This is a genomic window from Delftia sp. CH05 (assembly GCF_009827015.1).
GTDB classification, from domain to species: Bacteria; Pseudomonadota; Gammaproteobacteria; order Burkholderiales; family Burkholderiaceae_C; genus Comamonas; species Comamonas tsuruhatensis.
Genome location: NZ_WUMG01000054.1, coordinates 1 through 41,960, shown reverse-complemented (window position 1 = coordinate 41,960; position 41,960 = coordinate 1). Strand labels below are relative to the sequence as shown.

Sequence of the window (41,960 nt, the reverse complement as noted above, 5' to 3'; positions counted from 1 at the left end):
GCGCAAGCAGCTGTTCCAGCGCCTGTGCGGCGGGCTCGCCGGCATTGCCAGCCAAGGCGGTGCGCGCTGGTGCGCGGTGCAGCGCATCGTGCAGGTGGTCAGGCAGGTGGTCGGGCTCGATGGTGCCGTCGCCATCGTGGCCGCACAGGGCTGCGGCGTAGCGCAGCGCGTTGTGCAGCTCGCGCAGGTTGCCGGGCCAGGCGTGCGCGGCCAGCACGGCGCGGGCTGCGTCGCCCAGGTGCAGGTGGCTGCCCAGGGTGGCCAGCATCTGGTCGGCAATGGTCTGCAGGTCGCTGCGCAGGCAGGCGAAGCTCGGCCGCGTTGAGGCGGTACAGCAGGTCTTCCCGGAAGCTGCCACGCCGCACCAGCTCGGCCAGCGGCTGGTGCGAGGCCGAGATGAAGCGCACCGCCACCGCCCGTGGCGCGCGCGCCCAAGGGAGTGATTTCGGATTCGGACAGCACCCGCAGCAGCTTGGCCTGCAGGGCCAGGGGCATGTCGCCGATCTCGTCAAGGAACAGCGTGCCCTCGTGTGCCGCAGCAATCAGCCCTTCGCGGCCCTTGCTGGCACCGCCGGTCCAGGTGCCGGGCAGGTAGCCGAACAGCTCGCTCTCCAGCAGTGCCTCGGGAATGGCTGCGCAGTTACCTGCAGCAAGTTCATCACCTGCGGTAAGGCCGAATAGTCGCCATGGGGCGGCTGTGCCGCCCGCCAACCCAGCCTTGCAAAACAGAAAGTTCAATCATGAAAGCAGCACGTTTCCACGACCGGGGCGACATCCGCATCGAGGACATCCCCGAACCCGTGGTGGAGCCCGGCACCGTGGGCATCGAGGTGGCCTGGTGCGGCATCTGCGGCACGGATCTGCATGAGTTCATGGAAGGGCCGATCTTCATCCCGCCCTGCGGCCACCCGCATCCCATCTCGGGCGAGTCCGCATCCATCACCATGGGGCATGAGTTCTCGGGCGTGGTGGCGGGCTGTCCGAGCGGATTGCCGTCAAGCGCCGCTGGGTGCATCCCATCTCCGACGCCATTCCACTGGACCAGGCCGCGCTGATCGAGCCGCTGTCCGTGGGCCACCATGCCTACACCCGCAGCGGAGCGAAGGCCGGCGATGTGGCACTGGTGGGCGGCGCCGGCCCCATCGGCCTGCTGCTGTCGGCCATCCTCAAGGCCAAGGGCCTGACCGTCGTCATCACCGCGCTCAGTGCCAAGCGCAAGCAAAAGGCGCGTGAATCGGGCACATCCTGGACCCCTCCGAGGTGGACGTGGTGGCCGAGGTGATGAAGCTCACCGACGGCAAGGGCGTGGATGTGTCGTTCGAACGTGCACAGCGTGGTCATGAAGCAGCTGGACGTGCGCGGCACCATTGCCTACTGCAACGACCACCAGGAAACCATCAAGCTGGTCGAGGAGGGCAAGATCAACCTCGAGCCCTTCATCATCCAGTGCATCCAGCTCGATGACCTGATGCCTGCCGTGTGGTCACGCTGCGCAAAGAAAAAAGCCCTTGATTGAATCAATCAAGGGCTTAGATCATTTTGGCGGAGAGGGCGGGATTCGAACCCGCGGTGGGGATTAGCCCACACACGCTTTCCAGGCGTGCGACTTAAACCGCTCATCCACCTCTCCGAAGACCGCGATTCTAGCATCGATTTTTTGGGTGGCCGCGAAGTTTCCTGCATGCGTGATCGATATGCCCTGGACGGCTGGCGCTTCGGGCATGGCCCGTGCCTGCGCCTGCAGCCAGTTGCAGAAGATGTCGAGCCGGGTCTGCACCGCAGTGCTGCGGCGCAGCGCCAGGTAGCGGTAGCCGGAGGCCGTGAAGCCGAAGGGCGCCAGCAGGCGACCGGCCTGCACGTCGTCCATCACCAGGTGCCAGGGGGCGACGGCCGCGCCCAGGCCGCGCAGCGCCGCTTCCAGCGTGAAGTAGTAGTGCTCGTAGACGGGGCCGGCCGCTGCGGGCGGGGCCATGTCCATGGAGGCGGCCCACAGGTCCCAGGCGTTGCGCCGGCCGCGCGTGTGCAGCAAGGGGAGGCTGGCCAGGTCTTCAGGCTGCTGGAGGCGTCCTGCCATGGCCGGGGACATCACCGGGCCCAGGTATTCGGCGAAAAGAGGCAGGGACGTCTCGTTGTCTGCAAGGGCCTCGCCGCTGTCGTGCGTGATGGCCGTGATGAGCAGGTCGCAGCCTTCGCGTGCAGCGTCGGTGCCGGTGTCGGTAGTGCGCAGGCGCACCTCGATGCCGGGGTGGTGCGCGTGAAAGTCGAACAGCCGGGGGATCAGCCATTTGACGGTGAAGGTGCTGAAGCAGGCCACGTCCAGAGGTCCTTCGTGGGCGTCGCCCAGGCTGCGCACCGCCTCATGGATCTGCTCGAAGGCCTGGGTCAGCGCCGGCTGCAGGGTGCGCGCTGCCGCGGTGAGCGTGGGGCGGGCCTTGGTGCCTGCGAACAGCGGCAGGCCCAGGTGCTGCTCCAGCTGCCTGACCTGGCGGCTGACGGCGCCGGGCGAGACGCACAGCTCGTCCGCAGCCGCCGTCATGCGGCCCAGGCGTGCGGCGGCTTCAAAGGCGCGCAGGGCGGCCAGCGGGGGCAGGCGGCGGGTCATGGGCCGGGTCATGGGTCGGGTCACGGGGCGGGTGGAGGCTATGTGAGTTCCAGGTACATAGAACCGGCCGAATCATCGCTTTTCAGGCCATGGGCCGGTCGGTAGATTTGCCGCTTCGGCTGGCAATCCTGCGTGGATTCTGGCCGGACTTTCCCTCTCCATTCGATCCCAAAGCACATAGCACCATGCCCTTCGTCCACACCTATCTGCCCCAGTCCACCTCCACTTCCCAGCGCGATGCCGTCGTGCAGGGCATTCACCGCGCCCTGGTGGAGGGCATCGGCATGCCCGAGGACGAACTGTTCAACATGGTGCATCCGTACGCTCCCGGGCAGTTCGCGTTCAGCCGCAGTTTCAACGGGGTAGCGCGTTCGGATGCGGTGGTGGTGGTCGAGATCACCATGCGGCGCGGGCGCAGCGATGCGATGAAGAAGGCCTTGTATGCGGCCATTGCGCGCAATCTGCATGAAGGGGCGGGGGTTGCGCCGGCCGACGTGTTCATCTTCATGCATGAGAACGACTACTCGGACTGGTCCGTGGGCCACGGGCGCTTCGCCATGGGCCTGGTGCAGCAGGTGGGCGCACCCGCCTGATCCGCACAACGCCGCTGCAATGAAAAACGGGCCGCGATGGCCCGTTGTTCATGGCGTGGCGGCGGCTTTCAGCTGGTGCGCTGGCCGGTCTGGATCATCTTCATGGCCGAGGTGATCAGGCTGGAGACTTCGGTCATGTTGCTGGGCACGATCAGCGTGGTGGTGGCATCAGAGGCGACCTGGCCATAGGCCTCGACGGCCTTTTCGGCGACCTTGAGCTGCACGGCCTGCTCGCCACCGGGCTGGCGGATGGCGTTGGCCACGCGTTCGATGGCCTGGGCCGTGGCGTCTGCGACCGCCTTGATGGACTCGGCCTCGCCCTGGGCCTTGTTGATGACGGCCTGCTTCTCGCCTTCGGAGCGGGCGATGAAGGCTTCGCGCTCGCCCGTGGCGATGTTGATCTGTTCCTGGCGGCGGCCTTCGGAGGCTGCGATCAGGGCGCGCTTTTCGCGCTCGGCCGTGATCTGGGCCTGCATGGAGCGCAGGATTTCGGCCGGCGGCGTCAGGTCCTTGATTTCATAGCGCAGCACCTTCACGCCCCAGTTGAGCGCGGCCTCGTCGATGGCGGAGACCACCTGGGCGTTGATCATGTCGCGCTCCTCGAAGGTCTTGTCCAGTTCGAGCTTGCCGATCACGGAACGCAGCGAGGTCTGGGCCAGCTGGGTGACGGCCATGATGTAGTTGGACGAGCCGTAGCTGGCGCGCATGGGATCGGTGACCTGGAAGTAGAGGATGCCGTCCACCTGCAGCTGGGTGTTGTCGCGCGTGATGCAGACCTGGCTGGGCACGTCCAGCGGGATTTCCTTGAGGCTGTGCTTGTAGGCCACGCGGTCCACGAAGGGCACGAGGAAGTTCAGGCCGGGCGTGAGCGTGCCGGCGTACTTGCCGAGGCGTTCCTTGACCCAGGCGTGCTGCTGGGGCACGACCTTGATGGACCGTGCGATGAAGATGGCCGCGATGACCAGAATGACGATGGCGATTTCCATGGTGTCTCCAGGCCCCGGAGGGGCGTTCGGTGAAACAAGAGGGCGGCGGGACGGCTGGCGGATGGTGCCTGCCACTATGCCCGATGCAGATGCCCGCGCCGTGAAGCGCGGGCGTGGGGATGGGCAATCAGAGTTTGTCCACCAGCAGCCGGTTGCCGACGACCTCGGCCACGCGGTGCATGCCGGCAGAGGGCAGGTTGCCCGGGCGGCTGATCACGGTCCATTGGGCGCCGCGGTAGCGGACCTGGGCCGTGCCGTCGGAGTTCCATTGCTCGACCATGACGGATTCGCCGACATCGAGGTTGACGTCGCGGTTGCTGGAGGCGGGCTGGCGGCTGGGCAGGCGCCGGCGCACCAGGTAGCAGGCCAGTACGAAGGCGCTGCCGAGCACGGCGGCAATGACGAGCTGGGCAATGGGCGCCAGGCCCATGTGGGCGCACAGCGCGCCGACGATGGCGCCCAGTGCCAGCATCAGCAGATAGAAGCTGCCGGTCAGCAATTCGGCGATGACCAATGCGCCGGCGACGAGCCACCAGATGGTGGAATATTCCATTCCCAGACTCCCTGTTTATGACGGTTGCTTGTGTTTAGTGCACCACATTCTGGGTGAAAAGCCGCACGCTTCAAAGGCGCAATAAGGATATTCCTTACACTTCGCGCCTGTTTCGTTTTTTAGGCCCGCTCAGGTTACGGAGGCTGCCCCCATGAAGTTTCGCTTTCCCATCGTCATCATCGACGAGGACTACCGTTCCGAGAACACCTCGGGCCTGGGCATCCGCGCCCTGGCACAGGCCATCGAGCAAGAAGGTTTCGAGGTGCTGGGGGTGACCAGCTACGGCGACCTGTCGCAGTTCGCGCAGCAGCAAAGCCGGGCCAGTGCCTTCATCCTGTCCATCGATGACGAGGAGTTCTCGCTGGGTGGCGAAAGCGATCCCGTGATCCACAGCCTGCGCAGCTTCATCGGCGAAGTGCGCCGCAAGAACGCCGATGTGCCGATCTACATCTACGGCGAGACCAAGACCAGCCGCCACCTGCCCAACGACATCCTGCGCGAGCTGCACGGCTTCATCCACATGTTCGAGGACACGCCGGAGTTCGTGGCCAAGCACATCATCCGCGAGGCCAAGAGCTACCTGGAAGGCGTGCAGCCGCCGTTCTTCAAGGCGCTGCTGGACTATGCGGAAGACGGCTCCTACAGCTGGCACTGCCCCGGACACTCGGGCGGCGTGGCCTTCCTCAAGAGCCCCGTGGGCCAGATGTACCACCAGTTCTACGGCGAGAACATGCTGCGCGCCGACGTGTGCAACGCGGTGGAGGAACTGGGCCAATTGCTGGACCACAACGGCGCCATCGGCGAGAGCGAGCGCAATGCCGCGCGCATCTTCAATGCCGATCACTGCTACTTCGTGACCAACGGCACGTCCACGTCGAACAAGATCGTCTGGCACCACGCCGTGGCGCCCGGCGACGTGGTCGTGGTGGACCGCAACTGCCACAAGTCCATCCTGCACTCCATCATCATGACGGGTGCGATTCCGGTGTTCCTCAAGCCCACGCGCAACCACTTCGGCATCATCGGCCCGATCCCGCAAAGCGAGTTCTCGGTGGAGTCCATCCAGGCCAAGATCGCGGCCAATCCGCTGCTCAAGGGCGTGGATGCCAAGACGGTAAAGCCGCGCGTGCTGACGCTGACGCAGTCCACCTACGACGGCGTGCTCTACAACACCGAGACCATCAAGAGCATGCTGGACGGCTATGTGGCCAACCTGCACTTCGATGAGGCCTGGCTGCCGCACGCTGCCTTCCACCCGTTCTATGGCAGCTACCACGCCATGGGCAAGAAGCGCGCGCGCCCCAAGCACTCGGTGGTGTATGCCACGCAGTCCATCCACAAGCTGCTGGCCGGCATCAGCCAGGCATCGCATGTGCTGGTGCAGGACAGCCAGACCGAAAAGCTGGACCACCACCTGTTCAACGAGGCGTACCTGATGCACACCTCGACCAGCCCCCAGTACAGCATCATCGCCAGCTGCGACGTGGCCGCCGCGATGATGGAGCCGCCCGGCGGCACGGCCCTGGTGGAAGAGTCGATTCTGGAGGCGCTGGACTTCCGCCGTGCCATGCGCAAGGTCGAAGACGAGTTCGGCGACGACGACTGGTGGTTCGAGGTCTGGGGCCCCGAGAAGCTGGCCGATGAAGGCGTCGGCTCGGCCCAGGACTGGATCATCCGCGGCCAGGACGCGGCGCCCAAGCGCTCCAAGGCCAAGAACGGCAAGGAGTTCGACAACTGGCACGGCTTTGGCGAACTGGCCGACGGCTTCAACATGCTGGACCCGATCAAGTCCACCATCGTGACGCCGGGCCTGGACCTGGACGGCGATTTCTCGGACACGGGCATCCCGGCCTCCATCGTGACCAAGTACCTGGCCGAGCACGGCGTGGTGGTGGAGAAGACGGGCCTGTACTCGTTCTTCATCATGTTCACCATCGGCATCACCAAGGGCCGCTGGAACACCATGCTGACGGCGCTGCAGCAGTTCAAGGACGACTACGACCGCAACCAGCCGCTGGCACGCATCCTGCCCGAGTTCTGCCAGCAGCACCGCCGCTACGAGCGCATGGGCCTGCGCGACCTGTGCCAGCACGTGCACGAGCTGTACGCCAAGTACGACATCGCCCGCCTGACGACCGAGATGTATCTGTCGGACCTCAAGCCCGCGATGAAGCCCAGCGATGCCTACGCCCACATCGCGCACCGCAAGACCGAGCGCGTGGAGATCGACCACCTGGAAGGCCGCATCACCGTGGGCCTGGTCACGCCGTACCCGCCCGGCATTCCGCTGCTGATCCCCGGCGAGGTGTTCAACCGCAAGATCGTGGATTACCTGCTGTTCGCGCGTGAGTTCGCCAAGGAGTGCCCTGGCTTCGAGACCGACATCCACGGCCTGGTGGAGCTGGAGGACGCGGACGGCGAGGTGCGCTACTACGCCGACTGCGTGGCCCAGGCCGCTCCTGCCCGCAAGGCGCCGGCTGCCGGCAAGTCTGCGGCCGGAAAATCCGCAGCGGCCAAGGCTGCGGCCAAGGCTGCGGCCAAGCCGGCTGCCAAGGCTGCGGCAAAGCCCGCTGCCAAAAAGGCCGTGAAGGCTGCTGCCGTCAAGGCGCCGGCCAAGCGCCCCGCAGCGGCCCGCAAGGCCGGGTCGGCGCCGGAAGTCGGCACGGCTGCCAAGCCGGCGCGTGGCCGCAAGATGGTGCAGGTGGGCGATGATGGCCCCTTCGGCCGCACGATCTGATCGGCTGGCCGGCTGACGACGGCCCGTCAAAAAGGCGCGGTCCCCGCAAGGGGCGCCGCGCCTTTTTTCTTGCCCGCTGTTTGCCGCTCACTCCAGGCGGATCCTGGCATCGCGGATCAGCGCGGCCCAGTCCGTCTGCTCCTTGAGCAGGTACCGGGCCGCGTCCTGCATGCTGCCGCCCAGGGCCGTGCTGCCCTCGGCCTGCAGTTGCTGCTGCACGGCGGGCTGCTGCAGGGCCGCGTTCACGGCGGTATTCATCTTCTGCACGATGGTGGCCGGCGTGCCCTTGGGCGCGACGATCAGTTTCCAGTCCACGGCCTCGAAGCCTGCATAGCCCGACTCGGCCACGGTGGGCACCTCGGGCAGGATGGGCAGGCGCCTGGCCGAGGTCACTGCCAGGGCGCGCAGCTTGCCGCCCTTGAGCAGCGGATAGACGGCCTGGGGCGTGCCGAACATGTAGTGCGTCTGCTTGCCCAGCAGGTCGGTCACGGCCGGCGCTGCGCCCTTGTAGGGCACGTTGAGCACCTGGATGCCGGCCTTGAAGGCCAGCATCTCGCCGGCCAAGTGGCCCACCGTGCCCGTCGATGCCAGTCCCTGGCGGATGCCGCCCGGGTCGGCCTTGGCGGCCTTGACCAGGTCCTGCACCGATTTCCATGGCGAGTCCTGCGGCACGACCAGCACCGTGGGCTGGGCGGCGACCAGGGCCACGGGGATCAGGTCGGTGCGGGGGTTGAAGGGCATGCTGGGCAGCAGGGCGGGGTTGATGGCGAGGTTGGCGGTCTGGCCCATGCCGAAGGTATAGCCATCCGGCGCGGACTTGGCCACCGCATCCAGCCCGATGTTGCCGCCCGCGCCGGGCTTGTTGTCCACCACCACGGTCCATTGGTTCAGCGTGCCCACGCGCTCGCTGATCTGGCGCGCGACCGCGTCCGTGCCGCCGCCCGGCGTGTAGGGCACGACCATGCGCACGGCGCGCGAGGGCCAGTTGCCGGGCTGGGCCTGGGCCGCCAGGGGGAGCAGGGCGGCAGCCAATGCGGGCAGGGCGCACAGCAGCAACTGGCGGCGCGGGGCGGAACAAGGGCGGGCCTGGGTCAGTGTCTGTGTCCGGTTTTGGGCGGCCGGGTTGCGGTGGATGGCGGGCATGGTGTTGTCTCCGGGAATTTTTGGGAAAAGGCCTCCCCGCCGGGCGCGCGGCAAGCGTCGTCCGGTGTGGGGTGGATGGGGTGCAAGGTTGCAGGGGCGCCGCGCGTCGGGTGGACGGCGGCGGCTTCAGTGGCTCAGCCTGGCATCAATGGGAGGCCTTGGCGTGGCTGTCGGTGGCCTCGCCCTGGGCCAGGGCCAGGGCCTGCTCGCTGCTGTAGCCCAGTGCGGTGAGGATCTCCAGGCTGTGCTCGCCCAGGCGCGGGGGCGACAGGCGCACATCCAGGCGCTTGCCGTCCAGCGTGAAGGGCAGCAGCACGGTCTTGGTCTCGCGGCCATCGGGCAGGGTGATGGGGGCCAGCGCGCCCGTGGCGTTCAGGTGCGGGTCTTGCAGCAGGTCCTGCGGGCGTGCGATGGGGGCGAAGGGCAGGCCGTTCTTCTCGAAGACCTCGGCAATGTGGGCGGCGCTGTGCGAGGCCATCTTCTCGCGCAGCAGCGGCATCAGCCAGCTGCGCGCCAGCACGCGGTCGTTGTTGCTGCCAAGGCGCGGATCGTCGCGCAGCTCGCCCAGGCCGAAGGCATCGCAGAACAGGCGCCAGGCGCCGTCGCTGACCACGGCCAGGAAGATCTGCTCGCCGCCCTGGACCTCGAACACGTCGTAGATGGCCCAGGCCGAGATGCGTGCCGGCATGGGCGCGGCCGGCTTGCCGGTGACGGCGAACTGCATCATGTGCTGGGCGACCAGGAAGATGTTGTTCTCGAACAGTGCGCTTTGCACTTCCTGGCCGCGCCCGGTCTTCTCGCGCTGGGCCAGGGCAGCCATCGCGCCCATGGCGCCGAACATGCCGCCCATGATGTCGTTGACGCTGGCACCGGCGCGCAGCGGGTCGCCGGGGCGGCCCGTCATGTAGGCCAGGCCGCCCATCATCTGCACCACCTCGTCCAGCGCCGTGCGGTGCTCGTAGGGGCCGGGCAGAAAGCCCTTGTGGCTCACGTAGATGAGGCGCTCGAAGCGGTCCTTGAGGGTGTGGTAGTCCAGCCCCAGCTTGCGCATGGTGCCGGGCTTGAAGTTCTCGCAGACCACGTCGGCCGTGGCGATCAGGCGCAGCGCGGCCTGCTTGCCTTCCTCGGTCTGCAGGTCCAGCGTCACGCTCTTCTTGTTGCGGTTGAACAGCGGGAAAAAGCCCGAGCCCGAACCCAGCAGCTTGCGCGTGGCATCGCCGTCGCGGCCGTGGCCCACGGGCTCGACCTTGATGACTTCGGCGCCCAGGTCGGCCAGCATCATGCCGCAGGACGGACCCATGACCATGTGGGTGAACTCGACCACGCGGATGCCTGCGTAGGGCAGTGGCGTGGCCTGGCCTGCGGCCGTGTCGGGGGAGGTGGGTTGGCTCATGGGAAAACGGTGAATGAATGTATGGGTTGTCGCCGCGGCTCAGGCCGGTGCGTAGGGGTGGGGCACAAAGCCCTTGGGCAATCCGGCCAGCGGCGTCATGCCGTGCAGCTCCTCGCCGGGCAGGCCAGCGGCCAGCGGCTGGCGGGCGGCGATCAGGCGATCGATGTCCACGCCGGTGCGGATGCCCATGGCCTCGAACATGAAGACCAGGTCTTCGGTGACCACGTTGCCCGAGGCACCGGGCGCGTACGGGCAGCCACCCAGGCCGGCCAGCGAGGCATCGAAGGTGCGCGCGCCAGCCTCGTAGGCGGCCAGGCAGTTGGCCAGGCCCAGGCCGCGCGTATTGTGCATGTGGGCCGCGCCTGCCTGTTCGCCCAGCTCGGCGCGCAGCCGTGTGAACAGGCGCCGCACCTGGGCCGGGTTGGCCATGCCCGTGGTGTCGGACAGGCCCGATTCGTCGGCGCCGGCTGCCACGCAGGCCAGGGCCAGTGCAATCACTTCGTCCTCGGGCACCAGCCCCTGCAGCGTGCAGCCGAAGGCCGTGGAGATGCCCGCCTCGATCAGTGCATGCGGTGCGATCTCGTCGCGCAGCGCGGCAATGGCCCGCACCTCGTCCACCATTTGCATGGGGGTCTTGCGCACATTGGCCATGGAGTGCGCGGGGCTGGCCGATACGGGCAGGGTGACCTTGTGGACGCCGGCGCGCAGCGCAGCCTCGGCGCCGCGCAGATTGGGGACCAGGGCCATCACGGTGACGCCGGGCAGCGTGATGGCGTGGGCGACCACCTCGGCCGCGTCGGCCATCTGGGGCAGCAGCTTGGGCGAGACGAAGGAGCCGACCTCGATCTCCTGCAGGCCCGAATGGGCCAGGGCGTCGATCCACGCCAGCTTGTGCGCTGTGGACATGGTGGAGGCCACGGACTGCAGGCCATCGCGCGGGCCGACTTCGCTGATGAGTACGTCAAAACGGTGGGAGGACATGGGCAGGGACATCCGGTGGTGGGTGGCGATGACCGCAGGATTCGCCTGTTGACATCGGTTGCTTGAGTCGTTCTAATAGATAGAACTTGATTCTCTCTATTGAAATATTCCCTGCTGCACGCGCCATCGTCAAGCCTGCGTGCCTGGGGTTTTCCCTTGGGTGCCTTCGATATGCCTCGCAAATCAGTGACGGAATCGGTAGCCGACGAGAACGCCGCGCCGGGCGGCGTGGCTGCGGTGGACCGGGCCTTGAGCCTGCTGGCCGCCTTTCGCGACGGAGATGACGGGCTGACGCTGGCCCAGCTGTCGGAACGCACGCGCCTGTACAAGAGCACCGTGCTGCGGCTGCTGGCTTCGCTGGAGCATGGCGGCTGGGTGCTGCGCATGGATGATGGCCGCTATGCCGTGGGCCCGGCCGTGGCATGGCTGAACACCGTGTATGCCCGGCATTTCTCGCTGGACAGCGTGGTCATGCCCGTGCTGCGTACCCTGGTGCAGGCCACGGGCGAGAGTGCGGCCTACCACGTGCGCCAGGGGCAGGACCGGCTGTGCCTGTACCGCGTGGATTCGCCCCATCCCGTGCGCGACCATGCGCGCACCGGCGATCTGCTGCCGCTGGGGCAGGGCGCGGGCGGGCGGGTGCTGTCCGCGTTCGATGCCGAGCTGTACGCCGCATCGCGCGGCGGCAGCCGCACGCAGCTGGCCCGCGTGCGCGCCGATGGCTACTGCGCCATGGTGGGAGACAGGCACCGGGAGATCGCCGGGATTTCTGCCCCGGTCTTCAAGCGCGATGGAGAGTTGGCAGCGGCACTGACACTGACCATGCCAGCCCACCGCTACGAGGAGCGCCACGCCCGCCATGTGCTGGCGGCGGCGCGGGAGCTGGGGCTCTTGCTGCCCTGAGCCAGGCGTGCGCGGTGCGCGGACTCAGCCCAGCGCCGTGTCCAGCACCATCATCAGCACAAAGCCCAGCATGAGGCCGCCCGTGGCAAAGGCCTCGTGGCCCTTGCGGTGCGACTCGGGAATGATCTCGTGGCTGATCACGAAGAGCATGGCGCCTGCCGCAAAGCCCAGGCCCCAGGGAAGCAGCGCGGCCGAGCCGCTGACGATGACTGCGCCCAGCACGGCGCCCAGCGGCTCCACCAGGCCCGATGCCATGCCCAGCGCCACGGCAAAGCTGCGCTTGTAGCCCGCAGCCAGCAGGGCCACGGCGACCACCAGGCCCTCGGGCACATCCTGGATGGCAATGCCTGTGGCCAGCGCATTGGCGCGCAGTCCGTCGTTGCCCGCATAGCCCACGCCGATGGCCAGGCCTTCGGGCAGGTTGTGCAGGGCAATGGCAAAGACGAACAGCCAGGTGCGCTGCAGCTTGCGCGCGCCTTGCGGGTCCAGGCCTTCGCGGCCCTTGATGAAGTGCTCGTGCGGCAGCAGCCGGTCCATGAGCATGAGCGCCGCGCCGCCCAGCAGGATTGCCGTGCCGATGACAGCGCCTGCCGCCCAGCTCCCGCCCCCAAACAGGCCCTGCGTACGCACCGCCTCCAGCCCCGGCAGGATCAGCGAGAAGGCGCAGGCCGCCAGCATGACGCCGGCGCCAAAGCCGAACAAGGTGTCCTGCGTGCGCTCGGACAGGCGCTGGGACAGCATCACGGGCACGGTGCCCAGGGCTGTCGCCAGCGCGGCTGCCGAGCCGCCGGCCAGGGCCTGGAAGACCACCGGATGGTTCTGGGCATAGGCCCAGAACTGGCTGGTGAGCGCCCAGGCGCCGGCCATCATGATGGCCAGGCCGATCCACAGGCGGATGTTGGACCGTACGCTGGTCTTGGAGCGGAAGCGTTGTGGCAGATCCATGCTGGTCGGGAATGGGTTGGGGCGTTGGCGGGCAGGCTTGGCCGATCAGCCGCGGGCTGCGGCGTAGCGGCGGGCCACTTCGGCCCAGCTGACTACGTTGTAGAACGCCGCGATGTATTCGGGGCGGCGATTCTGGTACTTGAGGTAGTAGGCGTGTTCCCACACGTCCAGGCCCAGGATGGGGGTGGCTCCGGAGCCGATGCTGGCCATCAGCGGACTGTCCTGGTTGCCGCTGCTTTCCACGGCCAGCTTGCCGTCCTTGCCCACCACGAGCCACGCCCAGCCGCTGCCAAAGCGCGTGAGCGCGGCCTGGGTGAAGGCGGCCTTGAAGGCATCTAAGCCCCCCAGCTCCCTGTCGATGGCCTGGGCCAGCTCGCCCGAGGGGGCGCCTCCGCCACCCTGGTCTGCCGGGGCCATCACGGTCCAGAACAGGCTGTGGTTGGCATGGCCGCCGCCGTTGTTGCGCACGGCGCCGCGCACGCCTTCGGGCAGCAGGGACAGGTCGGCGATCAGCTGCTCCACGGGCTGGCTGCCGTGCGGCGTGTCCTTGAGTGCGGCATTCAGGTTGTTCACATAGGTCTGATGGTGCTTGGTGTAGTGGATCTCCATGGTCTGCGCATCGATATGGGGCTCCAGCGCGTCGTAGGCGTAGTTCAGGGGAGGCAGGGTGTAGTTGCTCATGTGGTTTCTTTCAGGGACTACGGGGGAAATCGGTGCGTCGTAAGGCGTGTGGGGGCGAGACCTGCAGTCAGTGCGCCAGCCGCGAGGGCGGGGCCGTTGCCGCGATGTCGAAGACCCGGGACGAGGCCGGCTGTGCCGCATCGATAGGGGCTGGAACGGGAGAGGGCAGGCTGAGGTCAGGGGTTGCTTGCATCTCTGCTGGCTCCGAGGGTTTCAGAGATTCCTTGATATTGATCTGAGAATTGTATTATTCATGAGAATCATTCTCATTCAAAACAAAAATGACTTCAGTCAAGCCGATGTGTATTTCCTTGCGCGTGCAGGCAGGACCCGCAGTCGTGGGTTCCGGGCGAAAAAAAGCCCCGCAGGCGGCAATGCCTGCGGGGCCGGTCGGGTGGCGGTGGCCGCTTAGACCTGGTCGGCCGACAGGCCTGCAGTCTGGCTGAAGCCGCCGTCCACGTAGGTGATCTCGGCCGTCACGCCCGAGGCCAGGTCGGACAGCAGGAAGGCGGCCACATTGCCCACATCCTCGATGGTCACGTTGCGGCGCAGCGGCGATGCATCGGCCACGCGGCCCAGCAGCTTGCCGAAGTCCTTGATGCCCGATGCGGCCAGCGTCTTGATGGGACCGGCCGAGATGCCGTTGGCGCGGATGGCGCGGCCGTCTGCCGTGCGGCCCACGGCCTCGGCCAGGTAGCGCACCGAGGCTTCCAGCGATGCCTTGGCCAGGCCCATGGTGTTGTAGTTGGGGATGGAGCGCAGCGCGCCCAGGTACGACAGCGTCAGCAGTGAGGACTTGTCGTTGAGGTAAGGCAGGGCCGCCTTGGCCATCGCGGGGAAGCTGTAGGCGCTGATGTCGTGCGCGATCTTGAAGCCCTCGCGCGACAGGCCTTCCAGGAAGTTGCCGGCGATGGCCTCGCGCGGCGCGAAGCCGATGCTGTGCACGAAGCCGTCGAACTTGCCCCAGGTGGCGCCCAGGTCGGCGAACAGCTTGTCGATCTGGGCGTCGTCAGCCACGTCGCAGTCGAAGATCAGCTTGGAGTCGAATTCTGCGGCGAACTCGGTGATGCGGTCCTTGAAGCGCTCGCCCACATAGCTGAACGCCAGCTCCGCGCCCTGTGCGTGGCAGGCCTTGGCGATGCCGTAGGCGATGGAGCGGTTGGACAGAACGCCCGTGATCAGCAGTTTTTTACCGGCGAGAAAGCCCATTGTTGTTCTCCAGAGGAAGTGAGTGGAAGTGCGCAGCAGCTGGCGGCGAAGGCGGGGCCCCGCGTCAGCGTTTGCCAGCGGGCGGCTGGCTGCGTGGTGCAGAATTGTCGCATGCGCCATTGGATGATTTCTTCGCTGCTGCTGGCCTCGGCGTGTGTGCCGGCGTGGGGCTCGCATGCCTATGCCCTGTGGGGAGAGCCCCGCTATGCCGAGGGCTTCAGCCATTTCGACTATGTCAACGCCAAGGCCCCCAAGGGCGGCGAGCTGCGCCTGGTGAGCAACCTGCGCATCTCCACCTTTGACAAGTACAACCCGTTCACCATCAAGGGATCGTCTCCGGCCTATCTGGCCGAACTGATGTTCGACACCCTGCTGTGGCCCTCGCTGGACGAGACCGCCACGGGCTACGGACTGCTGGCAGAGGATGTGCAGGCTGCCCCCGACGGCCTGTCTGCCACGTTCCGGCTGCGGCCGCAAGCGCGCTTTCACAACGGCAAGCCCGTGCTGGCTGCCGATGTCAAGTTCAGCTATGACACGCTGGTGGGGCCGCACGCATTGCCTGGCTACCGATCGCTGTTCTTCGATGTGGCGGGGGTCGACGTGCTGGATGAACGCACGGTGCGCTTTCGCTTCAAGCAGCCGAACCGGGAACTGCCGCTGGTTGTGGGCGCCATTCCCGTCTTCAGCCGCGACTGGGGCATGGAAAACGGCAAGCCCAAGCCCTTCGACCAGGTGGTGACGGATACGCCCATCGGCAGTGGGCCCTACAGGATAGGACCTGTGCGCTTCGGCAAGGACATCACCTATGTGCGCGACCCGGACTACTGGGGGCGCGATCTGCCCGCGCGCGTGGGCACGGCCAATTTCGACCGCATCTCCGTCAAGATCTACCGCGACAACACGGCGAAGCTGGAAGCGCTGAAGGCCGGCGAGTTCGACCTGATGCGTTTTTACAGCGCTGGCGACTGGGCGCGGCGCCTGTACGGCAAGCGCTTCGATCGGGGCGAGCTGGTCAAGGGCGAATTCAGCAACAAGCTGCCCTCGGGGTTCCAGAGCTATGTGCTCAACACCCGGCGCCCTTTGCTGCAGGACGTGCGCGTTCGCCGTGCGCTGGACCTGGCCCTGGACTACGAATGGATGAACCGGCAGATGTTCTACGGCTCCTACCAGCGCGTGCGCGGGCTGTTCGGCAACACGGCCTGCGAGACCCATGGCGAGCCCTCGCCAGAGGAGCTGGCGCTCATGGAGCCCTTGCGCAAGAGCATTCCGCCGGAGGCTTTCGGCTCCATGGCCGAGCCGCCGCGCACCGATGGCAACAACTCGCTGCGTGCCAACCTGCGCCAGGCGCGGCAATTGCTGGCCGATGCTGGCTGGACCATTCAGGATGGCGTGCTGCGCAATGCGCGGGGCCAGGCCATGGAGCTGGAGTACCTGGACAGCAGCGAGTCGGGCATACGCCAGGTCTCGCCCTGGATACGCAATCTGGAAAAGCTGGGCATACGGCTGCGCTTTCGTTCGGCGGACTTCGCGCTGTACCAGCAGCGCGTGGAGAAGTTCGACTACGACATCATCTCCATTGCCTACCAGGGCACGAACAACCCGGGCCAGGAATTCGCCGACCTGTTCGGCAGTCGGGCGGCGGACACGGACGGCTCGGGCAATTTTCCCGGAGTCAAGAATCCCGCCGTCGATGCCTTGATCCGGCGCATGACCGAGGCCAAGACCGAGGCGCAGCTGTTGCCCGCGTGCCACGCACTGGAGCGTGTCATCGCGCATGGACACTACCTGATTCCGCAGTGGAGCGCGGGAACGCACCGCATGGTCTACGACTCCTGGCGGCTGGTGCGGCCCGCCGTGGTTCCCGCCTACGCCAAGGGCGAGAGCTGGGCCATGGATACCTGGTGGGCCCGCATGCCGGTGCTGACCGCGCCGCCTCCATGAGCGGGCGCTGCCGCCGCATCGTTGCGATCCGTTGCATGATGGGCACGCTCCCGGGCCGGGGTGCCCCCCGGCAATCGACATAATGCAGGACTTCTTATGTGGGCCTACATACTCAAACGCTTGCTGCTGATGGTGCCGACCCTGCTGGGCGTGCTGCTGCTGACCTTCGTGGTCGTGCAGTTCGTGCCCGGTGGCCCGGTGGAGCAGTACCTTGCCGAAGCCAAGGCCAGCGTGGGCCGTGGCGGCGAAGGCGGTGGCCTGGCCTACCGTGGCAACCAGGGGGTGGACCCACAGCGCATAGAGCAGATCAAGGCCCTCTACGGGTTTGACAAGCCGGCCCATGAGCGCTTCTTCCAGATGCTCGGGCAGTTCGCGCGGTTCGACCTGGGGCGCAGTTTCTTTCAGAACAAGGATGTCTGGCAGCTGATCAAGGAGAAGCTGCCGGTCTCGGCCAGCCTGGGCCTGTGGACCTTTTTCATCAGCTACCTCGTGGCCGTGCCCCTGGGCATTGCCAAGGCCGTGCGTGCCGGCTCGCGTTTCGACTTCTTCACCACGCTGCTGATCCTGGTGGGCTATGCGATTCCGGGCTTTGTGCTGGGCGTGGCGCTGCTGGTGATCTTCGGCGGGCAGCTGCAATGGTTTCCGCTGCGCGGGCTGACCTCGGCCAACTGGGATGAGCTGTCCTGGGGCGCGCGCATCGTGGACTATCTATGGCATATCGCGCTGCCGGTCACGGCCATGGTGGCGGGCAGCTTCGCCATCACCGCCATGCTCACCAAGAATGCCTTTCTGGAAGAGATCCGCAAGCAATATGTGCTGACAGCCCGCGCCAAGGGCCTGTCGGAGCGGCAGGTGCTTTATCGGCATGTGCTGCGCAATGCGCTGATTCCCATCGTCACCGGCTTTCCGGCCGCCTTCATCGGTGCCTTCTTCACGGGCTCGCTGCTGATAGAAACGCTGTTCTCGCTGGACGGCCTGGGCCTGCTCAGCTATGACAGCGTGATACGGCGCGACTATCCCGTGGTGCTGGGCACGCTGTACCTGTTCACGCTGATCGGCCTGGTGACCAAGCTGGTCAGCGATCTTTGTTATGTGTGGGTGGATCCGCGTGTACGGTTTGACTAGGTACCTTCCGAGCCGCTTCGCGGCTTGCCCGGTATGCACGGCGCCCTGTATCGCGGGGGGCGGACGGGCGGCGCGTGGCGCCGGGCTTCGTTTCCTGGAGCGACATGGACACTGAAATGCAATCCGTTGTGGTTTCTGGAACGGGGCTGCCAGGGGCTGGGGCGCCTGCACCGCTGGCGGCGGCGGCGGTTTCGCCGGCGCGGCGGGCCTGGCTGCGGTTCAGGCGCAATCGGCTGGGATATTGGAGCCTGGTCGCTTTTTGCGTGATGGTGGTGCTGAGCCTGGGCGCCGAGCTGATCAGCAACGACCGGCCCCTGGTGGTGCGCTACGAAGGCCAGACCTACTGGCCGCTGTGGAACGATTATTCCGAGAAGACCTTCGGCGGCGACTTCGAGACGGCGGCCGACTATCTGGATCCCTACATCCGGGATCGCCTGAGCCAGGGTGGCAACTGGGCGCTGTACACGCTCAATCCCTACGGACCGCAGGCGCTCAACTACTTTGCGAGCTTGCCCAATCCGGCGCCGCCCTCGCGCGAGAACCTGCTGGGCACGGATGATCGCGGGCGCGATCTGCTGGCGCAACTGATCTACGGCTTTCGCGTGAGCGTGCTGTTTGCGCTGGCGCTGACGGCCTCCGGCGTGGTGCTGGGCGTGGTGACGGGGGCCATCCAGGGCTTTTTCGGCGGCAGGACCGATCTGGCGTTTCAGCGCTTCATCGAGATCTGGGGCTCCATGCCCGAGCTGTATCTGCTGATCATCTTCAGCGCGGTGCTGGCGCCCAGCGTCTCGCTGCTGCTGGTGCTGCTGTCGCTGTTCGGCTGGATGGGGCTGTCGGACTATGTGCGGGCCGAATTCCTGCGCAACCGCCAGCTCGACTACGTGAAGTCGGCGCGTGCGCTGGGCGTGGGCAATGGCGCGCTGATCTGGCGCCATCTGCTGCCCAACAGCATGACGCCCGTGGTCACCTTTTTGCCGTTTCGCATGAGTGCAGCCATCCTGGCGCTGACTTCGCTTGATTTCCTGGGCCTGGGCGTTCCGCCCGATACGCCCAGCCTGGGCGAGTTGCTGAGCCAGGGCAAGAACAGCATCGATGCCTGGTGGATCTCGCTGTCCACCTTTGCGGTGCTGGTGGTGACGCTGCTGCTGCTGACCTTCATGGGCGATGCGCTGCGCGATGCCCTGGACCCGCGCAAGGCCGCTGCCACCGATGCAGCCCCGGCCGCTGATGCGAAGGACGCCGCATGAACGCAGAGCAGCCGGCAATGGACATGCCTTCCGCCCCCGGTCGTGGCCGGACGCTGCTGTCTGTGCGCAACCTGCGCGTGCGCTTTGGCAGCAAGGACGTGGTGCACGGCGTGAGCTTCGATCTGGCGGCCGGTGAGAAGCTGGCGCTGGTGGGTGAGTCCGGTTCGGGCAAGACCATCACGGCGCTGTCCCTGCTGCGGCTGGCCGGTGACGCCCAACTGGGCGGGCAGGCGCTTTTCGACGGCCGCGACCTCCTGCGCCTGCCCGAGCGCGAGATGCGGGCCGTGCGCGGCGGCGACGTGGCCATGATCTTCCAGGAGCCCATGACGGCGCTCAATCCGCTGATGACCGTGGGCGAACAGGTGGGCGAGGTGCTGCGCCTCAAGCAGGGGCTGACGCGGGCGCAGTCCCTGGCCCAGGCGGCCGAACTGCTGGCGACCACGGGCATTGCCGAGCCCGTGCGCCGTGCCCGCGCCTTTCCGCATCAGCTCAGCGGCGGCCAGCGTCAGCGCGCCATGATCGCCATGGCACTGGCCAGCAGCCCGCGCCTGCTGCTGGCCGATGAGCCGACCACGGCGCTCGACGTCACGCTGCGCGGACAGATCCTGCAATTGCTCGATGACCTGCAACGCCAGACCGGCATGGCCGTGCTGATGATCACCCACGACCTGCACCTGGTGCGGCGCTTTGCCGATCGCGTGGCGGTGATGGAGCGCGGGCAGCTGGTGGAGCAGGGCGAGGTGCCGGCGGTCATGGCAGCTCCGCGCCATGCCTACACGCGCAAGCTGCTGGCCAGTGTGCCGCGCCGCGATCTGGTCGAGGCGCAGGCCGGTACACCGGGGGCGGCTCCCGAGCCGCTGGTCCATGCGCAGGGCCTCAAGGTCAGCTACCCGGTGCCGTTGACGGGCGTGCGCGGCTGGTTTGGCCAGGGGCGTTTTGTTGCCGTGCAGTCCGCCGACCTGGACCTGATGCCCGGGCGCACCGTGGGTGTGGTCGGGAAGTCGGGCTCGGGCAAGTCCACGCTGGCCCAGGCCGTGCTGGGACTGCTGCCGCATGAAGGCCAGCTGCGCATCGCTGGCCAGGCCTGGAGGCAGCCGGCCACGCGCAACTCGCCGGCCAATCTTGCGCTGCGGCGCAAGGTGCAAGTGGTGTTCCAGGACCCGTATTCATCGCTGTCGCCACGGCTGACGCTGGAGCAGATCGTTGGCGAGGGCCTGCGCGTGCACGCCCCGGCGCTCACGGGGCGGCAGCGCCGTGACCGTGTCGTGGACATGCTGTCTGCCGTCGGGCTGACGGATGAGCAGTTCCCCGGTCTGCTCGATCGCTATCCGCATGAGTTCTCCGGGGGCCAGCGCCAGCGTATCGCCATTGCGCGTGCCCTGGTGCTGGAGCCTGAAGTGCTGGTGCTTGACGAGCCCACCAGTGCGCTGGATGTGACCATTCAGCAGCAGGTGCTGGGCCTGCTGCAGCGGCTGCAGCGGGAACGTGGCCTGGCCTATCTGCTCATCACGCACGATGTGGACGTGATCCGCGCCATGGCCCATGACGTGGTGGTGATGAAGGATGGTGCCATCGTCGAATCCGGCCCCGTGGCCCAGGTGCTGGGCGCGCCGCGTGAGTCCTATACCCAGCGGCTGGTGGAGGCTGCTGGCTTTTCGGGTGACGGCATGCCCGAAGGGTTCTGAGTTTGCCGGCCTGCCGCCGGGCCGCTACCAGCTGCCTGTGGGATTGACCCCGTCCTGAAGAATCCACTGCACCTTGTCCACGGGCACGCCCAGCAGCCGGGCCTGGGCCAGCAGGCGCGCTGCCACGCCATCGGGCAGTTCAGGGGTGCGCGAAAGAATCCAGAAATAGCGCAGGTCCGAGCCGACCACCATGGCCCAGCGGTAGTCGGCATCCAGGGCCACCACGTTGTAGCCGCCGTAGAACGGTCCGAAGAACGAGACCTTGAGCGCCGCAACGCCGGGGCCATGCACCGTGCGGGCCTTGCCTTCAGCGGACTTCCAGCGCCGGCGGCCTGCGTCGTAGCCCCGGTTCAGCACATGCACGCTTCCATCGGGAAGCGGCGTGTATTCGGCCTGGGTGCGCTCCAGGCCTTTTTCGAAGCGGTGGTCTATGCGGGCCACCTCGTACCAGCGGCCCATGTAGCGCTGGATGTCCCAGCCGCGTACGGGCTCCACTGTGGCAGGAATGGGCGGGTTGCGCAGGCCCTTCCAAAGCAAGGCGGCTGCAGCGGCCCCGACGGCAAGCCCAGCCAGGCCTGCCGCGGGCCGAACCCAGGCAGGGCGGGGTGTGGACGGGGTGGTGACTTCTGTGCGTGGTTGGCGGGGTGACATCGTGCGGAACTCCGTGTTCAGGCAGGAGCGCATGCCAGGGGCATCATGTGCGCTTGGCAGCGTGCTCCTACTTTAGGACAGAACGCCGGGCCGCGGTGTAGGCCGGCGCTGCCGGAACTGCGGCTGTGCGGGCTGCGCAACGCAGGAACTTTCCCTATGCCGGAGCAGGCCATGTGTTTTTTTATGCGCGGGCCTGCAGGTCTATGGCCTAATTGCGCGTTCTCATTTTTTTGAAGAAGGAAATGCCATGGGCAACAAGATCGTTACCGAAGCCGACCGCAAGTTCACTCCCCAGCCTCCCCTGCCCAACGGCGTCACCCTGCCGACGCCCGGCCGTGGCCAGCGCGTGAGCCGCGCCCGTGGCGCCCACACCCATACCAAGAAGAACCCCGGCAAGCGTCACCGCTGAGCACGGCGGGCCGCATGCATGCCTGCTGCGGCCGCGTTCTGAAAGCAAGAGCCCTCGAAAGAGGGCTTTTGCTTTTGGGGCGAATGCGCTCAGTGCTGCAGTGCCTGGAGCTTGCGGCGCAGCATCTGCACTTCCTCGATCAGGTCCGCCGTCAGCGCGGCCAGTTGAGGGTCGGCATCGAAGCTGTGCTCCAGATGGGCTATGCGGCGCGCACGCACCAGCATGTGGCTGCTGAAGCGCCACTGTGCCTGCGCGTCGGCCGCGTCGCCGGCCGGCTCGTTCTCGCAGTACAGCACCCCGGTCTGCACGCGCTCCACCACCCAGGCGGTGTTGCGCTGGCAGTGGCGGGCGAGATCGTGCAGATCCAGTGCGCCTTCATCCAGCAGTTCTGCAGGTTCGTAGAAGGGATACAGCGGCGTGCTCATCGCGAGGCTCCTTGGCCCGTGCCGTGCTGGCGGGCATCGAACGAGGGGAAGGCCTGGGCCAGTGCCTCATAGGCCTTTCGCTGGGCGTCGGTCTGCGGCTCCGGCAGGCTGATGCCCAGCACCAGATACAGATCGCCTGGCGTGGCGGCGGGCAAGCCCTTGCCCTTGATCCGCAGCTTGCGGCCTGCGCGGCTGCCGGCAGGGATGCCGACATCGAATTCGCCGGCAATCGTGGCGAGACGGACCGTGCCGCCCAGCGCGGCTTCCCAGGGCGCGAGCGCGATGGGCTGATAGACGTCCTTGCCCTCGGCCCACCAGCGCGGGTCGTGGCGCAGATGCACCTGCAGCAGCAGGTCGCCTGCAGGACCCTTGCCCAGGCCCTGGCCGCCCTGGCCTGCCAGGCGGATCATCTGGCCCTCGCGCACGCCCTTGGGAATGCTGACCTGCAATTCCTTGTCCCGCGCCACCGGCCGCCCGTCCTCATCCAGCACCGTGCTGCGCAGGTGCAGGCTGCGCTGGGCGCCGTGGTAGCTGTCCAGCAGGTCCAGCTCGATGCTGGCGTGCTGGTCCTGCCCCCGCAGGTCGGGTGGAGGTCGGTGCTGCCCGCCGCCCGCATGGCGCGCGCGGGCGCCCTGGCCGAACATCTGCGAGAAGAATTCGCTGAAATCCGCATCGCCGTCCGGCATGGCGCCATCGCCGCTGCGAAAGTGGAAGTCCTGACCTTCCCAGTCCGGTGGCGGCTGGAATCCGCCGGCGCCTGCGCTGCGGCGGGGCGCATCGGCCAGCGCGTCGTAGGCCGCACGCTTTTCGGGATCGGACAGCACGGCGTTGGCTTCATTGATCTCGGCCATGCGTTGCGAGGCATCCGCTTCCTTGCTGATGTCCGGGTGGTACTTGCGCGCCAGCTTGCGGTAGGCCTTCTTGATCTCGTCAGCACTGGCCTGCCGGTCCACGGCCAGGATGCGGTAGTAGTCCTTGTATTCCATGAATTTCCGTCCTCCAGCCCTTGCGGGCGATGTTCTGGACAAGCCAGAAGCCAGCATAGCCCGGTCATGGCAGGGTCTCAACCGATGGGCCTTTTCCTGCTGGACTGGCATCTTGTGACGGGTTTACTACATTCGCGCGTCGGCAGGACGCAACAGGAGGCGTCGGACATGGCACATGGCAGGCGATGGCGGTACGGGACAGGGCTTTCAGGCGTCAAGGGGGCAAGGAGCTTGCTGGGCGCATGGCTGGCGGCCTGTGCATGCGGCGTGATGGCGCAGTCCGCCCAGCCGGCACCGGGCGTGCCGATGGCGGACCTGCCCCCCGCCGTGGTCAGTGCGCCTCTGCCCGATGTGGGCTCCATGGCGTCCAGGGTGCTGGCCTGCACGGCCTGCCATGGTCCCGAGGGACGGGCCACACCCAGCGGCTACTTTCCTCGCATTGCGGGCAAGCCTGCGGGCTATCTTTACCGCCAGCTCAAGAATTTCCAGCAGGGGCGCCGCAGCTATCCGGCCATGAACCGGCTGATCGAATTCATGTCGGACGACTATCTGCGCCAGATCGCCGTGCATTTCGCAAGCCTTGAGCTGCCCTATGCGCCGCCCGTGCCGGCGCAGCTGCCGCCCGCCGACCTCGCGCGTAGCGAGCAGCTGGTGCTGCAGGGCGACGCGCAGCGGGGCCTGCCCGCCTGTGCTGCCTGCCATGGCCAGCGGCTCATGGGCGCGGGCGACGATATCCCGGGTCTGCTGGGCCTGTCACGCGACTATCTCAACAGCCAGATAGGCGCCTGGCGCTCGGGCCAGCGCCAGGCGGCCGCTCCCGATTGCATGGACCAGGTGGCCAAGGCGCTGACGCCGCAGGAAGTCGTGGCCGTCACGGCATGGCTGTCGTCGCGGCCTGCATCGGCGACGCCGGGAGGGCACGAGGCCTTGGCGCGCTCCTTGCCGCTGCGCTGCGGTGCGGTGGCCGCTGTGGGCGGTCAGGAGGGCAGGCCATGAGTGTCCAAGTGGAAAATCCGGCCAGCGCGAGCGTACGCGGGCGGTGGCCCCTGCTGGCTCTTGTGGTCCTGGCCCTGGTCCTGGTGGGGCTGCTGCTGGTCTGGCTCAACCTGCGGGGGGAGCAGGGGGTTCATGCCTATGGCCACGGCGGCTGGTCGGGATCGACCGAAACACGGGCCGCCCTGGTCGAGCGCGGCGCCTACCTTGCGCGGGTAGGCAACTGCGCTGGCTGCCACACGGCGGCGGGCGGTGCCGAATATGCGGGCGGGCGGGGCTTGCCCACCGCGTTCGGCACGCTGTACACCAGCAATCTCACCTCCGACAAGGAGACGGGCTTGGGACTGTGGTCGGCGCAGGACTTCTGGCGTGCGCTGCACAACGGGCGCTCGCGCGAAGGGCGCCTGCTGTATCCCGCCTTCCCGTATGACAGCTACACCCGCGTGACGCGCGCCGATTCGGACGCCTTGTTCGCCTATCTGCAAAGCCTGCCCGCCGTGCGCGCGCAGACGCCGCCGCATGCGCTGGACTTTCCCTATGGCTGGCAGGGGTCGCTGGCCGTCTGGCGGGCGCTGTTCTTCTCGCCGAAGGATTGGCAGGACCAGCCAGGGAAGGCCCCGGCCTGGAATCGCGGCGCCTATCTTGCCCAGGGGCTGGGCCATTGCGCGGCCTGCCATGCGCCGCGCAATGGCCTGGGTGCCTCCGGCCAGGCCATGTCCGGCAGCTTTGTGGCAGGGCAGTCCTGGTATGCGCCTTCGCTGCTCGATCCCGGCGAGGCGGGTGTGCGTGCCGGCCAGGAGTCCGCCTGGGTGCAGTTGCTGCAGACGGGGTCCGGCCCTTCAGGCTCGGCACTGGGTCCCATGGCCGAAGTCGTGGCGCGCAGCACCCAGCACTGGCAGCCACAGGATCTGCAGGCGCTGGCTTCCTATCTGCAGGAGCGGGGTGCTGCTGCTGCCCCAGCTGCCGGCACAGACGGGCACGGCGCCATCAAGGCTGTGCAGCCCGGGCAGATGGCCTTGGGGCGGGCCGTGTACGAACGGCAGTGCGCGGTCTGCCATGGTGCGCAGGGCCAGGGAACACCGGGCGCGTTTCCTGCGCTGGCCGGCAATGCCTCCGTGACCATGGCCGAGCCGCGCAACCTGCTGCTGGTGCTGCTGGACGGTGGCTATCCCCCGTCCACGCGGCAACAGCCGCAGCCGCATGGCATGCCGCCCTTTGGCCATGTGCTGTCTGACGCACAGGTGGCCGCCGTGGCCAGCTATGTGCGCAATGCCTGGGGCAACAAGGCGGCGGAAATCGGTACCATGGAGGTTTATCGCGCCCGGGAAGGGCGTGGTTTCTGAGAGGTTTTCCATGGATTCAATGGCCGGCAAGCTGCCGGACGACAGCGTGGCAGCCAGCCCCTGGTGGGTGGTTTGCCTGTGTGCGCAATGGTGCGGCGTTTGCAACCAGTACCGGAGCGCGTTTGCGGAGCTGGCCACCCAGTTCCCGCAGATGCACTTCGTCTGGCTTGATGTCGAGGACCGCGAGGATGTGGCCGGGGACCTGGACATCGAAACCTTTCCCTCTGTGCTGATCGCTGACGGCGAGCGCGCGCGCTTTCTGGGGCCGGTGCTGCCCCAGCCGGGCGTTGTGGCGCGCATGCTGCAGTCATTGGCCCAGGACCCTGGCGCGGCCCCGGCCGACCCCGCCGAAGCGCAGGCCCTTTTGCGGCGGCTTCAGTCGGCGCAGGCGCTTGAGCGCGTGGGCGCCTGAGCATCCCGCGAAGGGGTGTCCGCCCTGGCCTGGGCTGCCTTGCGCAGTGCCTGCCAGCGCCTGTTTTTGTACGGCGCGAACTTGGCCTGAAGGTCGTTTGCGGATACAATGGCATATTCACGACCAAACGGGCGGGTACCAACCGCCCTTTTTTTTGGGCGATCTTCGGGCGACCTTAGGGATTGCCATGGGGCTCGGCGCTGTTGGGACATGGCTGCTGCCAAGGTTCCAGGGGCGTTCCGGGTCTTTTGTGTTTGCAGGATTGAATTTAATTACACGTGGCACTACAGCAAATCGTTGAACAAACCGTGACAGGTCTGGGCTATGACCTGGTGGAAATAGAACGCTCGGCAGGCGGGCTGTTGCGCGTCACAATTGATTTGCCTTGGCAGCCCCCGGTGGAGGGCGAGCCGGTGGTGCCGGAGCAGTTCGTGACAGTCGAGGACTGCGAGAAGATCACGCGCCAGCTGCAGTTCGCGCTGGAGGTCGATGGCACGGATTACACGCGCCTCGAGGTCTCCTCCCCGGGCATCGACCGCCCCCTGCGGCATGAGCAGGACTTCATCCGCTTTGTCGGGGAAGTCATCGACCTGACCCTCAAGGAGCCCATCGGCGCCGCCGCTGAAGGGCAGGTCAGCGCCAATCGCAAGAAATTCCGCGGCACGCTGGAGCGTGCCGAAGGTGGTGGCTGGCAGATCGTCTGGAGCGACGAGCCACCCGTCAAGCCTGGCCAGAGGGTCAGCAAGAAGCGTGTTCCCGCGCCCCTGCAGGCGCTGGGTTTCACGCTGGAGGAGCTGCGCGAGGCGCGTCTGGCTCCCCTTGTGGATTTCAAGGGGCGTTCTGCCAAGCCGGTCTGATCGGAGCGGGCAGGGTACGTCGAATCATTGGGGCAGAAGGGCATTGCCATCCCCTTTCTGCGTGATTGAAATAGGAGAGTCGTCGCATGAATCGCGAATTGTTGATGTTGGTAGAAGCCATTTCGCGCGAAAAGAACGTGGAGCGCGATTTGGTGTTCGGTGCAGTGGAATCGGCCCTGGCCCAAGCCACGAAGAAGCTGTACCAAGGTGAAGTGGACATCCGCGTGGCCATCGATCGCGACAGCGGTAACTACGACACCTTCCGCCGCTGGCTGGTGGTGCCCGATGATGCGGGCCTGCAAAACCCCGATGCCGAAGAAATGCTGATGGACGCACAGGACCGCGTCCCCGGCATCTCCGAAGGCGAGTACATCGAGGAAGAGATCGAGTCGGTGCCCATCGGCCGCATCGGTGCGATGGCGGCCAAGCAGGTCATCCTGCAAAAGATCCGCGATGCCGAGCGCGAAATGCTGCTCAACGAGTTCCTGTCGCGCGGTGACCGGATCTTCACGGGCACCGTCAAGCGCATGGACAAGGGCGACATCATCGTCGAGGCCGGCCGTGTCGAAGGACGTCTGCGCCGCAGCGAAATGATCCCCAAGGAAAACCTGCGCAACGGCGACCGCGTGCGGGCCATGATCATGGAAGTGGACGCCACGCTGCGCGGCGCGCCCATCATCCTGTCGCGTTCGGCGCCGGAGTTCATGGTCGAGCTGTTCCGCAACGAAGTGCCCGAGATCGAGCAGGGCCTGCTGGAGATCAAGAGCTGTGCTCGCGATGCCGGCAGCCGCGCCAAGATCGCCGTGCTCAGCCATGACAAGCGTGTCGATCCCATCGGCACCTGTGTCGGCGTGCGGGGCACCCGCGTCAACGCCGTCACCAATGAATTGGCTGGCGAGCGCGTGGACATCGTGCTGTGGTCCGAGGACCCCGCACAGTTCGTGATCGGTGCGCTGGCTCCGGCCAATGTGTCGTCCATCGTTGTGGACGAGGAAAAGCACGCCATGGACGTGGTGGTTGACGAGGAAAACCTCGCCATCGCCATCGGCCGTGGCGGCCAGAACGTTCGCCTGGCTTCCGAGCTTACCGGCTGGAAGATCAACATCATGGACGCGGCTGAGTCTGCGCAAAAGCAGGCGGACGAGTCTGCCGTTGCGCGCCAGCTGTTCATGGAAAAGCTCGATGTGGACGAGGAAATCGCCAACATCCTCATCGAGGAAGGTTTCGAGACCCTGGAAGAAGTGGCCTACGTGCCGCTGCAGGAAATGCTCGAAATCGAGGCGTTCGACGAAGAGACGGTGAACGAGCTGCGCACCCGTGCGAAGGATGCCCTGCTGACGCAGGAAATCGCGCACGAGGAAAACGTGGGCAAGGTGTCGCAGGATCTGCTGACGCTCGAGGGAATGACTCCGGAGATCGTGGACAAGCTGGCCGAGGCCAATGTGCACACTCGCGACGATCTGGCCGATCTGGCCATCGATGAGTTGACCGAGCTGACCGGGCAGACCGAGGAAGAAGCGAAGGCTTTGATCATGAAGGCGCGTGAGCACTGGTTCACCGAAGGGCAAGAGTAAGGTCAGGGAGGTTCAGAGCATTTATGTCCAGTAATACGGTTGCCGAGTTTGCAAAAGAGCTCAACAAGACCCCTGACACGTTGCTGCAGCAGCTCAAGGCTGCAGGCGTCGCCAAGGACAACGCATCGGATGCGTTGACCGACGGCGACAAGCAGCAACTGCTCAGCCATCTGCAGGCCAGCCACGGAAGTGGCGCCAAGAAGATCACGCTGACCAAACGGTCCACCAGCGAGATCAAGCAGGCCGATTCGTCGGGCCGCGCCCGCACCATCCAGGTGGAAGTGCGCAAGAAGCGCACCTTCGTCAAGCGCGACGAGGCCGCCGAAGGCGCCTCCGACCCCGCTGCCGTTGCGGCTGCCCAGGAGCAGCGCGCGGCGTCGGAGCGCGAATCTCAGGAATTGGTGCGCCGCGAAGGGGAAGCACGTCGCCAGGCCGAAATGATCGGCCGGGAGGAGGAAGAATTGGCACAGCAACGCCGTGAGCGCGAAGAGCGCGAGCTAGTCCAACAGCGCGAGCGCGAAGCCGAAGAGCGCGCAGCCGCCTATGCGGCTGCCGAAGCCGCAAAGATTGTCGAGGCCAACCGCGCTAAGCAGGAAGCCTCGCGCGAGCAGGCTGCCGGCCAGATAGCGCGCGCCGAAGCCCAGCTCGCGGCACGCGCCAAGGCCGAGGAAGAGTCCAAGGCCCGTGCGGCCGAGGAAGCCGAACGCGCCAAGGATCTGGAAGACCGCCGCCGCAAGGCGCTGGCCGAAGCCGAAGCCATTCGCGCCATGATGGCCGCGCCCAAGAAGGTGCTCGTGGCCAAGAAGCCCGAAGAGCCCAAGCCCGTGGCAAAGCCTGCAGCGCCTGCTGCCGCCGATGCCAAGAAGACCACGCTGCACAAGCCCGCTGGCACGACCGCCGGCGGAGCCGGTGCGCGCGCGCCTGCCGGCGCCGGCAAGGAAGTCAAGTCCGCCAAGCTCTCCTCGAGCTGGGCCGGCGATGGCAAGAAGAAGGAAATCAAGACCCGTGGCGACAGCTCCGGTGGCGTGGGCGGCCGTTCCAACTGGCGCGGCGGCCCGCGTGGCGGCCGTCGTGGCAATGACCGCAATGACGGACAGCACCAGAGCGCGGCAACGGAATTCCGCGCCATCGAAGTGCACGTGCCCGAGACCATCACCGTGGCCGAGCTGGCGCACAAGATGTCGGTCAAGGCATCCGAGCTGATCAAGGTGCTGATGAAGATGGGCCAGATGGTCACCATCAACCAGCCCCTGGATCAGGACACGGCCATGATCGTGGTCGAGGAAATGGGCCACACCGCCAAGGTCGCTGCGCTGGACGATCCCGAAGCCTTCACGGCCGAGGAAGTGTCCCAGCAGGAAGCTGCCCAGGAGTCGCGCGCCCCCGTGGTCACCGTCATGGGCCACGTGGACCACGGCAAGACCTCGCTGCTGGACTACATCCGCCGCACCAAGGTTGCGTCGGGCGAAGCCGGCGGCATCACCCAGCACATCGGTGCCTACCATGTGACGACGCCCCGCGGCATCGTCACCTTCCTGGACACCCCGGGCCACGAGGCCTTCACGGCCATGCGTGCCCGTGGTGCACAGGCCACCGACATCGTCATCCTGGTGTGCGCTGCCGACGACGGCGTGATGCCCCAGACCAAGGAAGCCATCAAGCACGCGAAGGCGGCGGGTGTGCCCATCGTGGTTGCCATCACCAAGGCCGACAAGCCCGATGCCAACCTCGACCGCGTCAAGCAAGGCCTGGTGGCCGAGCAGGTGGTGCCTGAAGAGTACGGCGGCGAGTCCCCGTTCATCGCCGTGTCGTCCAAGACCGGCCAGGGCATCGACGAGCTGCTGGAACAGGTCCTGCTGCAGGCCGAAGTGCTGGAGCTGACCGCTCCCGTGGAAGCCGCTGCCAAGGGCCTGGTCATCGAAGCGCAGCTGGACAAGGGCCGCGGCCCCGTGGCCACGGTGCTGGTGCAGTCCGGCACGCTGAAGGTGGGCGACGTGGTGCTGGCAGGCCAGACCTACGGCCGCGTGCGCGCCATGCTGGACGAAGACGGCAAGCAGACCAAGTCCGCTGGCCCCTCCATCCCGGTGGAAATCCAGGGTCTGTCCGACGTGCCCCAGGCCGGCGACGACTTCATGGTGCTGCAGGACGAGCGCCGCGCCCGCGAAATCGCGACCTACCGCGCCGGCAAGTTCCGCAACACCAAGCTGGCTCGCCAGCAGGCTGCCAAGCTCGAGAACATGTTCGCCGAAATGGGTGCGGGCGAGGTTCAGACCCTGCCCATCATCGTCAAGGCCGACATGCAGGGCTCGCAGGAAGCACTGGGCGCATCGCTGCTCAAGCTCTCCACCGAAGAGATCCGCGTGCAGCTGGTCTACTCGGGCGTGGGCGGCATCAGCGAGTCCGACGTGAACCTGGCGCTGGCCTCCAAGGCCATCATCATCGGCTTCAACGTCCGGGCCGATGCCCAGGCGCGCAAGACGGCCGAGAGCAACGATGTGGACCTGCGCTACTACAACATCATCTACGACGCCGTCGAAGAGGTGAAGGCAGCGATGTCCGGCATGCTGGCTCCCGAGCGCAAGGAAGAGATCATCGGCATGGCCGAGATCCGTACCGTGTTCGTGGCGTCGAAGATCGGCACCGTGGCTGGCTCGTACATCACGCAAGGCCAGGTTACGCGCAATGCGCATTTCCGCCTGCTGCGCGAGAACGTGGTCATCTACACGGGCGAGATCGAATCGCTCAAGCGCCTGAAGGACGACGTCAAGGAAGTCAAGGAAGGCTTCGAGTGCGGTATCAAGCTCAAGAACTACAACGACATTCGCGAAGGCGACGTGCTCGAAGTGTTCGAGATCAAGGAAATCGCGCGCTCGCTGTAATTCGACATGGCAACACGCAAGTCCGCTGCGCCGAACCGCAGCTTCAAAGTCTCCGACCAGATCCAGCGGGATCTGGCGGAGCTGATCGCACGCGAGTTGAAGGACCCGCGCGTGGGCATGGTGACGCTGCAAAGCGTGGAGGTGACTCCGGACTATGCCCACGCCAAGGTCTACTTCAGCCTGCTGATCGGCGATCCGCAGGAGACGCAGGACGCCCTGAACCAGGCCGCAGGCTTCCTGCGCAACGGCCTGTTCAAGCGCCTGCACATCCATACCGTGCCCACGCTGCACTTCATCTACGACCGCACCACCGAGCGTGCGGCCGACATGAACGCCTTGATCGCCAAGGCCGTCTCCTCGCGCGGGAAGGAAGAGTAGCCCCATGAACGCGCCACGCACAAGGGTGCAGCGGCGCCCTGTGCATGGGGTGTTGCTGCTCGACAAACCGCTGGAGCTGTCCAGCAACGACGCCTTGCAGAAGGTCAAGTGGTTGCTGCGCGCCGAAAAGGCCGGACACACCGGCACGCTGGACCCGTTGGCCACCGGCGTGCTGCCGCTGTGCTTCGGTGCGGCGACCAAGTTCAGCCAGTTGCAGCTCGAAGCTGCCAAGACCTACGAGGCGATTGCGCGCCTGGGCCAGACCACGACCACGGCCGATGCCGAGGGCGAGGTGCTGCGCGAGCGCGCCATCGATCCCGCCGCCCTCACGGCCGAGCGGCTTGCCGCCGTGCAGGCGCAGTTCACGGGCTCCATCCGCCAGGTGCCGCCCATGTACAGCGCGCTCAAGAAGGACGGCAAGGCTCTTTATGAATATGCGCGTGCCGGCATCGAAGTCGAGCGTTCGGCGCGCGAAGTGACAATCCACGCACTGGAGCTTTCGCTGACGCAAGACAGCCAAGGCCAGCCGGCGATCCGGATGCTGGTGACCTGCAGCAAGGGCACCTATATCCGCACGCTGGCGGAGGACGTGGGAGAGGCCCTGGGCTGCGGCGCGCACCTGCGCGCGCTGCGCCGTATCGACACCGGCGGGCTGGGTGTCGAGCGCTGTATCTCGCTGGAGGCGCTGGCCGCCATGGGCGAGGACGAGCGTCTGCAGCAGTTGCAGCCTGTCGATGCCTTGCTGGCCAGCCACACGGCTGTCACGCTGGGCGAGCAAGATGCGGCCCGTTTTCTCACGGGCCTGCCCCGCAAGGGCGCTTGGGCCGATGCCGAGGCGGTGGCTGTGTATGGCGAAAACCCCCAGGCTCTGCTGGGGGTGGGGCGCGTGGTGCGTGGGGAACTCATCCCCGCCCGCCTGCTCAGTTCACTGGAAATTCAACAGATTTTGGAAGACACGCCGCGCCCATGACGCAGCGGCAATGGGAAAACACTATGAGCAAACAAATCCGCAATATCGCGATCATCGCCCACGTGGACCACGGCAAAACCACCATGGTGGACCAGCTGCTGCGCCAATCCGGAACCTTCGCCGAACACGAGAAAGTCGTGGACACGGTGATGGACAACAACGCCATCGAACGCGAGCGTGGCATCACCATCCTGGCCAAGAACTGCGCCGTGAGCTGGAACGACACGCACATCAACATCCTCGACACACCCGGCCACGCGGACTTCGGCGGTGAAGTGGAGCGTGCCCTGTCCATGGTCGACGGCGTGGTGCTGCTGATCGACGCGCAGGAAGGCCCCATGCCCCAGACGCGCTTCGTGACCAAGAAGGCGCTGGCCCTGGGCCTGAAGCCCATCCTCGTGGTCAACAAGGTGGACAAGCCCGGCGCGCGTCCCGACTACGTGGTCAACGCCGCGTTCGACCTGTTCGACAAGCTGGGTGCCACCGACGAGCAGCTGGACTTCCCCGTGGTGTACGCCTCGGGCATCAACGGCTGGACCTCGCTGGAAGAAGGCGCTCCGGGCGAGCAGTGGGGCCCCGACATGTCGGCCCTGTTCGACACCATCCTGAAGCACGTGCCTTCGGTCAAGGGCGATCCCGCCGCTCCGCTGCAAATGCAGATCTCGGCGCTGGACTACTCCACCTTCGTGGGCCGCATCGGCGTGGGCCGCATCACTTCCGGCACCCTCAAGCCTTCGACCGACGTGCTGGTCATGGAAGGTCCTGACGGCAAGAGCTACAAGGGCCGCATCAACCAGGTGCTGAAGTTCCAGGGCATCGACCGCGTGCAGGTGACCGAAGCCGGCCCCAGCGACATCGTGCTGGTCAACGGTATCGCCGACCTGGGCATGGGCGTCACGCTGACCGACCCGCTGAACCCCCGGCCGCTGCCGATGCTCAAGATCGACGAGCCCACGCTGACCATGAACTTCTGCGTCAACACCTCGCCGCTGGCGGGCCGTGAAGGCAAGTTCGTGACCAGCCGCCAGATCTGGGACCGCCTGCAAAAGGAACTGCGTTCCAACGTGGCCCTGCGTGTCAAGGAAACCGACGAAGACGGCATCTTCGAAGTGTCGGGCCGCGGCGAACTGCACCTGACCATCCTGCTGGAAGAAATGCGCCGTGAAGGCTACGAGCTGGCCGTGTCCAAGCCCCGCGTGGTCTACCGCGACGTGGACGGCGTGCGCCACGAGCCCATCGAGCTGGTGACAGCCGACATCGAGGAAGGCCACCAGGGTGGCGTGATGCAGGCCCTGGGCGAGCGCAAGGGCGAGCTGGTCAACATGGAACCCGATGGCCGCGGCCGCGTGCGCCTGGAATACCGCATTCCTGCGCGTGGCCTGATCGGCTTCACCAACGAATTCCTGAACCTGACCCGTGGTTCCGGCCTGATCTCCAACATCTTCGACAGCTACGAGCCGCACAAGGGCGAAATCGGCGGCCGCAAGAACGGTGTGCTGATCTCCATGGACGAAGGCGAAATCTTCACCTACGCCCTGGGCAAGCTGGACGACCGTGGCCGCATGTTCGTCAAGGCCAACGATCCCGTGTACGAAGGCATGATCATCGGCATCCACAGCCGTGACAACGACCTGGTGGTCAACGCCACGCGTACCAAGCAGCTGACCAACTTCCGCGTGTCCGGCAAGGAAGATGCCATCAAGATCACGCCCCCGATCGACCTGTCGCTGGAATACGCGGTGGAATTCATCGAGGACGACGAGCTGGTGGAAATCACCCCCAAGAGTATCCGCGTGCGCAAGCGCCACCTGTCCGAGAACGAGCGCAAGCGCGCTTCGCGCGCAGGCGCATAAGCGCCGTGGCGCCGAGGGCGCGCGCAAGCCAGCCGGCTTCGTCGCAAAGGCCGCATCCGCGGCCTTTGTCTTTTCTGCGGCGGCTTCTGCCACGCCGTCCGCCAGGCCGTCAGTCAGGCATTCAGCCGCAGCAGCAACTCGCGCAGGCGCTGCCCGGCCGCTGCGCTTTGCTGCGGATTGAGCGCCAGGGCCAGGCCGATGGAGGGCATGTTCTCGGTATCTGCCAGCGCGCGGAACACCACCCCCGGCGTGCTGCCCTTGGCCACGACGGCCGGCACCAGGGCCACGCCCAGGCCCGCGCCCACCAGGCTGACCAGGGTCTGGGCCTGCACCGCATGCTGCTTGACCTGGGGCATGAAGCCCGCGTTCTGGCAGGCCAGCACCACAAGCGCATGCAGGCCGGGCACTTCGCTGGGGCGGTAGTTGATGAAGGGCTGGTCGGCCAGATCCCGCAGCCGCAAGGCGGGCCGCTGCAGCAGCGGGTTGCCTTCGGGCAGCACGGCCACCAGTTCGTCCTTTTCCACGGGCGTGATGGACAGCTCGGTGGCCTGCGTCACCGGGTAGCGCAGCAGGCCGGCATCGAAATCGCCGCTGGCCACCTGCGCGCAGATCTCGCGCGTGGTCGATTCGGTCAGCACCAGGTCGATCAGCGGATATTCGCTGCGAAAGGCCTGCACCAGCCGTGGAATCAGCGAGAACGTGGCCGAGCCTATGAAGCCTATGTGCAGCCGGCCGCGCTCGCCGCTGGCCGTGGCCTGCGAGACCTCCTGCACCTGGCGCGCATGGTGCAGTGCCAGCTCGGCACTTTCCAGGGCCGCCCGGCCTGCCTCGGTCAGCTCCGTGCCCCGGCGGTCGCGCTGGAACAGCTGCACGCCCAGGCTGTCTTCGAGCCGGCGTATGGATTGGGACAGCGGCGGCTGCGACATGTGCAGCTGCTCGGCCGCCTGCCGGTAGTTGAGCGTGCGGGCCAGGGTGACGAAGTGACGCAGTTGGCGCAGGTCCATTGATATCCACCGTGTATCAGCGATGCTGAATTAAGTCTTAGACGCGACTTCAAAGATATCAAATACTGGCTCCCTGAAGCAACATGGAGACCACAGTGCAGGCTGCGTTGACAGGGATTCGGGTGCTGGATCTGTCCAGCGTGGTGTTCGGGCCGCTGGCCAGCCAGGTGCTGGCCGACTATGGCGCCGAAGTCATCAAGATCGAGCCGCCGGCCGGCGACTCCACGCGCCACACCGGCCCGGCCGTGGAGCCCGGCATGGCGGCCATGTTCATGGGCACCAACCGCAGCAAGAAGAGCGTGGTGCTCGATCTCAAGCAGGACGAGGCGCGCCAGGCCCTGCATGCGCTGCTGGCCACGGCCGATGTGTTCATGCACAGCATGCGCCCGCAGAAGCTGGCCCCGCTGGGCCTGGACCCCGACACGCTGCGCGAGCGCTATCCGCGCCTGGTCTACGCAGGCCTGCATGGCTTTGGCGAGGACGGCCCCTATGCGGGCATGCCCGCCTACGACGACGTCATCCAGGGCATGAGCGGCCTGGCCGACCTGATGGAGCGCCAGACGGGCGAGGCGCGCTACCTGCCCACCATCGCGGCCGACAAGACCTGCGCCCTGGTGGCCGCGCATGCCGTGCTGGCGGCGCTGTTCCAGCGCGAGCGCAGCGGCCACGGCTGCTTTGTCGAAGTGCCCATGTACGAGACCATGGTGGGCTTCAACCTGGTCGAGCATTTCTACGGCATGCACTTCAGCCCCGCGCTCAGCGGCGCAGGCTACCCGCGCGTGATGGCGCCCTGGCGCAAGCCCTACCGAACGCTGGACGGCCACGTCTGCATGATGCCGTACACCGATGCGCACTGGCAGCGCTTCTTCGCCGCCGTGGGCCAACCGCAGCTGGCCCTGGATGCGCGCTTTGCCAGCCAGGCCAGCCGCACGGCCCACATTGCCGAGCTGCTGGAGACCGCTGGCGAGTATGTGGCCCTGCACGGCACCCAGTACTGGCTGGACACCTGCCAGCGCCTGGAGATTCCCGCCGCCCCGGTGGCGCGCATGGATGAGCTTCCCGCCGATCCGCATCTGCAGGCCACGAAGTTCTTCGTGCCGCTGCACGACCCCGCCATGGGCACCGTGCACCTGCCGCGTTCATCCGTGCGCATGGATGGCCGGCAGGCCCCCATGGGCATGCCTCCGCGCCTGGGCGAGCACACGGCGGCGCTGCTGGCCCAGGCGGGCTGGAGCGCCGAGCGCATCGCCGGCCTGCAGATCACGCAACAGGAGACATGAGATGACAGTGAACACCCCGCAGCCCCACCCTGGCGCCGCCTGGAACGCCGTGCCCCGCATGGGCCAGGGCTTTTTCTGGCAGGACCTGAAGGTTGGCCAGCAGCTGCGCACCTTCCGCCGCACCGTGACCGAGTCCGACCTGGTCGCCTTCATCAATGCCACGGGCATGCTGGAGGCCATCTTCATCGAGGAGGGCTACGACGGCGGCGCCATTGCCGGCCGCCCCGTGCCGGGCGCCATGACCTATGCGCTGATCGAAGGCTTCATCCTGCAAAGCATGATCCAGGGCACGGGCCTGGCCATGCTGGAGCTGCACCAGAAGATCCTCGGCCCCGTGCTGGTGGGCGACACCATCGAGGCCCTGGTCGAAGTCACCGCCATCAAGCCCACCTCCAAGGGCAACCGCGCCGTCGTCACCTCGCGCATCGAGGTCTTCAACCAGGGCCACCAGAAGGTCATGGAATACACGGCCGTGCGCCTGCTGGCAGGGCGCAGCTAGGCGGACAAAAGAATTCCCATAACGACACCAGGAGACAACAGCATGGACAAGAAAGGCAACAAGGCCGCAGGCAGACAAGGGCGGCGCAGGGTGCTGGCCGCCGTGGCGGCCTGCATGGCAGCCGCAGCGGCAGTGCCGGGAGCGGCCCTGGCACAGCAGCCCTGGCCCAGCAAGCCCATCACGCTGGTCGTGCCTTTCCCGCCGGGCGGGCCCACCGACCTGGTGGCGCGCGTGCTGGCCCAGCAGGTCGGCCAGCAACTGGGCCAGACCGTGATCGTGGACAACCGGCCCGGCGCCAACGGCAACATCGGCAACGCCCTGGTGGCCAAGGCCGCGCCCGATGGCTACACCGTGCTCTACAACACCTCGTCCATTGCGCTGAGCCCGTCGCTCTACAAGAAGATGAGCTACGACGTGAACAAGGACCTGATGCCCGTGGCGCTGACGGCCGTGGTGCCGCTGGGCCTGGTGGTCAACCCCAAGCTGCCGGTGAAGAACGTGCAGGAGTTCGTGCGCCATGCCAGGGACAAGGCGGGCCAGCTGTCCTATGGTTCGGCCGGCAACGGCAATGTCACGCACCTGGCGGCCTTCCAGGTCGTGCAGCACTACCAGATCGAGGCCAGCCACGTGCCCTACAAGGGCAGCGCGCCGGCCGACGTGGATCTGGTGGCCGGGCAGATCGACTTCATGACCGACACCATCAACTCCGTCGCACCCTTCATCAAGGAGGGACGGCTCAAGCTGCTGGCCGTGAGTTCCTCCAAGCGCCTGCCCAACTTCCCCGACGCACCCACGCTGGCCGAAAGCGGCATGTCCGGCTTCGAGGCCGGGGCCTGGCAGGGCGTGATGGTGCCCGCGAAGACGCCAGCCGCCATCATCCAGCGGCTCAACCAGGAGCTGATGCGCGCACTCAAGGACCCGGGCGTGGTCGAGAAGCTGCAGCTGCAGGGCGCCGAAGGACTGGGCTCCACGCCCGAGGAATACGGCGCCTACATCCGCAGCGAGATCAAGCGCTGGGCCGGCGTGGTCAAGAGCACGGGCGTCTCTCTGGACTGAGTGCGCTGCGGTGCGCGGCGGCTGCCCGCCCTGTCGTGCACTTGCGCAAATTGGCACCTGTTTGTCAGGGGTGGGCGCGGATTTTCAGCTATGGTTGCGGCTCATCGCCCCGGGCTGCCGGGGCAGGGCATGCATAGCAACAAGGAGCAAGATATGACGGGAGCTGCCGGCGAAGTCCTCAGCGAAGTGCGGGGCCGCATGGGCATGATCACCTTGAACCGGGCCAAGGCGCTGAACGCGCTGTCGCTGGGCATGGTGCGCGATCTGCTGGCCACCCTGCTGGCCTGGCAAAAGGACGATCAGGTGCTGGCCGTGGCCATCCGCGGCATGGGCAAGGAAGGGGCCTTCGGCGCCTTCTGCGCGGGCGGCGACATCCGTTTTCTGCACGGCGCAGGCAGCACGGGCAATCCGCAGCTGGAGGACTTCTTCACCGAGGAGTACGCGCTCAACCACCTGATCCACACCTTCGGCAAGCCCTACATCGCCTTCATGGACGGCATCGTCATGGGCGGCGGCATGGGCATCAGCCAGGGCGGCACGCTGCGCATCGTCACCGAGCGTACCAAGATGGCCATGCCCGAGACGGCCATCGGCCTGTTCCCCGATGTGGGTGGCGGCTACTTCCTATCGCGCTGCCCCGGTCACGCGGGTGAGTGGCTGGCGCTGACGGGCGACGTGATCGGCGCGGCCGACGCGCTGGACTTCGGCCTGGCCGATGGCTATCTGCCCTCGGACCAGCAGCCTGCGCTGTGGGAGGCCCTGGCCGCCGGCAGCTTTGCCGATGCAGCGGCCGTCGAGGCGCTGGTGAAGTCGAAGTTCACAGCCCCGGCCAAGCCAGCGGCCCAGCCCCGCGCCGAGATCGACCGCGTGTTTGCCCTGCCCACGGTGGCTGCCATGGTGCAGGCACTGGAAGCGGCGGATGGCGAGTGGGCGCAGCACACGGCAGCCACGCTGCGCAAGCGCTCGCCGCTGATGCTGCACGTGGTGCTGGAGCAGATTCGCCGCGCACGCGGCATGACGCTGGCCCAGGACCTGCGCATGGAGCGCGACATGGTGCGCCACTGCTTTTACCTGCGCCCCGGCCAGAGCGAGACCATCGAAGGCATTCGCGCCCTGGCCGTGGACAAGGACCACCAACCGCGCTGGAACCCCGCGCGCATCGAAGACGTGCAGGACGCGCAATGGCGTGCCTTCTTCGACAGCCCCTGGCCCGCGCACTCGCACCCGCTGGCGGCGCTGGACTGATCGCGCGGCGGTTGCCCAAACCTCCAAGGGTTCAAAAGGCCATCCGGCACCGCGCCGGATGGCCTTTTTTTCGGTTCAGCGATCAGCGGGCTCCATGCGGCAGGAATGGCCTGCCAGCAGCCGTACCGCGTCGTCAATGCGCGGGCCCGGATCCCATTCGGGCACGGGCGGCGTCAGGCCCAGGGCCATCTGCCGCAACGGCTCGGCAATGGCCATGGACAGCAACAGGTCGCAGATGACATCGGGCTGCTCTGCCCTGAGCAACCCCTTCGCGCACTGGCGCCGCAGCCAGTCCACCAGCATGCCGCGGCCGCGCTCTATGCCGTTGCGCTGGTAGACCTCCAGCAACTCGGGCTTGGCGGGGAAATCGGTGGTGAGCAGGCGGAACATCCCCACCGCCTCGGCCGACAGCACGCGCGCGGCAATCACGCGCAGGATCTCGGCCAGCGCCGGAGCCACCTCTGAGGCCGACTGCGCATCGGCCGACAGGGCGGGGCGGAAACCGTCTGTCCAGCTGCGCACCACCAGGGCCACCAGATCCTCACGGTTGGCGGCAAAGCGGTAGAGCGTCTTCTTGGCCAGCCCCGCGCGCCTGGCCACAGCTTCCATGGTGGTGGCGGCATAGCCTTCGTTGAGCAAGAGCCAGGTGGCGGCGGCCAGGGCGGCATCGTTGGCCTCGTGCTCGGGCCGGGCCGGCCGCCCGCGCGGCCTGGGGGCCGCAGGAGTGATTTCGGATTCCATTGGATTTCTTGTCGTTCCGTTCGGTGTTGTGCAGGGTCGTGCCTGGTTGTGCAGCATTTTGTTACCCGGCTGGGATTATCCGATTGTTTGGAAACGTTGTTCGTTTCTTTAATATAAGATGGCTTTTCCTCATCAACCCAGGAACGGAAAACACCCATGAACTCCCATGCCTTCGAGCCCGACATTTCCCGCATCGACGAGCTGCTGCACATCACGCCGCTGCGGCTGGAGACGGGAATCCAGCGCCTGCCCAGCGGCTGTCTGGTGGTGGCCTGCCGCACCGACCTGCACGGCTGCAGCGGCCGCATGCTGGACTGGTGGTTCAAGTTCTTCGAGACCACGCAGCACATCAAGTGGTGGCATCCGCACGACCACATCGCGCATCGTGGCTGGGATGCGCAATGGAAGAAGGGCGAGAGCTACATCGGCGCGTCCATCGAGGCCGTGGAGTCCCTGGCCGATATTCCGCCCGTGGCGGCCAGGCTCAAGTTCCACGATCCGCGCGAGCTTTTCGACCCTGCGCAGCTGGAGCTGGCCTTTGCCGAAAAACGCGCATCGGCCGCCGTGTATGCGCGCATCGGCTTCGGCGAGCATGTGCAGCTGGACGCCAGCGGGGACCCCATGGACGGGCTGATGGTGCACCTGGCGCGTGACACGCCTTTTGGCTGCGTGCTGCGCAGCCGCTTTTTGCTGGGCCAGTCCTGCGCCGACCCGGCGGCCGAGCTGCCCGACGCGCTGGGCCTGGGCCTGCTGCGCCACTGCTACACGGAGTTCACCTACCTGTCGCGCTTTCTGCCCTCGCTGTACTACGGCGAACATGGCAACGGCGAGGCGGCGCCGCTGCCCTGGTAGCCGTGGCCCCAGGCTTCAAAGCTGCTGGTGCACGGCCGTGGCCAGCTGCAGCAGTCGGTTGCGCGGCAGGGCGCCGCTGAGGGCATAGCCAAAGCCCTGGTCCACCCAGTAGAAGCTGGGCACGGGGCCGTCGCTGCTGAAGCGAAAGGCGGTCTCGCCACGCGTGGCCGGGTCCTCCAGCGCGCCCAGATACAGGGTGATGCGCTCGCCGGCTGCATCCTGGTACATGAACTGGGCGCGTGCGCCGCTGTCGCCGGGCAGCAGCCGGCCGCCCACCAGCTCATAGCCCAGTTCCGTGAGGGCTGGCAGCTTCAGCGGCCGGCCCAGGCGCTTGGAAAGCCATTGCAGCAAATGGGCCTGTTGCGCTGCCTCGACCTCGACCGGGTGGCGCTGCTCGGGCTGGTAGACCGCGTGGGCGACTGCTGCCTGATGGGCGAAGCGGGCAGGTGCGGCAGCGGCCAGCGTGTCCGCCGTTGAGGGTGCCGCAGGCGCTGCCTGCTGCCCGTGCACCAGCCAGCCCAGGCCGAAGGCCAGCAGCCAGCCTGCGGCCATGCCGCCCCAGCGCCACCATTGCTGCTGGCGCTGTTGCAGGCCCTGCAGCTGCTCGGCGGCGGCGCGCATTTCATCGGGCATGGGCGGTTCGCTGCGGGCGCCGTGCAGGGCGCGCAGCAGCTGCCGCTGGCGCTGCCATTGCTCCACGCGTGCTGCGCTGTCTGCATCCAGCTGCTCGCGCAGCGCCTGTGCCTGTGGGGCCGGCAGGCGGTCATCGACCAGGGCATGCAGCTGCTCGTCGGGGATGGCCGTGGCAGCCGAGACACAGGAGGAGGAG

37 protein-coding genes, 1 tRNA gene and 3 pseudogenes are annotated in these 41,960 nt (G+C 66.7%); 23 read left to right on the top strand and 18 right to left on the bottom strand.

Annotation, left to right across the window (positions count from 1 at the left end):
- Positions 1–642: pseudogene (locus GRX31_RS26725) on the bottom strand (sigma 54-interacting transcriptional regulator); the annotation flags it as partial.
- Positions 643–740: 98 nt separating this feature from the next.
- Between GRX31_RS26725 and GRX31_RS31110 the strand changes: the two are divergent.
- A pseudogene (locus GRX31_RS31110) lies at positions 741–1,471 on the top strand (zinc-binding dehydrogenase); the annotation flags it as partial.
- A 69-nt stretch (positions 1,472–1,540) separates the two neighbouring features.
- Here the strand turns inward: GRX31_RS31110 and GRX31_RS26715 are convergent.
- Positions 1,541–1,630: transfer RNA gene (locus GRX31_RS26715), tRNA-Ser, on the bottom strand.
- A gap of 13 nt (positions 1,631–1,643) precedes the next feature.
- A pseudogene (locus GRX31_RS26710) lies at positions 1,644–2,602 on the bottom strand (LysR substrate-binding domain-containing protein).
- Positions 2,603–2,787: 185 nt separating this feature from the next.
- Here GRX31_RS26710 and GRX31_RS26705 point away from each other — a divergent pair.
- A complete protein-coding gene (locus GRX31_RS26705; protein WP_016448908.1) occupies positions 2,788–3,195 on the top strand; it encodes a tautomerase family protein in 408 nt (135 codons plus the stop codon).
- 68 nt (positions 3,196–3,263) lie between these two features.
- Here the strand turns inward: GRX31_RS26705 and GRX31_RS26700 are convergent, their stop codons facing one another.
- Positions 3,264–4,181, bottom strand: a complete 918-nt coding sequence (locus GRX31_RS26700) for an SPFH domain-containing protein (protein WP_016448907.1) — start codon at positions 4,179–4,181, stop codon at positions 3,264–3,266.
- Between the two features lie 127 nt (positions 4,182–4,308).
- On the bottom strand, positions 4,309–4,734 hold the full coding sequence (locus GRX31_RS26695; RefSeq protein ID WP_016448906.1) for an NfeD family protein: 426 nt from the start codon (positions 4,732–4,734) through the stop codon (positions 4,309–4,311).
- A gap of 151 nt (positions 4,735–4,885) precedes the next feature.
- Here GRX31_RS26695 and GRX31_RS26690 point away from each other — a divergent pair, with 151 nt between their 5' ends.
- Positions 4,886–7,471, top strand: coding sequence for an arginine/lysine/ornithine decarboxylase (locus GRX31_RS26690; protein ID WP_061287770.1), 2,586 nt, complete (start codon positions 4,886–4,888; stop codon positions 7,469–7,471).
- A gap of 87 nt (positions 7,472–7,558) precedes the next feature.
- Here GRX31_RS26690 and GRX31_RS26685 read toward each other — a convergent pair whose 3' ends face one another.
- From GRX31_RS26685 to GRX31_RS26675, 3 genes are all read right to left on the bottom strand, one after another.
- Positions 7,559–8,614, bottom strand: coding sequence for a Bug family tripartite tricarboxylate transporter substrate binding protein (locus GRX31_RS26685; protein WP_160855639.1), 1,056 nt, complete (start codon positions 8,612–8,614; stop codon positions 7,559–7,561).
- A gap of 145 nt (positions 8,615–8,759) precedes the next feature.
- Entirely contained in the window at positions 8,760–10,007 is a 1,248-nt protein-coding gene (locus GRX31_RS26680; protein WP_160855637.1) for a CaiB/BaiF CoA transferase family protein, read from the bottom strand.
- Between the two features lie 39 nt (positions 10,008–10,046).
- Positions 10,047–11,000 carry a hydroxymethylglutaryl-CoA lyase gene (locus tag GRX31_RS26675; RefSeq protein WP_160855635.1) on the bottom strand — a complete coding sequence of 318 codons (954 nt, stop codon included), beginning with the start codon at positions 10,998–11,000 and terminating at the stop codon, positions 10,047–10,049.
- A gap of 159 nt (positions 11,001–11,159) precedes the next feature.
- On the opposite strand from GRX31_RS26675, the gene GRX31_RS26670 reads away from it, so the two are divergent.
- Complete coding sequence (locus GRX31_RS26670) at positions 11,160–11,891, top strand: IclR family transcriptional regulator (protein ID WP_160855633.1); 732 nt, start codon at positions 11,160–11,162, stop codon at positions 11,889–11,891.
- Between the two features lie 24 nt (positions 11,892–11,915).
- On the opposite strand, the gene GRX31_RS26665 is transcribed toward GRX31_RS26670, so the two are convergent.
- The 4 genes from GRX31_RS26665 to fabI all read right to left on the bottom strand — a co-directional run bounded on the left by GRX31_RS26665 (position 11,916) and on the right by fabI (position 14,726).
- Positions 11,916–12,836, bottom strand: coding sequence for a ZIP family metal transporter (locus tag GRX31_RS26665; protein WP_016452392.1), 921 nt, complete (start codon positions 12,834–12,836; stop codon positions 11,916–11,918).
- Between the two features lie 45 nt (positions 12,837–12,881).
- On the bottom strand, positions 12,882–13,517 hold the full coding sequence (locus GRX31_RS26660; RefSeq protein ID WP_160855631.1) for a superoxide dismutase: 636 nt from the start codon (positions 13,515–13,517) through the stop codon (positions 12,882–12,884).
- A gap of 67 nt (positions 13,518–13,584) precedes the next feature.
- Positions 13,585–13,710 (bottom strand): hypothetical protein, encoded by a 126-nt coding sequence (locus GRX31_RS31055; RefSeq protein ID WP_016452390.1) that lies wholly within the window; start codon positions 13,708–13,710, stop codon positions 13,585–13,587.
- A gap of 215 nt (positions 13,711–13,925) precedes the next feature.
- Positions 13,926–14,726: an enoyl-ACP reductase FabI gene (fabI, locus tag GRX31_RS26655; protein WP_016448897.1), complete on the bottom strand. Its 801-nt coding sequence runs from the start codon at positions 14,724–14,726 to the stop codon at positions 13,926–13,928.
- 111 nt (positions 14,727–14,837) lie between these two features.
- Between fabI and GRX31_RS26650 the strand changes: the two genes are divergently transcribed.
- The 4 genes from GRX31_RS26650 (at position 14,838) to GRX31_RS26635 (ending at position 20,724) form a co-directional block, all read left to right on the top strand.
- A complete protein-coding gene (locus GRX31_RS26650) occupies positions 14,838–16,667 on the top strand; it encodes an extracellular solute-binding protein (protein WP_237426785.1) in 1,830 nt (609 codons plus the stop codon).
- 96 nt (positions 16,668–16,763) lie between these two features.
- The gene (locus tag GRX31_RS26645; protein ID WP_016448895.1) at positions 16,764–17,792 is read left to right on the top strand and encodes a microcin C ABC transporter permease YejB; all 1,029 of its coding nucleotides are present in this window, start codon (positions 16,764–16,766) and stop codon (positions 17,790–17,792) included.
- Positions 17,793–17,908: 116 nt separating this feature from the next.
- Positions 17,909–19,039, top strand: coding sequence for an ABC transporter permease (locus GRX31_RS26640; protein ID WP_237426784.1), 1,131 nt, complete (start codon positions 17,909–17,911; stop codon positions 19,037–19,039).
- A complete protein-coding gene (locus GRX31_RS26635; protein WP_160855627.1) occupies positions 19,036–20,724 on the top strand; it encodes an ABC transporter ATP-binding protein in 1,689 nt (562 codons plus the stop codon). The genes GRX31_RS26640 and GRX31_RS26635 overlap by 4 nt, the downstream gene beginning before the upstream one ends.
- 24 nt (positions 20,725–20,748) lie before the next feature.
- Here the strand turns inward: GRX31_RS26635 and GRX31_RS26630 are convergent, their stop codons facing one another.
- Complete coding sequence (locus GRX31_RS26630) at positions 20,749–21,375, bottom strand: lipocalin family protein (protein ID WP_016448892.1); 627 nt, start codon at positions 21,373–21,375, stop codon at positions 20,749–20,751.
- 247 nt (positions 21,376–21,622) lie between these two features.
- Here GRX31_RS26630 and GRX31_RS30665 point away from each other — a divergent pair, with 247 nt between their 5' ends.
- Entirely contained in the window at positions 21,623–21,784 is a 162-nt protein-coding gene (locus GRX31_RS30665) for a hypothetical protein (RefSeq protein ID WP_012204826.1), read from the top strand.
- Positions 21,785–21,873: 89 nt separating this feature from the next.
- Here the strand turns inward: GRX31_RS30665 and GRX31_RS26625 are convergent, their stop codons facing one another.
- Positions 21,874–22,209: a hypothetical protein gene (locus GRX31_RS26625; RefSeq protein WP_016448891.1), complete on the bottom strand. Its 336-nt coding sequence runs from the start codon at positions 22,207–22,209 to the stop codon at positions 21,874–21,876.
- Positions 22,206–23,195 carry a DnaJ C-terminal domain-containing protein gene (locus GRX31_RS26620; RefSeq protein WP_016448890.1) on the bottom strand — a complete coding sequence of 330 codons (990 nt, stop codon included), beginning with the start codon at positions 23,193–23,195 and terminating at the stop codon, positions 22,206–22,208. The genes GRX31_RS26625 and GRX31_RS26620 overlap by 4 nt, the downstream gene beginning before the upstream one ends.
- Before the next feature lie 168 nt (positions 23,196–23,363).
- On the opposite strand from GRX31_RS26620, the gene GRX31_RS26615 reads away from it, so the two are divergent.
- The 9 genes from GRX31_RS26615 to typA all read left to right on the top strand — a co-directional run bounded on the left by GRX31_RS26615 (position 23,364) and on the right by typA (position 34,454).
- Positions 23,364–24,191 carry a c-type cytochrome gene (locus GRX31_RS26615; RefSeq protein WP_160855625.1) on the top strand — a complete coding sequence of 276 codons (828 nt, stop codon included), beginning with the start codon at positions 23,364–23,366 and terminating at the stop codon, positions 24,189–24,191.
- Positions 24,188–25,531, top strand: a complete 1,344-nt coding sequence (locus tag GRX31_RS26610; protein WP_160855623.1) for a cytochrome c — start codon at positions 24,188–24,190, stop codon at positions 25,529–25,531. The genes GRX31_RS26615 and GRX31_RS26610 overlap by 4 nt, the downstream gene beginning before the upstream one ends.
- Before the next feature lie 10 nt (positions 25,532–25,541).
- Positions 25,542–25,943, top strand: coding sequence for a thioredoxin family protein (locus tag GRX31_RS26605; protein ID WP_160855621.1), 402 nt, complete (start codon positions 25,542–25,544; stop codon positions 25,941–25,943).
- A gap of 278 nt (positions 25,944–26,221) precedes the next feature.
- The gene (rimP, locus tag GRX31_RS26600; RefSeq protein ID WP_026062108.1) at positions 26,222–26,800 is read left to right on the top strand and encodes a ribosome maturation factor RimP; all 579 of its coding nucleotides are present in this window, start codon (positions 26,222–26,224) and stop codon (positions 26,798–26,800) included.
- 86 nt (positions 26,801–26,886) lie between these two features.
- Positions 26,887–28,374: a transcription termination factor NusA gene (gene nusA / locus GRX31_RS26595; RefSeq protein WP_016448885.1), complete on the top strand. Its 1,488-nt coding sequence runs from the start codon at positions 26,887–26,889 to the stop codon at positions 28,372–28,374.
- A 23-nt stretch (positions 28,375–28,397) separates the two neighbouring features.
- Entirely contained in the window at positions 28,398–31,253 is a 2,856-nt protein-coding gene (infB, locus tag GRX31_RS26590) for a translation initiation factor IF-2 (RefSeq protein WP_016448884.1), read from the top strand.
- Between the two features lie 6 nt (positions 31,254–31,259).
- Complete coding sequence (gene rbfA, locus GRX31_RS26585; RefSeq protein ID WP_016448883.1) at positions 31,260–31,631, top strand: 30S ribosome-binding factor RbfA; 372 nt, start codon at positions 31,260–31,262, stop codon at positions 31,629–31,631.
- 4 nt (positions 31,632–31,635) lie between these two features.
- On the top strand, positions 31,636–32,601 hold the full coding sequence (truB, locus tag GRX31_RS26580; RefSeq protein WP_160855619.1) for a tRNA pseudouridine(55) synthase TruB: 966 nt from the start codon (positions 31,636–31,638) through the stop codon (positions 32,599–32,601).
- A 23-nt stretch (positions 32,602–32,624) separates the two neighbouring features.
- Positions 32,625–34,454 carry a translational GTPase TypA gene (typA, locus tag GRX31_RS26575; protein WP_026062109.1) on the top strand — a complete coding sequence of 610 codons (1,830 nt, stop codon included), beginning with the start codon at positions 32,625–32,627 and terminating at the stop codon, positions 34,452–34,454.
- Between the two features lie 113 nt (positions 34,455–34,567).
- On the opposite strand, the gene GRX31_RS26570 is transcribed toward typA, so the two are convergent.
- Positions 34,568–35,458, bottom strand: coding sequence for a LysR family transcriptional regulator (locus GRX31_RS26570; protein WP_160855617.1), 891 nt, complete (start codon positions 35,456–35,458; stop codon positions 34,568–34,570).
- 83 nt (positions 35,459–35,541) lie between these two features.
- Here GRX31_RS26570 and GRX31_RS26565 point away from each other — a divergent pair, with 83 nt between their 5' ends.
- The 4 genes from GRX31_RS26565 (at position 35,542) to GRX31_RS26550 (ending at position 39,538) form a co-directional block, all read left to right on the top strand.
- Positions 35,542–36,738, top strand: coding sequence for a CaiB/BaiF CoA transferase family protein (locus tag GRX31_RS26565; RefSeq protein WP_043790193.1), 1,197 nt, complete (start codon positions 35,542–35,544; stop codon positions 36,736–36,738).
- A 1-nt stretch (position 36,739) separates the two neighbouring features.
- Positions 36,740–37,237, top strand: a complete 498-nt coding sequence (locus GRX31_RS26560; RefSeq protein WP_061287776.1) for a MaoC family dehydratase — start codon at positions 36,740–36,742, stop codon at positions 37,235–37,237.
- A 42-nt stretch (positions 37,238–37,279) separates the two neighbouring features.
- Positions 37,280–38,293: a Bug family tripartite tricarboxylate transporter substrate binding protein gene (locus GRX31_RS26555; RefSeq protein WP_016448877.1), complete on the top strand. Its 1,014-nt coding sequence runs from the start codon at positions 37,280–37,282 to the stop codon at positions 38,291–38,293.
- A 153-nt stretch (positions 38,294–38,446) separates the two neighbouring features.
- A complete protein-coding gene (locus GRX31_RS26550) occupies positions 38,447–39,538 on the top strand; it encodes an enoyl-CoA hydratase/isomerase family protein (RefSeq protein WP_160855615.1) in 1,092 nt (363 codons plus the stop codon).
- Positions 39,539–39,613: 75 nt separating this feature from the next.
- Here GRX31_RS26550 and GRX31_RS26545 read toward each other — a convergent pair whose 3' ends face one another.
- Positions 39,614–40,279, bottom strand: a complete 666-nt coding sequence (locus tag GRX31_RS26545; protein WP_046240364.1) for a TetR/AcrR family transcriptional regulator — start codon at positions 40,277–40,279, stop codon at positions 39,614–39,616.
- A gap of 156 nt (positions 40,280–40,435) precedes the next feature.
- Between GRX31_RS26545 and GRX31_RS26540 the strand changes: the two genes are divergently transcribed.
- Complete coding sequence (locus GRX31_RS26540) at positions 40,436–41,131, top strand: DAPG hydrolase family protein (protein WP_046984403.1); 696 nt, start codon at positions 40,436–40,438, stop codon at positions 41,129–41,131.
- A 15-nt stretch (positions 41,132–41,146) separates the two neighbouring features.
- On the opposite strand, the gene GRX31_RS26535 is transcribed toward GRX31_RS26540, so the two are convergent.
- On the bottom strand, positions 41,147–41,929 hold the full coding sequence (locus tag GRX31_RS26535; protein ID WP_160855641.1) for an anti-sigma factor: 783 nt from the start codon (positions 41,927–41,929) through the stop codon (positions 41,147–41,149).
- Between the last annotated feature and the right edge of the window lie 31 nt (positions 41,930–41,960).

Coding starts and splice junctions, on each gene's coding strand:
- GRX31_RS26705 (WP_016448908.1), top strand. CDS start 2,788: ATGCCCTTCGTCCACACCTATCTGCCCCAGTCCACCTCCACTTCCCAG.
- GRX31_RS26700 (WP_016448907.1), bottom strand. CDS start 4,181: ATGGAAATCGCCATCGTCATTCTGGTCATCGCGGCCATCTTCATCGCA.
- GRX31_RS26695 (WP_016448906.1), bottom strand. CDS start 4,734: ATGGAATATTCCACCATCTGGTGGCTCGTCGCCGGCGCATTGGTCATC.
- GRX31_RS26690 (WP_061287770.1), top strand. CDS start 4,886: ATGAAGTTTCGCTTTCCCATCGTCATCATCGACGAGGACTACCGTTCC.
- GRX31_RS26685 (WP_160855639.1), bottom strand. CDS start 8,614: ATGCCCGCCATCCACCGCAACCCGGCCGCCCAAAACCGGACACAGACA.
- GRX31_RS26680 (WP_160855637.1), bottom strand. CDS start 10,007: ATGAGCCAACCCACCTCCCCCGACACGGCCGCAGGCCAGGCCACGCCA.
- GRX31_RS26675 (WP_160855635.1), bottom strand. CDS start 11,000: ATGTCCCTGCCCATGTCCTCCCACCGTTTTGACGTACTCATCAGCGAA.
- GRX31_RS26670 (WP_160855633.1), top strand. CDS start 11,160: ATGCCTCGCAAATCAGTGACGGAATCGGTAGCCGACGAGAACGCCGCG.
- GRX31_RS26665 (WP_016452392.1), bottom strand. CDS start 12,836: ATGGATCTGCCACAACGCTTCCGCTCCAAGACCAGCGTACGGTCCAAC.
- GRX31_RS26660 (WP_160855631.1), bottom strand. CDS start 13,517: ATGAGCAACTACACCCTGCCTCCCCTGAACTACGCCTACGACGCGCTG.
- GRX31_RS31055 (WP_016452390.1), bottom strand. CDS start 13,710: ATGCAAGCAACCCCTGACCTCAGCCTGCCCTCTCCCGTTCCAGCCCCT.
- fabI (WP_016448897.1), bottom strand. CDS start 14,726: ATGGGCTTTCTCGCCGGTAAAAAACTGCTGATCACGGGCGTTCTGTCC.
- GRX31_RS26650 (WP_237426785.1), top strand. CDS start 14,838: ATGCGCCATTGGATGATTTCTTCGCTGCTGCTGGCCTCGGCGTGTGTG.
- GRX31_RS26645 (WP_016448895.1), top strand. CDS start 16,764: ATGTGGGCCTACATACTCAAACGCTTGCTGCTGATGGTGCCGACCCTG.
- GRX31_RS26640 (WP_237426784.1), top strand. CDS start 17,909: ATGCAATCCGTTGTGGTTTCTGGAACGGGGCTGCCAGGGGCTGGGGCG.
- GRX31_RS26635 (WP_160855627.1), top strand. CDS start 19,036: ATGAACGCAGAGCAGCCGGCAATGGACATGCCTTCCGCCCCCGGTCGT.
- GRX31_RS26630 (WP_016448892.1), bottom strand. CDS start 21,375: ATGTCACCCCGCCAACCACGCACAGAAGTCACCACCCCGTCCACACCC.
- GRX31_RS30665 (WP_012204826.1), top strand. CDS start 21,623: ATGGGCAACAAGATCGTTACCGAAGCCGACCGCAAGTTCACTCCCCAG.
- GRX31_RS26625 (WP_016448891.1), bottom strand. CDS start 22,209: ATGAGCACGCCGCTGTATCCCTTCTACGAACCTGCAGAACTGCTGGAT.
- GRX31_RS26620 (WP_016448890.1), bottom strand. CDS start 23,195: ATGGAATACAAGGACTACTACCGCATCCTGGCCGTGGACCGGCAGGCC.
- GRX31_RS26615 (WP_160855625.1), top strand. CDS start 23,364: ATGGCACATGGCAGGCGATGGCGGTACGGGACAGGGCTTTCAGGCGTC.
- GRX31_RS26610 (WP_160855623.1), top strand. CDS start 24,188: ATGAGTGTCCAAGTGGAAAATCCGGCCAGCGCGAGCGTACGCGGGCGG.
- GRX31_RS26605 (WP_160855621.1), top strand. CDS start 25,542: ATGGATTCAATGGCCGGCAAGCTGCCGGACGACAGCGTGGCAGCCAGC.
- nusA (WP_016448885.1), top strand. CDS start 26,887: ATGAATCGCGAATTGTTGATGTTGGTAGAAGCCATTTCGCGCGAAAAG.
- infB (WP_016448884.1), top strand. CDS start 28,398: ATGTCCAGTAATACGGTTGCCGAGTTTGCAAAAGAGCTCAACAAGACC.
- rbfA (WP_016448883.1), top strand. CDS start 31,260: ATGGCAACACGCAAGTCCGCTGCGCCGAACCGCAGCTTCAAAGTCTCC.
- truB (WP_160855619.1), top strand. CDS start 31,636: ATGAACGCGCCACGCACAAGGGTGCAGCGGCGCCCTGTGCATGGGGTG.
- typA (WP_026062109.1), top strand. CDS start 32,625: ATGAGCAAACAAATCCGCAATATCGCGATCATCGCCCACGTGGACCAC.
- GRX31_RS26570 (WP_160855617.1), bottom strand. CDS start 35,458: ATGGACCTGCGCCAACTGCGTCACTTCGTCACCCTGGCCCGCACGCTC.
- GRX31_RS26565 (WP_043790193.1), top strand. CDS start 35,542: ATGGAGACCACAGTGCAGGCTGCGTTGACAGGGATTCGGGTGCTGGAT.
- GRX31_RS26560 (WP_061287776.1), top strand. CDS start 36,740: ATGACAGTGAACACCCCGCAGCCCCACCCTGGCGCCGCCTGGAACGCC.
- GRX31_RS26555 (WP_016448877.1), top strand. CDS start 37,280: ATGGACAAGAAAGGCAACAAGGCCGCAGGCAGACAAGGGCGGCGCAGG.
- GRX31_RS26550 (WP_160855615.1), top strand. CDS start 38,447: ATGACGGGAGCTGCCGGCGAAGTCCTCAGCGAAGTGCGGGGCCGCATG.
- GRX31_RS26545 (WP_046240364.1), bottom strand. CDS start 40,279: ATGGAATCCGAAATCACTCCTGCGGCCCCCAGGCCGCGCGGGCGGCCG.
- GRX31_RS26540 (WP_046984403.1), top strand. CDS start 40,436: ATGAACTCCCATGCCTTCGAGCCCGACATTTCCCGCATCGACGAGCTG.